This window comes from Marivirga arenosa (genome assembly GCF_030503875.2).
Lineage (GTDB): Bacteria > Bacteroidota > Bacteroidia > Cytophagales > Cyclobacteriaceae > Marivirga > Marivirga arenosa.
Genome location: NZ_CP129968.2, coordinates 3,004,801 through 3,062,471 on the forward strand (window position 1 = coordinate 3,004,801; position 57,671 = coordinate 3,062,471).

49 protein-coding genes and 1 other RNA gene (2 of these 50 only partly in view) are annotated in these 57,671 nt (G+C 31.9%); 24 read left to right on the forward strand and 26 right to left on the reverse strand.

From position 1 onward, the window contains the following. Positions 1-979: the final stretch of a cadherin domain-containing protein gene (locus QYS47_RS12935; RefSeq protein WP_322346616.1), read on the forward strand. The gene continues 1,355 nt to the left of window position 1, outside the view; the window shows 979 of its 2,334 coding nt (coding positions 1,356-2,334); its start codon lies off the left edge, out of view; its stop codon occupies positions 977-979. Between the two features lie 163 nt (positions 980-1,142). Here the strand turns inward: QYS47_RS12935 and QYS47_RS12940 are convergent, their stop codons facing one another. Next, a complete protein-coding gene (locus QYS47_RS12940; RefSeq protein WP_322346617.1) occupies positions 1,143-1,943 on the reverse strand; it encodes a helix-turn-helix domain-containing protein in 801 nt (266 codons plus the stop codon). A gap of 113 nt (positions 1,944-2,056) precedes the next feature. On the opposite strand from QYS47_RS12940, the gene metG reads away from it, so the two are divergent. From metG to QYS47_RS12955, 3 genes are all read left to right on the forward strand, one after another. Continuing rightward, positions 2,057-4,129 carry a methionine--tRNA ligase gene (metG, locus tag QYS47_RS12945; RefSeq protein WP_322346618.1) on the forward strand — a complete coding sequence of 691 codons (2,073 nt, stop codon included), beginning with the start codon at positions 2,057-2,059 and terminating at the stop codon, positions 4,127-4,129. Between the two features lie 80 nt (positions 4,130-4,209). Beyond that, on the forward strand, positions 4,210-4,866 hold the full coding sequence (locus QYS47_RS12950) for a phosphoadenylyl-sulfate reductase (RefSeq protein WP_322346619.1): 657 nt from the start codon (positions 4,210-4,212) through the stop codon (positions 4,864-4,866). A 425-nt stretch (positions 4,867-5,291) separates the two neighbouring features. Beyond that, positions 5,292-7,283, forward strand: coding sequence for a sensor histidine kinase (locus QYS47_RS12955; protein WP_322346620.1), 1,992 nt, complete (start codon positions 5,292-5,294; stop codon positions 7,281-7,283). A 112-nt stretch (positions 7,284-7,395) separates the two neighbouring features. On the opposite strand, the gene QYS47_RS12960 is transcribed toward QYS47_RS12955, so the two are convergent. From QYS47_RS12960 to QYS47_RS12975, 4 genes are all read right to left on the reverse strand, one after another. Continuing rightward, positions 7,396-10,041, reverse strand: coding sequence for a hypothetical protein (locus tag QYS47_RS12960; protein WP_322346621.1), 2,646 nt, complete (start codon positions 10,039-10,041; stop codon positions 7,396-7,398). A 6-nt stretch (positions 10,042-10,047) separates the two neighbouring features. Next, positions 10,048-10,830 (reverse strand): GLPGLI family protein, encoded by a 783-nt coding sequence (locus QYS47_RS12965; RefSeq protein WP_322346622.1) that lies wholly within the window; start codon positions 10,828-10,830, stop codon positions 10,048-10,050. Positions 10,831-10,912: 82 nt separating this feature from the next. Then, positions 10,913-11,134 (reverse strand): hypothetical protein, encoded by a 222-nt coding sequence (locus tag QYS47_RS12970; protein WP_302101345.1) that lies wholly within the window; start codon positions 11,132-11,134, stop codon positions 10,913-10,915. 95 nt (positions 11,135-11,229) lie between these two features. Next, positions 11,230-11,499, reverse strand: coding sequence for a helix-turn-helix transcriptional regulator (locus QYS47_RS12975; RefSeq protein WP_322346625.1), 270 nt, complete (start codon positions 11,497-11,499; stop codon positions 11,230-11,232). A 216-nt stretch (positions 11,500-11,715) separates the two neighbouring features. On the opposite strand from QYS47_RS12975, the gene QYS47_RS12980 reads away from it, so the two are divergent. After that, the gene (locus tag QYS47_RS12980) at positions 11,716-12,642 is read left to right on the forward strand and encodes an NAD-dependent epimerase/dehydratase family protein (RefSeq protein ID WP_322346627.1); all 927 of its coding nucleotides are present in this window, start codon (positions 11,716-11,718) and stop codon (positions 12,640-12,642) included. A 33-nt stretch (positions 12,643-12,675) separates the two neighbouring features. On the opposite strand, the gene mtaB is transcribed toward QYS47_RS12980, so the two are convergent. Further along, positions 12,676-13,998 (reverse strand): tRNA (N(6)-L-threonylcarbamoyladenosine(37)-C(2))-methylthiotransferase MtaB, encoded by a 1,323-nt coding sequence (gene mtaB / locus QYS47_RS12985; protein ID WP_308356263.1) that lies wholly within the window; start codon positions 13,996-13,998, stop codon positions 12,676-12,678. Positions 13,999-14,335: 337 nt separating this feature from the next. Here mtaB and QYS47_RS12990 point away from each other — a divergent pair, with 337 nt between their 5' ends. Further along, positions 14,336-16,498 carry a glutamine synthetase III family protein gene (locus QYS47_RS12990; protein ID WP_322346628.1) on the forward strand — a complete coding sequence of 721 codons (2,163 nt, stop codon included), beginning with the start codon at positions 14,336-14,338 and terminating at the stop codon, positions 16,496-16,498. Positions 16,499-16,555: 57 nt separating this feature from the next. Here the strand turns inward: QYS47_RS12990 and QYS47_RS12995 are convergent, their stop codons facing one another. Genes QYS47_RS12995 through tsaD form a run of 5 tightly spaced genes read right to left on the reverse strand, consistent with a single transcriptional unit; the run spans position 16,556 to position 19,819 of the window. Beyond that, positions 16,556-17,077 carry an HNH endonuclease gene (locus tag QYS47_RS12995; RefSeq protein ID WP_322346629.1) on the reverse strand — a complete coding sequence of 174 codons (522 nt, stop codon included), beginning with the start codon at positions 17,075-17,077 and terminating at the stop codon, positions 16,556-16,558. Positions 17,078-17,120: 43 nt separating this feature from the next. Further along, complete coding sequence (locus QYS47_RS13000; RefSeq protein ID WP_322346631.1) at positions 17,121-17,912, reverse strand: C40 family peptidase; 792 nt, start codon at positions 17,910-17,912, stop codon at positions 17,121-17,123. 1 nt (position 17,913) lies between these two features. Further along, positions 17,914-18,378: an SsrA-binding protein SmpB gene (gene smpB / locus QYS47_RS13005; protein WP_308356259.1), complete on the reverse strand. Its 465-nt coding sequence runs from the start codon at positions 18,376-18,378 to the stop codon at positions 17,914-17,916. 29 nt (positions 18,379-18,407) lie between these two features. Continuing rightward, on the reverse strand, positions 18,408-18,803 hold the full coding sequence (locus QYS47_RS13010; RefSeq protein ID WP_322346632.1) for a thioesterase family protein: 396 nt from the start codon (positions 18,801-18,803) through the stop codon (positions 18,408-18,410). Further along, a complete protein-coding gene (gene tsaD / locus QYS47_RS13015) occupies positions 18,800-19,819 on the reverse strand; it encodes a tRNA (adenosine(37)-N6)-threonylcarbamoyltransferase complex transferase subunit TsaD (RefSeq protein ID WP_322346633.1) in 1,020 nt (339 codons plus the stop codon). Before tsaD ends, QYS47_RS13010 begins: the two co-directional genes overlap by 4 nt. Positions 19,820-19,825: 6 nt before the next feature. On the opposite strand from tsaD, the gene QYS47_RS13020 reads away from it, so the two are divergent. The 7 genes from QYS47_RS13020 to QYS47_RS13050 all read left to right on the forward strand — a co-directional run bounded on the left by QYS47_RS13020 (position 19,826) and on the right by QYS47_RS13050 (position 29,885). Next, the gene (locus tag QYS47_RS13020) at positions 19,826-24,433 is read left to right on the forward strand and encodes a translocation/assembly module TamB domain-containing protein (RefSeq protein WP_322346635.1); all 4,608 of its coding nucleotides are present in this window, start codon (positions 19,826-19,828) and stop codon (positions 24,431-24,433) included. A gap of 57 nt (positions 24,434-24,490) precedes the next feature. Beyond that, positions 24,491-25,792: a cryptochrome/photolyase family protein gene (locus QYS47_RS13025; RefSeq protein ID WP_322346636.1), complete on the forward strand. Its 1,302-nt coding sequence runs from the start codon at positions 24,491-24,493 to the stop codon at positions 25,790-25,792. Between the two features lie 26 nt (positions 25,793-25,818). Beyond that, positions 25,819-26,697, forward strand: coding sequence for a DUF2279 domain-containing protein (locus QYS47_RS13030; RefSeq protein ID WP_322346638.1), 879 nt, complete (start codon positions 25,819-25,821; stop codon positions 26,695-26,697). A 15-nt stretch (positions 26,698-26,712) separates the two neighbouring features. Next, positions 26,713-27,699 carry a Smr/MutS family protein gene (locus QYS47_RS13035; RefSeq protein ID WP_322346639.1) on the forward strand — a complete coding sequence of 329 codons (987 nt, stop codon included), beginning with the start codon at positions 26,713-26,715 and terminating at the stop codon, positions 27,697-27,699. Positions 27,700-27,800: 101 nt separating this feature from the next. Next, on the forward strand, positions 27,801-28,199 hold the full coding sequence (locus tag QYS47_RS13040) for a hypothetical protein (protein ID WP_308356252.1): 399 nt from the start codon (positions 27,801-27,803) through the stop codon (positions 28,197-28,199). 88 nt (positions 28,200-28,287) lie between these two features. Beyond that, an RNA gene (gene rnpB / locus QYS47_RS13045) (RNase P RNA component class A) lies at positions 28,288-28,675 on the forward strand. A 55-nt stretch (positions 28,676-28,730) separates the two neighbouring features. Beyond that, positions 28,731-29,885 carry a sigma-54-dependent transcriptional regulator gene (locus QYS47_RS13050; protein WP_308356251.1) on the forward strand — a complete coding sequence of 385 codons (1,155 nt, stop codon included), beginning with the start codon at positions 28,731-28,733 and terminating at the stop codon, positions 29,883-29,885. Positions 29,886-29,892: 7 nt separating this feature from the next. Here QYS47_RS13050 and QYS47_RS13055 read toward each other — a convergent pair whose 3' ends face one another. Then, positions 29,893-30,024: a putative periplasmic lipoprotein gene (locus tag QYS47_RS13055; protein WP_302101366.1), complete on the reverse strand. Its 132-nt coding sequence runs from the start codon at positions 30,022-30,024 to the stop codon at positions 29,893-29,895. Between the two features lie 317 nt (positions 30,025-30,341). Between QYS47_RS13055 and QYS47_RS13060 the strand changes: the two genes are divergently transcribed. Beyond that, positions 30,342-32,279 carry an ATP-binding protein gene (locus QYS47_RS13060; protein ID WP_322346640.1) on the forward strand — a complete coding sequence of 646 codons (1,938 nt, stop codon included), beginning with the start codon at positions 30,342-30,344 and terminating at the stop codon, positions 32,277-32,279. Here QYS47_RS13060 and QYS47_RS13065 read toward each other — a convergent pair whose 3' ends face one another. Continuing rightward, complete coding sequence (locus QYS47_RS13065) at positions 32,280-34,301, reverse strand: transporter substrate-binding domain-containing protein (protein ID WP_322346641.1); 2,022 nt, start codon at positions 34,299-34,301, stop codon at positions 32,280-32,282. 129 nt (positions 34,302-34,430) lie between these two features. Here QYS47_RS13065 and QYS47_RS13070 point away from each other — a divergent pair, with 129 nt between their 5' ends. The 4 genes from QYS47_RS13070 to cysM are packed head-to-tail and all read left to right on the forward strand — an operon-like array spanning position 34,431 to position 38,026. Continuing rightward, entirely contained in the window at positions 34,431-35,258 is an 828-nt protein-coding gene (locus QYS47_RS13070) for an ion transporter (protein WP_322346642.1), read from the forward strand. 53 nt (positions 35,259-35,311) lie between these two features. Beyond that, a complete protein-coding gene (locus QYS47_RS13075; RefSeq protein WP_322346643.1) occupies positions 35,312-36,331 on the forward strand; it encodes a pirin family protein in 1,020 nt (339 codons plus the stop codon). Further along, positions 36,331-37,143 carry a serine O-acetyltransferase EpsC gene (epsC, locus tag QYS47_RS13080; protein WP_308356246.1) on the forward strand — a complete coding sequence of 271 codons (813 nt, stop codon included), beginning with the start codon at positions 36,331-36,333 and terminating at the stop codon, positions 37,141-37,143. Before QYS47_RS13075 ends, epsC begins: the two co-directional genes overlap by 1 nt. Position 37,144: 1 nt before the next feature. After that, positions 37,145-38,026, forward strand: coding sequence for a cysteine synthase CysM (gene cysM / locus QYS47_RS13085; protein WP_322346644.1), 882 nt, complete (start codon positions 37,145-37,147; stop codon positions 38,024-38,026). On the opposite strand, the gene truA is transcribed toward cysM, so the two are convergent. From truA to QYS47_RS13105, 4 genes are read right to left on the reverse strand one after another with little or no spacing between them, the layout of a single operon-like run. Beyond that, positions 38,027-38,809 (reverse strand): tRNA pseudouridine(38-40) synthase TruA, encoded by a 783-nt coding sequence (gene truA, locus QYS47_RS13090; protein ID WP_322346647.1) that lies wholly within the window; start codon positions 38,807-38,809, stop codon positions 38,027-38,029. Between the two features lie 6 nt (positions 38,810-38,815). Further along, positions 38,816-39,289, reverse strand: coding sequence for a hypothetical protein (locus tag QYS47_RS13095; RefSeq protein ID WP_302101376.1), 474 nt, complete (start codon positions 39,287-39,289; stop codon positions 38,816-38,818). Positions 39,290-39,293: 4 nt separating this feature from the next. Next, positions 39,294-39,722 carry a DUF2141 domain-containing protein gene (locus tag QYS47_RS13100; RefSeq protein ID WP_322346649.1) on the reverse strand — a complete coding sequence of 143 codons (429 nt, stop codon included), beginning with the start codon at positions 39,720-39,722 and terminating at the stop codon, positions 39,294-39,296. Next, complete coding sequence (locus tag QYS47_RS13105) at positions 39,719-40,582, reverse strand: hypothetical protein (RefSeq protein ID WP_322346650.1); 864 nt, start codon at positions 40,580-40,582, stop codon at positions 39,719-39,721. Before QYS47_RS13105 ends, QYS47_RS13100 begins: the two co-directional genes overlap by 4 nt. A 237-nt stretch (positions 40,583-40,819) precedes the next feature. Between QYS47_RS13105 and QYS47_RS13110 the strand changes: the two genes are divergently transcribed. After that, the gene (locus QYS47_RS13110; RefSeq protein ID WP_308356242.1) at positions 40,820-42,544 is read left to right on the forward strand and encodes an alanine/glycine:cation symporter family protein; all 1,725 of its coding nucleotides are present in this window, start codon (positions 40,820-40,822) and stop codon (positions 42,542-42,544) included. 101 nt (positions 42,545-42,645) lie between these two features. On the opposite strand, the gene QYS47_RS13115 is transcribed toward QYS47_RS13110, so the two are convergent. Beyond that, the gene (locus tag QYS47_RS13115) at positions 42,646-43,011 is read right to left on the reverse strand and encodes a hypothetical protein (protein WP_308356241.1); all 366 of its coding nucleotides are present in this window, start codon (positions 43,009-43,011) and stop codon (positions 42,646-42,648) included. A 173-nt stretch (positions 43,012-43,184) separates the two neighbouring features. Continuing rightward, positions 43,185-44,042, reverse strand: a complete 858-nt coding sequence (locus QYS47_RS13120) for a fructosamine kinase family protein (RefSeq protein ID WP_322346651.1) — start codon at positions 44,040-44,042, stop codon at positions 43,185-43,187. 179 nt (positions 44,043-44,221) lie between these two features. Here QYS47_RS13120 and QYS47_RS13125 point away from each other — a divergent pair, with 179 nt between their 5' ends. From QYS47_RS13125 to QYS47_RS13135, 3 genes are all read left to right on the forward strand, one after another. Further along, a complete protein-coding gene (locus QYS47_RS13125) occupies positions 44,222-44,725 on the forward strand; it encodes a dihydrofolate reductase (protein ID WP_322346652.1) in 504 nt (167 codons plus the stop codon). A gap of 116 nt (positions 44,726-44,841) precedes the next feature. After that, positions 44,842-47,418: a PAS domain-containing sensor histidine kinase gene (locus QYS47_RS13130; protein ID WP_322346653.1), complete on the forward strand. Its 2,577-nt coding sequence runs from the start codon at positions 44,842-44,844 to the stop codon at positions 47,416-47,418. 67 nt (positions 47,419-47,485) lie between these two features. Continuing rightward, positions 47,486-49,768 carry a DUF5916 domain-containing protein gene (locus QYS47_RS13135; protein WP_322346655.1) on the forward strand — a complete coding sequence of 761 codons (2,283 nt, stop codon included), beginning with the start codon at positions 47,486-47,488 and terminating at the stop codon, positions 49,766-49,768. Here the strand turns inward: QYS47_RS13135 and QYS47_RS13140 are convergent, their stop codons facing one another. Next, positions 49,769-50,311, reverse strand: a complete 543-nt coding sequence (locus QYS47_RS13140) for a DsrE family protein (protein ID WP_322346656.1) — start codon at positions 50,309-50,311, stop codon at positions 49,769-49,771. Positions 50,312-50,469: 158 nt separating this feature from the next. On the opposite strand from QYS47_RS13140, the gene QYS47_RS13145 reads away from it, so the two are divergent. Continuing rightward, positions 50,470-51,222, forward strand: coding sequence for a methyltransferase family protein (locus QYS47_RS13145; protein ID WP_322346657.1), 753 nt, complete (start codon positions 50,470-50,472; stop codon positions 51,220-51,222). 32 nt (positions 51,223-51,254) lie between these two features. Here QYS47_RS13145 and QYS47_RS13150 read toward each other — a convergent pair whose 3' ends face one another. Beyond that, a complete protein-coding gene (locus tag QYS47_RS13150; RefSeq protein ID WP_322346659.1) occupies positions 51,255-51,917 on the reverse strand; it encodes a hypothetical protein in 663 nt (220 codons plus the stop codon). Further along, positions 51,917-52,603, reverse strand: coding sequence for an SGNH/GDSL hydrolase family protein (locus tag QYS47_RS13155; RefSeq protein WP_302124131.1), 687 nt, complete (start codon positions 52,601-52,603; stop codon positions 51,917-51,919). The genes QYS47_RS13150 and QYS47_RS13155 overlap by 1 nt, the downstream gene beginning before the upstream one ends. 298 nt (positions 52,604-52,901) lie before the next feature. On the opposite strand from QYS47_RS13155, the gene QYS47_RS13160 reads away from it, so the two are divergent. After that, positions 52,902-54,476 carry an OmpA family protein gene (locus QYS47_RS13160; protein ID WP_322346660.1) on the forward strand — a complete coding sequence of 525 codons (1,575 nt, stop codon included), beginning with the start codon at positions 52,902-52,904 and terminating at the stop codon, positions 54,474-54,476. Here the strand turns inward: QYS47_RS13160 and QYS47_RS13165 are convergent. The 4 genes from QYS47_RS13165 to QYS47_RS13180 all read right to left on the reverse strand — a co-directional run. After that, positions 54,464-54,820, reverse strand: a complete 357-nt coding sequence (locus QYS47_RS13165; protein ID WP_322346661.1) for an MmcQ/YjbR family DNA-binding protein — start codon at positions 54,818-54,820, stop codon at positions 54,464-54,466. The genes QYS47_RS13160 and QYS47_RS13165 overlap by 13 nt on opposite strands. 39 nt (positions 54,821-54,859) lie before the next feature. Then, entirely contained in the window at positions 54,860-55,090 is a 231-nt protein-coding gene (locus QYS47_RS13170; RefSeq protein ID WP_302101396.1) for a DUF6728 family protein, read from the reverse strand. Positions 55,091-55,122: 32 nt separating this feature from the next. After that, positions 55,123-57,078, reverse strand: coding sequence for a (E)-4-hydroxy-3-methylbut-2-enyl-diphosphate synthase (ispG, locus tag QYS47_RS13175; protein WP_322346663.1), 1,956 nt, complete (start codon positions 57,076-57,078; stop codon positions 55,123-55,125). A 102-nt stretch (positions 57,079-57,180) separates the two neighbouring features. Further along, positions 57,181-57,671 carry the 3' portion of a 3'-5' exonuclease gene (locus QYS47_RS13180; RefSeq protein WP_308356229.1) on the reverse strand. Its footprint extends 94 nt past the window's final position, so the window shows 491 of its 585 coding nt (coding positions 95-585); the start codon falls outside the window, past its right edge; it ends in the stop codon at positions 57,181-57,183.

A 57,671-nucleotide genomic window follows, 5' to 3' on the forward strand; every position in this document is an offset into this window, starting at 1 on the left:
AAATTTAAAAAGTATAACTGAAACCAATTTAGGGAATTATAGATGCGAAATTAGTAATCCAAATATACCTGATCTTATTCTAAGTACAGGTTTGATAACCATTGAAATAGATAATTTTATACCAAGAAACTTATCGTTAACTAATAATCAAATTGCCGAAAATTCTACTATTGGTCAGCACATAGGCGATCTTATAGCAGAAGATATTGATATAGCTAATGGAGATAGTTTGATCTTTTCTTTGCCAATTGGTGAAGCTGACAATAGTTTATTTGAAATTACAGAAAGAGGACTAACTGCATTATTTAAACCGAATTTTGAAGAGAAATCAGTATTTGAAATTATGGTAAAAGTTAAGGATAGAATTGGAGCAGAAATTTCAGAAAACTTTGCAATTGAAGTAACCAATATTAATGAAACACCTTACATTTCTGACACCCTTTTCACTGTTTTAGAAAATACTTCCAATGGGACTTTTATTGGTCAGTTAATTGCTAATGATGAAGATGAAGACACCATAAATTTCAAAATTATTAGTGGAAATAGCTCAAACACCTTCTCGATTATAAATGGAGATTCATTGATAGTGAATGACGAGGAAAATCTAGATTTTGAATTGATAAAATCATTTTCATTAGAAATTGAATCAAATGATGGAGAATTATCAGATACTGCATTCATTACAATTGAACTGCTAGATATAACTGATGAAATCATTACAAAATCCAAGGATAGACTGAATAATAATCTATTTAATATTTATCCAAATCCTGCATCAAATCAGATTAATATTCTTATAGGCAACATGATTTCTGAAACTGGTAAGCTCTACATTTATGATAATTATGGAAAGCTTTTAATTGAAAGAGAAATAATAGAAAATACTATAATTGACATTAATAATTTAAAAAGCGGATTATATCATGCCACAATTGAAATCGATGGATTTTACAAACATAAAAACTTTGTAAAACTTTAATTAGGTGATTCATACTATAATTTTTTTAAATATATTTAATGGTTATAAAATTGAAATTTTTAAAATTTCACATAATAACGCATTTTAATTAGGGTAAACACTTAAGAATTAGTTTTTTAAAAAAAAGAATAAAACTGATAGTAACTACTTAAAATTTTTTGTATCAGTTGATTTTATGCCTTTTAAAAAAAGCTCCATTGAGATTAAAGAACTTTTTGGGTGACATTCCTGCCACCTTCTGAAAGTCTCTAACAAAATGAGCTTGGTCATAATATCCCACGTCATAGGCTAATTTCGTCATGGAAATCTTAGGATTGTGAAGTTGGATTTTTACTGCATTCATTACTCTAACCATTCCAATGAAATGCTTTATGGAGTATTGAACTTCTTCTTTAAATAATTTATTTAAATACTGTCTGCTTAGCTCAAATCTTTTTTCTAAATCATTTACTTTTAATTGCCCTGATTGCTGATAGATTAATTCAATAATTTGCTTTAATAATCTCTGTTTACCACTCAAATTAAAAGTCTTAATATAATCTTTTAGCTTCAGCTGCATTACTTCAAATGGATCGTCCATTTGAAAAAATTCACTAGCATCGTTTGTTTTAAAAATTGGCTTAAAGTGTTGAGAAACATCATTTATTCCTGGTTTCCATTTTCCACCAAAAAACAAATTATTACACCATGGCTGGAATTTTACGGTAATAAAATTTAAAGATTTAGGAAACTCAATTGAAAAGGGAGGAGAAATATTAGAAATGCTAAATATGTGATGATTGATTTCTATACCTTCTGTAAATTCAGCACAATACAAACGGGCGTCAGCTTCTCTAAAAATCACCAAATCGTGACAACAATCATCCAAAACAGGTATTCTATCTTCATTTGTGAAGGAAGCATGATAAATCTCCTTTATGTAAAGCGATAGTGGTTCTTCTGGATAAATTCTGCCTATTCCCAATTTTGACTTTTGATTTAGATATGGTAAATATAGTAGGTAAAAATAAACCAAATTAATAAGTTGAAATATAGTTCTCCTTATATTCTTCCTATATTTGCAGCAAAATTATAGTAATGCAAAAACTAAATAATAGATATACTGTAACTGCAGCCCTACCCTATGCAAATGGCCCATTACATATTGGCCATATAGCGGGTGCATATTTACCTTCAGACATTTTTGTACGGTATTTAAAATTGAGAAATAAGGATGTTGTTTACATATGTGGTAGCGATGAACATGGTGCAGCCATAACAATAAGAGCAAAGAAAGAGGGGATTACGCCTAATGAAATCATAGATAAATATCATGAGCTCAATAAAAATACCTTTAAAAAATTAGGTATTAACTTTGATATGTATCACCGTACCTCAGCGGAAAATCATCACAAGCTTTCTCAAGAATTTTTCCTTAAACTTTATGAGAATGGTGAGTTTGTTGAGAAAGAAAGTGAGCAATATTATGATGAAGATTTCAAACAGTTTTTAGCAGACCGGTATATAACTGGAAAATGCCCAAAATGTGGTAATGATGGAGCATACGGTGATCAATGTGAAAAATGCGGAAGCTCTTTAAATCCAACTGACCTAATAAATCCCATATCTACCTTAAGTGGTAAGACTCCAGAATTAAAAACTACTAAACATTGGTTTTTACCACTTGACAAATACCAGGAATGGATGGAAAAATGGTTAATTGAGGGTAAAAAAGGAAAATGGAAACCTAATGTTTATGGTCAATGCAGTTCATGGTTGAAAGAAGGTTTGAGGCCAAGAGCCATGACCAGAGATTTAGATTGGGGTGTTGATGTTCCCTTAAAAGGTGCTGAAGGTAAAAAGCTATATGTATGGTTAGATGCTCCAATTGGATATATTTCTTCAACACAACAGTGGGCAGAAGAAAATGGAACTGATTGGGAGAAATACTGGAAAAAACAGGAAAACCCAGAAGACAATTCTACTTTAATCCATTTCATAGGAAAAGATAATATTGTATTCCATTGTATAATATTTCCAGTCATTCTACATGCGCACGGAGACTATATTCTGCCTGAAAACGTGCCAGCAAATGAATTTCTAAATCTAGAAGGAGACAAACTCTCAACCAGTAGAAACTGGGCCGTTTGGTTACACGAATATGTCGAGGAATTCCCTGGTAAGGAGGATGTTTTAAGATATGCCTTAGCTGCTACTTTGCCTGAAACTAAGGACAATGAATTTACATGGAAGGACTTCCAAACTCGAAACAATAGCGAGCTTGTAGGGATTTTTGGAAACTTCATCAACCGTGCAGTAGTCCTTACTCACAAATACTACGATGGTAAAGTACCTGCAAGAAATGAACTTTTCGATTACGATCAAGAGGTAATAGATGAATTGAAAAGTTTCCCTGATGTTATTGAAGAAAAGATAACAAACTATAAATTCAGAGAAGCTTTAAGTGCAATGATGGAATTTGCTCGACTAGGAAATAAATATTTAGCCGAAACTGAACCTTGGAAGCTACAAAAGGAAAATCATGAGCGTGTCAAAACCATCATGAATATTGCATTGCAGATTGCAGCTAATCTAAGTATAGTATGTGAACCATTTTTACCCTTCACTGCTGAAAAATTGAGGAAAATGCTTAATATCGAAGCTTTTGCCTGGGATTTAGCAGGTAGTATTGATTTATTGGAAGCAAATCATACGATCAAAAAAGCAGAATTACTTTTTGAAAAAATAGAAGATGAGGTAGTTGAAAAGCAAGTTCAAAAACTTGAAAACACCAAAAAAGAAAATAAAATGACTGATAAGGATATAGAAGTAGCTCCAATAAAAGATGAAATCAAATTTGATGATTTCATGAAGATGGATATGCGTGTTGGCACTGTAGTAAAAGCAGAAAAGATTAAAAAATCTAATAAGCTTTTAAAACTAACTATTGACACTGGCTTGGATACAAGAACCATTTTAAGCGGTATTGCAAAACATTTTACTCCTGAAGAAGTAGAAGGAAAGCAAGTAACTGTATTGGTAAACTTAGCACCACGTCCGATGATGGGAGAAGTTTCTGAAGGTATGGTGTTAATGGCAGAAGATGCAGAGGGTAATCTTCAATTTGTTCAACCTGGAAATAATGTAAATCCGGGTAGTACAATTTCTTAAAATAACAATAGAACCAATTAATTAGTCGTAGTTTATAGGCTCCAAACTAAATACTACGACTAATTTTAAATAGTTTTTATATGACTTTTAAAGAACTGGATAAAAAACTCAACCAATTTCAGAAAGATGGGAAGAAATATTTCACAACATCTTCTTTTCAATCACATAGCTTAGTATTGTTACATATGCTAAGTGAAATTGATGCTGATATTCCAGTTTACTTTATCAATACCGGCTATCACTTTCCTGAAACAGTGGCTTTTCGTGATAAAATCATGAATGATTTTGGGCTTACTAATCTAGTCGATTTGAAACCACTTACTCCTAAGAATATGCAAAGGGATGCTGATGGAAAAATGTTTTTTACTTCTGATCCGGATTATTGCTGCTATTTAAACAAAACACAACCAATGGATGCCATTTTAATGAAGCATGACATTTGGATTAATGGAGTAAGAGCTGATCAAAGTAAAACACGTTCCTCCATGAAAGTTGAACAAGCTGCCCCACACGGAAGTACTCGTTTACATCCAATGTTAGATTGGAATTCTAAAATGATCCATGATTATCGTAAAGCACATCATTTACCTGATCACCCTTTAGAAGCAAAAGGATATTTCAGCATTGGTTGTGAGCCTTGCACTAGAAAGTTTGATCTTGATATGCAGGAAAGAGAAAGCAGATGGTATGGCATGAATAAAACTGAATGTGGTTTACACACTGACCTGATTAAATAATATTTAAACTGGCTAAAATTACAATAATCCTAAACTCAAATTATAACTTATCTAAGTTTAAAAATTTAGTTTGAAGTGATTTTTATTATGTATGCATAATATTTCAAAGGCTTTTGGGTGATTTTTACCAATTTTTTTATTCAATTCACTAATATCATTCTAAATTAAAACATCTCCCCTATTATGATATAATAAAAGCTCATCTAATAAATCAGTGGGTTTAAATAAAATTATATTGTATTAATCTATAATATATGCATGCTTGATTTATTTATACTTATAATAATTTAAGCTATTCACAATTATATCAGCAATATTGTACTATTTCTTTATGTTGTACTGTTTGTACTAAAATATGATCTTGATTCTCTATTTCAATAAGTAATTTTGCATCTAAGTAAATTTACTTAGTAATAAGATTTAGTATGGCCTACAGGATTTTTTCCATTTTTATTCTAACATTCATTCTATCTTTTTCATCGATAGCACAGAATGCTGTTTTTGATTTAAGAGATTCCAAATTGAATGAAAATGTTATTTCATTAGCTGGAAATTGGCAGATTGAATTTGGAAAATTATTGTCGGCCAAACAAATGGCTAATATCGATTCAGCAATATATGTTGGTGTCCCTCATAGCTGGTCAAATATTGATCAAAAAGGAATAGATTTTCCTTCCACTGGTTTTGCTACTTACTACACTAAAGTAATTCCTGATCAAAATGTAAATCAATTAGCCATAAATGGTAATGTAATCAGTACTAACTATAAAATTATAGTTAATGATATTGTATTAGGTGGAGTTGGTAAGGTAGGTAAATCAAAAGAAGAGGCAGAACCTAATTATCAAACCAAAATTTATCCACTTCCTAAAGCAGATACATTGGAAATTATCATTCAAGTATCTAATTACCATTACAGAAAAGGCGGTATGACCATGGCTCCAAAAATTAGCAGCTATATTAACTTAATTGAGGAGAAAGGTCAAAATATTGTATTAGCATTTTTCCTTATTGGATCTATATTCTTTATGGGACTATATCATTTAGGAGCCAATCTTTTTAGAACACGCAGCAAAATGAATACATACTTCATATTAGTATGTTTATTTACAATTCTGAGAACCTTAAGCGTAAATGAATATATTTTAATAGAGTATTTGCATTTCCCATGGTGGTTGAGCACTCGTGTAGAACTTATTAGTTTCTATTTATTATTGGCATTTACAGTTCGCTTTATTTACTATTTATTCCCTGAATATATCCCTAATAAATTATCAAGCATTACATATGTGGTAGGTATTGTTGCTTCAGTTATTACGGTTTTTTCTCCGATTTACTATTCCTCTTACTTAGTACCGATTATGCAGACAATAACCGTAATAGTTTCATTTGGGATATTATACTTTCTGCTAAAAGCTTGTTGTGGAAAGAATAAAGAAATCCTAATCGCATTAATTGGGTTCTTAATTCTTTTTGCAGCTACAATGGTAGAAATCTTAATTCATCACTCTCAACTAGTGGGTGAAACTGTTTTTGCATTGGGTGTTTTCTTTTATCTCTTTAGTCATGTTATAATTTTAGCAAATCGTCAAAACGATACCTATGTGAAAAACTTAGAGCTCAGTGAAGAATTAAAATCCTACAATTCCCTTTTAGAAAAAACGGTGAATGAAAGAACAGAAGAACTAAATACAAGAAATTTTGATTTGATTCAAAAAAATGAAGAATTGAAGCGAATAAATGATGAAAAAAATGGTTTAACTCACGTTTTAGCTCATGACTTAAAGTCACCTTTAAATAATAATAATGGCTTGATCAACCTTATTAAAATGGATGATTCATTAAATCCTCAAGTAGAAAATTATATCAGCAAACTTCAAAAATCTAACCAACAAGGTCTTAAGTTAATTGAAGACTTACTGCAATTATATAAAATTGAAAGTCAACCTGATTTAGAAATTGAAGAGATCAATATTGATTATTTTTTTGAGGAAGTAATTCATTTACATGAGGATAATGCACGTCTAAAAAAAGTGAATCTAATATGTGATATATCAACTGAGGCAAAAAAGTTTAAGACAGATGTGAAAAAACTTCATCGCATCATGAATAATCTGGTTTCTAATGCCATAAAATTTACCCACCATAATAAATCAATTTTCATTAAAGTTTCTAATAAAAATAGTGATGTTAAAATCGAGATTGAGGATCAAGGAATTGGAATTAGAGAGGAAGAAAAGGACAAATTATTCCAGAAATTTCAAAAAATGAGTAATAAGCCAACTGCCGGAGAAAGTAGTACTGGCTTAGGCTTATCAATAGTGAAAACTTTAGTAGAGCAATTAAGTGGAACCATAACTTTCAAAAGTACCTACGGAAAAGGTACAACCTTTATTTTATCTCTACCTAACCTATAATAAGCTAGCAAGGATTATAGCCTTCATAATATAAATTAACTAAGTTGATGCTAGCACATACAAATGATCGAAATGGATTCAATTAAACCCATTTTTTGGATCATAGATTATATCAAAATCTATATTTAATTGAAAAAAGATAAAAATTATTCATCAAAGGAAAGATATTAGCTGAAAAACTAGTCAACTCGATATTGTTGACAGCAACATTGTTATTATTAAGAATGTTATTTGCTCTCAGCTCAAACGTGAATTTACCATTTTCTGATTCAGATCTAACTAAACTATTCAATATTGGATTAAACCCATCTTGAAGATTTTGAAAATGTAAAGACATAAATTCAAAAGAAAATAAGGCTCTAGGCAAAAATTTAAAATTTAATTTCGAATTATAATTATTGTAAGCCATTCGTACATCACGCTCTCCCCAAATATTCAGAATTGAATTGTGTTTAACACCTAAGCTTAAATTAATGGAAGAGGTTAGTGATGATCCAGAGGTAAAGCTTAACGCTTTTTGAGAGAGAATACTAGAGGCTTCAATATCTTCGATTACCAATGGAGTACTACTCGTTTTATATTCATAAATGAATTTAAATGTACTTTTAATTGATGGCCAATATTTATCTAAAGAGGAAGAAAAAAAGGATTGCTCAACATTATCTGCCTGAGAATATTCGATTGAAACAATTTCATCTTCAAATGATACTCTACTAAATAATTCATTTTCTGCTCTGACTAATCCAGCCTCAAGACTTCCGCTGATGAAAGTATTATTCATATCACTTAAAGCAATATTAGCAGCGATTACATCCCTTTTGACTAACTCTTCGACCTCAGTTTGATAAGTTGCTGTAGTTCTATTATCGATTAATAAACTCGTGGAAAGTAATTGAGTAGGCTCTAGTAAATTGAATTCTCTATGACCAAAAACTTTCATTTCAGCATTTAAATTTTGAAAAAACTTATCCTTGAAAACTGCCCCGATTTGAGGTTCTACCAAAAAATTAGAAGAATTTGATCCATCTTTTGTATAATATAAGTTTTTGAATTTTGGTCTAAAAAAAACTTTATGATTTTTAAACCACTTAACGATTTCAGTTTCAACACTAAAATTATTTACTGTTAGCTCTGATCTTGGATAGAAAAAATCTTGACCATCACCAATATCCATTTGAGATGATGAGTGAATAAAGGAAATAGACAAATTTGTTTGCCAGTTATTTTTTAGTAGTCCAATAAAAGATGAGGTTGCCCCTACATTATATAATGCCTGACTTGATTTTTGTTGTAGTGAAGAATCTAGGTTGTCAAGTTGATCATTTTGTATCGATATTTCCTCAGTCAGATTATCAAAATTCCCTTCAAATTCAGTTGTAAAAACCCATTTAGAATTTAGTTGACGTTGATAACTCACATTAGAATATAATAAATCTTTTTGAACCAACATCTGATCTTCAATTGTATTGAAGCTATTAAGATTTAAGGAAGAAATATCTTCAATACTTTTTCGAAATTGAATTTTTGCTTTTAGGTCTTCTTTTTTGGATAATTGAGAAGTATATTCTATACCCTGAAAAAATTCTAATGGTTTTTTATTTTGAAACCTTTCCTGCTCAAAAATGAATAAATTTTCCTCATCAATCAGATAGTTAATTGAATCTCTAAAATTAAAATTTATATCATTATTATAGAAGGTTGAAGTTGATTTAAGATTCGAATGCTCGGATAGATTTACCAACATAGTATTAGATAAAAATTGACCTTGATGGAATGTAAATTTATCCTCTGGAAAAAATGGCGGAGCCTCCAAACGTCCTTCTAAAATTTCACTAGACCCAAAGAAACCTTTATATTCCGCCATATTGATATCCATATAAGTTTCTAAGTCATAGCTCTCTAAATCATATCCAGTATTATTTGCTGAAGCAATAAAGTATAGCTTCATGGCTTTATTATAGGATAATATATCAGCATCTCCCGAGTAGCGACTATTTGTACCTCCTCCAAGTTTTGCATTCCCGAAAAAAGGTGATTTTAGTTCATCTTTTATTTTTAGATTTATTGCTACATCTTCTGACTTTTTAATACCCTTAAGTAATCTAAGATCAGAAAAATTTTTAAGCACTTCTATTTCTTCAATTAAATCAGCAGACAGGTTTTTACTTATAACTTTATAATTTGTGCCCGTTAAATCATCTCCATCAAGGAGAATCTTTTTTATAGTTTTACCCTGATATTTAATTTCTCCTGTTTCATTATTTATCGAAAATCCAGGCATTTTCTCTAACAAATCTTCAACATTAGTTTCAGTACCATCGATGAAGGAATTAGCAAAATAAGAAATCGTATCGCTATCCTCAGATGAGGTTATTACATCCGGTATAACTTTGACCTCGTTCAAGAAATTTGATGAATCCATCGAAAGAACAACAAATAATGAGTCGCTATAACTATTTACCGTAAGCTCCTTTTTAACATACCCTAATCTGGAAAAGATCAATACTACGCTATCATCTTTTGAGACCAAATCCAGAGAAAAATATCCTTTATCAGAACTAAAGGTATAATTTAATACTTTTCCACTCACAACTTCCTGCGCTATCACGTAAGCAAAATCAACTGCGCTAGAGTCTTCAGAAAGGACTCGCCCTTTTAGAGTAATAGTATTTTCAGGATCAGATATTGGCTCTTGAGAAAAGACTGAAAGGACGAAGATCAAATTCATGACCATTTGAATAATCAGGAACTTCCTCATAGTCCGCTAATTGAGTTCTGTACTCTTTCTTTCTTTGCTTAATCCACCATCTGAAATCTCTATATCATCTCCGTCAGCCTGAGCTTGGGCCTGCAACTGCGCTATTATCGCCTGATTTCTTCGGTAATATTTTTCATATTCAGAATCTAAGCATTCTATAAATTTCTCTCTAGTGATAGTGGTGTTTTGAAACGGATTAGATAGATCAGGTATAGAAGCGGATAAATTCAAATCAACTAATCTAATATGCACTTCATTTTTATTGTCTGTTACACTTACAATCAGGCCAGGTAATCCATTAAATTTCCAAGGACCAACACTTATGGGTATAGAGGTCGTATACCAAACTGTATATTCTCTGCCACGAAAAGAGGTTGTCGCTTTTTGACAGGATAGACCAGCAACCTCTTTCTCTTCGTTAACCAAGGTCCAATCAAATTTTATTGGATCCAAATAGACCTCTGGTCTTTCGGAGCCGCAAAATTCTCTTACATACATATTAGGATCCAAAATCGATCTCCATACTATATATCCTTGATCATCAGTGTGGACTACTTGAATAGGACCCATAGGATCATCGGAGTCAACAACCCATTTCTTTTTGTCATTTTCTTTATAAATAAATTTGGAAAATTTCTCATTAAAGAAAAGTGAAGCATCGAAGTCGAACTTATCTTCGGCTAATCTTACTTTATATTTTGCAAGTCCGTTAAATTCCTGAGCTATCAGCAAATAATTGAACGGAAAATAAAGTAAAATAAAAAGGAGGGTCATTTTTATGCTTTTCATATCAAATATTTAGAGGTCATACGATAGTTGAGTAATTTAATAAGAAAACCCAGGCTCTTTGAAGCCTGGATTTTAATTTAATTTATTGCATTGATTTCCATTGCTGGTAATGTTTCATTACAGCTCGGCAATTTCCAGTTGCATAAAAACCACCAGGATCTTTTACTGTACATTTAGCAATTTCATAATTTTCTACAGAATCAACAGTTGATACTTCTGTTGCTTCAGCATTTACGCTTACTACAAACAACATAGCAGCTGCTGCTACTGAAGCCAAGACTGAATTTTTGAATTTCTGAATCATAATTTTTGAATTTTAGTTTAGAAAATTTATTTATTGTGATCACAGTTTAAATATGGAAACCAAAAATTTAAAATGAATCACCCTTTGGGGTGATTTTAGGGTGATATTGAAAATTCCCTTATTAAATCTTCTTTTAGTGATTCGATGATAAATTGTCTAAACTCTTGCTTTCCTCTTAAACCAAGCTTTTTAATAATCCTTTTTCTATGAGTTTTGACGGTTTCTAAGCTAATGAAAAGAAGGTCACTGATTTCCTGACAGCTTAAACCTTTTTTGCAAAGAGATAAAACTTCTAATTCTTTAAAAGTCAATTTAGCATGTGAAATACGAGAATGTAAAACATATGAATTCTTATTCAATAACATAATTTTAGGTTTTGGTTTGTTAATTTTTCAACTAAAATATTTTATAAGATTCTAAAAACAAAGTAAAAAATGTAAAATTATCACAATAACATATTCATTTATTCATATTTAAACCACGATAGTTTATAAAATTTAAAAGAGTATTTTTAGTATTCTAATTTTTACAACTATCATTAATCACTTACTTTTGCAACTTGCAAAAGAAACATCAATCCTATGAACATATTAATTACGGGTGGAGCTGGCTATATAGGTTCAGCCTTAATTGAACAACTTCTTCCAGATGAGAAAATCAATAAAATTGTCATTTACGACAACCTCAGCAGGAACAATTACCATTTCTTTCTAGGTAGCAAATTACCGAATCACGAAAAAATAGAATTTATCCAAGGAGAATTATTGGATACTCGAAAGCTATCTAAAGCTTTAAATGGTATAGATACTGTAATTCATTTAGCTGCAAAAGTAACAACTCCCTTTGCCGATGCTGATCCTCATTATTTTGAGCAAAGTAACCATTGGGGCACAGCCGAACTAGTTTATGCGGTAGAAGAATCAAATGTTCAACAATTTATTTTTGCGAGTAGTATTTCTGTATTCGGTTCATCAAACGATATGGTAAATGAAGATCATCAGGCCAACCCTAGAACCATATATGGAATATCAAAATTGAGAGGAGAGGAACACGTTGCCCGACTTTCCGATAAAATCAATACTCAAATATTAAGATTAGGTAATGTTTACGGTTATGCTAATGCAGTCCGTTTTGATGCGGTGATAAACCGTTTCATGTTTGACGCAAACTTTAATAAAAGAATTGCCATTAATGGAGATGGTAAACAACACAGACCTTTTATTTCTATTCAAAAGGTTACTGATATCATCAAGCAAGTAAGCATGAGTAAGGGGATCCCTTCGGGATTCTATAATGTGGTTGATCGCAATTTACAAGTGCTAGATATTGTAGATGCTTTGAAAGAAATTTATCCTGAAATGGAATTTACTTTTATAAATCAACATCTAAAGCTAAGAGAACTTCTAGTTAATCCGCAGACAAAGCTTAGTGAATACATCGAAATTCCAGAAAATACAAAAAGCTTAAAAGAAGAATTAATTGATTTTAAAAATTATTTAAGATTTTAAAGAAGGGATGCAGAAACTGCAACCCATTTATTTTCAATGAGTTAAAACCTCCGTTTCAACTTCATCAATTTCCATTAATCCTTGTTCATTAATTGAAGTCAGTTTTACTTTCTTCAATTCATTAATCAATATCGGATCATATTTGGCAACTACCCTAACATAATTATCAGTAAAGCCTTCCATTAAACCATCGTGAATATCTTTTTCAAATAAAACAACCTCTTCCCTACCCACATTTTCTTCATAAAAAGCTCTCTTTTTCTTTTCTGAAAGACTTCTAAGCATTTTAGAACGTTCATTTCTTATTTCCATCGGAACTACACCATCCATTTCAGGTGCATCTGTATTGGCTCTTTCCGAATAGGTAAATACATGCAAATAAGAAATAGGTAAATCTTTTAAGAAGTGATAAGTATCTAAGAAATCATCATCACTTTCACCAGGGAAGCCCACAATTACATCTACTCCTATGCAACAATTTGGCATTAATTGCTTAATTTTAGCTACCCTATCTTCGTATAACTCACGAAGATACCTTCTTCTCATTTTTCTTAATATTTTATTGCTACCACTTTGCAACGGAACATGAAAATGAGGAACAAATCTTTTTGATTGGCTTACAAATTCAATGATCTCATTTGTAAGGAGATTGGGTTCAATACTCGAAATTCTAAATCTTTCAATCCCCTCCACCTCATCTAGCTCTTTTACTAAATCTACAAACCTTTCTTTTCGCTTTCCATCCTGAATACCAAAATCACCAGTATTCACACCTGTTAATACAATCTCCTTTACTTCTTCTTGAGCAATTTTCTTAGCACTTTCTATAATATTTTCAATACTATCGCTTCTACTTTTCCCTCTTGCCAATGGAATAGTACAGAAAGCACAGTGATAATTACATCCATCCTGAACTTTAAGAAAAGTTCTGGTTCTATCATTAATTGAGAAAGCATTATTAAAGCTTTTCGCTTCCTTTATATCAGAAGCTATTACTTGAGGTTTATCCTTTTTAGTAAAACCATCTAGTTTATCTATTAATTGAAATTTTTCTGCTGCACCTAAAACGGCATCAACACCTTTTATTTCAGATATTTCTTTTGGCTTAAGCTGAGCATAACAGCCAATTATGGTAATAAAAGCATCAGGATTTATCTTCTTTGCTTCCTTAACCACCTTTTTACATTTCTTGTCTGCGTTTTCTGTTACAGAACAAGTATTGATAATAAATATATCAGGATTGGCTTGAAACTCCACTTTTTCATAACCTCTGTCTTCAAACATTCTTGATATGGAAGAGGTCTCTGAGAAATTCAACTTACAGCCTAGCGTATAAAAAGCAACTTTTTTATTCATGCTCTTGATTTTGCAAAATGAGGTGCAAAGTTAAGCTTTATATCTGTGAATGTAAATCTTTTTTAACTATAGCCTTACTTAGTGAATTAATATTTAACAATTGTAAAATGTGAGGGTTAATTTTAACAGAAATAGCAGATTTTCAATTAAATATGTCAAATCGAGGATTAAAAGTTGAAGATTACTGAACAAACTACGTAATTACCTCTATTTTTTAACCTAAAAATATCTTTTTATCATATTTTTCAGAAAATCATAAATATTTTGCAACCTCAAATAATTAATTCTACATATTTTTAATTAAATTTGGATCGAATTTAAACCAAAAATCATAAAAATGGCTCATTTAAGATTTAATGCCCTTGATATCGTTTCCAGAAGAACAACAGAAAGAATCGAGGCTCCTTCCAACAAAATATCTGATTATTTTGCACAGGATGTATTCACTCTTGACGAAATGAAAGCAACATTAGCTCCTGACGTTTTCAAAAAAGCCAGTGAGGCTATAGACAAGGGTAAGAAAATTGATATGGATACTGCAGATCAAATTGCTTCTGCAGCAAAATCATGGGCAATTTCAAAAGGTGTGACTCACTATACACACTGGTTCCAGCCATTAACAGGTTCAACAGCTGAAAAACATGATTCATTTTTCAACGCACAAAAGAAAATTGAAGTTTTTGCAGGTTCTATGCTTGTACAACAAGAACCAGATGCATCATCATTTCCAAATGGTGGTTTAAGAACTACTTTCGAAGCTAGAGGATATACTGCATGGGATCCTTCATCTCCTATGTTTGTTTGGGGTAGAACATTATGTATTCCTACCATTTTTGTAGCCTATACCGGTGAAGCTTTAGACCATAAAGCTCCTCTTTTAAAAGCCGTTGAAGCTGTAGATAAAGCAGCTACTAAAGTGGTTCAATTATTCGATAGAAACGTAAACAAGGTAAATGCATCATTAGGATGTGAACAAGAGTACTTTGTTGTAGATAAGGCCTTATTCAATTCAAGACCAGACTTAGTAATGTCAGGAAGAACATTATTTGGTCATAACCCAGCTAGAGGGCAACAGTTAGATGATCACTATTTTGGTTCTATTCCAAGTAGAATATATAACTACATGAAAGACTTTGAAATTGAATGCTTAAAACTAGGAATTCCAATTTCAACTCGTCACAATGAAGTGGCCCCTAGCCAATTTGAAGCCGCTCCTCTTTTCGAAGATATAAACGTAGCAACAGATCATAATAGCTTGATGATGGATGTTATGAGACGTGTAGCTGAAAGACATAATTTAGAAATTCTATTCCATGAAAAGCCTTTCGCAGGGTTAAATGGTAGCGGTAAACACAACAACTGGTCACTAATCACAAATACAGGTGTTAATTTATTCCAGCCAAGCAATAGCGCCAGAGAAAACTTATTATTCTTAGTTTTCTTAGTGAACACTATTAAAGCAGTTGCTGATCGTGGCGAGCTTTTAAGAGCATCTATTGCTTCAGCAAGTAATGACCACAGATTAGGTGCTAATGAGGCTCCGCCAGCAGTAATGTCTGTTTTCATTGGTTCTCAGTTAACTGCTGTATTAGATGAGTTAGAAGAAAAAGGTAATATCAAGATTGATAAAGGGGAAAATATGTACATGAAATTGGGCATTGATAAAATCCCTCAAATTATCCTTGATAATACAGATAGAAACAGAACTTCACCTTTTGCATTTACTGGTAATAAATTTGAGTTCAGAGCGGTGGGTTCTGATCAAAATGTTGCACAACCTATGTCTATCCTTAACTTAATTGTTGCTGAACAATTAAACGACTTCTATGCGGCTGTGAAAGCTGAAATGGATAAAGGAACTGATAAGAAAATTGCTATTGTGAATATCTTGAGAAATTACATTAAGGATTCTAAGAAAGTAAGATTCGAAGGTGATGGTTATTCTCAAGAATGGGAGAAAGAGGCAGAAAAAAGAGGATTGCCTAATATCAAAAATACTCCAAGAGCACTTCAATCATTTGTAAAAGAAGAAACTAAAAAGCTTTTTTCAAAGCATAATGTAATGACTCCTGAAGAGTTAGAGGCTAGAAACGAAATTTATTTGGAGAACTACATGATGAAAATCCAGATTGAATCTCGTTTAATGGGTGATATTGCTTTAAATCAAATTATCCCTACAGCAGTAAAATATCAAAACACATTAGCTCAAAATGCTAAAAACTTGAGTACACTTAAGTTAGACAATTCAGAAATATTGAAAAATATTGAATTGATTAGTGGATATACTAAAGACTTAAGAAGCTTAGTTCATGAAATGATCGAAAAAAGAAAAGAGCTTAATAAAATCGAAGATATCAACGAAAGAGCTATCAAATACTGTGATGAGGTAAAAGAAGCTTATTTTGATAAAATCAGATATGCTGCAGATAAATTAGAATTATATGTGGATGATGAGCTTTGGCCATTGGCTAAATACAGAGAATTATTATTTTTGAGATAATAACCTAAACCAACTATTCACTTTTTTAAAAACCGTTCTTTCTAAAGAGCGGTTTTTTTATGCACTTAGCTGTTTGGTTTTCAAAAAGGGCATCCACTTTTCATCAATATTTCCAGAAAAATCTCTAATAAACATCACATAATTAGGCTTAAAAGGCATTCTTTTCAATTTCATATCACTTTCTTCTGGCGTACTGTTACCCTTTCTGGTATTACATCTTTTACATGCTGTTACCAGATTAGTCCATTTAGATTTCCCTCCTTTCGATCTTGGAATTAAATGGTCGAGGGTTAAATCTTTAGAAGTGCCACAATATTGGCATTCATGACTATCTCTTTTGAACACGTTCTGACGAGTTAACATTACACCTTTATAAGGCATAGTTACATAATTGATAAGACGTATTACCGAAGGAAAAGGATAGGATTTATCTACTGATCGTAGTTTTAAATCATCAGTTTTTTCAATCAATTCAGCTTTTTGCAAATAAAGTAGCAGAAAGGCTTTTGGAATGCTACACACTGTAATCGGACTATAATCCTGATTCAAAACCAATGCTCTTCTTGTACTAATTTTCATGCTTTCAAAAATTTATATAGCATGAAAATTAATCTTTATCTTATCATGCTAATATTCTTTTAATATCGGTTAAATAATGTGTGTAACCTTTTTGTTCAGCATTGAAGATACCATTTTCATCAAGAAAATCAATTTTTACTCGCCCAGATGCATGAATAATCTCCTGATTCTCAAGCAAAATACCCACATGAGTTACTTTTTTATCTTCATTTCTAAAGAAAGCTAAGTCACCTGGCAGAGCGTTCACTAGGCCATCCACCAGCTTACCTTGTTGCACTTGTTGAGAGGCATCTCTTTTCAAATTATAACCACAAATTTTGAAAACCATTTGGGTAAAGCCAGAACAATCTATTCCAAATGGAGATTTACCTCCCCACAAATAGGGTGCATTTAAATATTTTTTAACTACCCCTTTCAGATATTCAAAATCTCTTTTAGCACTTAATGATTTAGCCTCTCCATTAAAGCCTAAGTGTTCCTCTATTGCAAAAATCTCATTAGTTGAAATAGGAATTACTGAGCCAAGTGTAACTGAAATTAAGTTTTTTTGATATAAAATGGATGCCGTTAAATCTGTGCAAATTTTATAATCTGAATTATTTATTTGATCGAAATACTCTTCAGAAATATAATGGAATTGTTTACTGTCAATCCAACCCTGATAATGGTCAAAGTAGATCTCTATCTTTACCCATTTTTGATCTTTTGATATGTCAATTACACTGTAATGGTCTCCAAATAACAATTGTGTTACCATTTCAGAAGCATCAGAAGGCTCCGCTCTTACAGGAATTATACTTAATCTAGAAATACCCTTTTGCCCGATTGATGTCATATTACAATTTCATTTTAGACAGTTCTCTTTTCACATCTTTCTCTTTGATACTGTCCCTTTTATCGTGCAGTTTTTTACCTTTTGCTAATGCGATCTCAATTTTCGCAAGACCTCTACTATTAATATATAATTTGGTTGGAATTAAGGTTAAACCCTTTTCTTCCATTCTCTTTTTCAACTTTTCTATTTCTTGCTTTTTAAGCAAAAGTTTTCTTTCCCGCTTTTCTTCATGATTATAGTGAGTTCCTAGTTCATAAAGACCTATGTGCATACCCTTCACAAAAACTTCTCCTCTATGGATATAGCAGTACGCCTCTTGCAAACTGACTTTATTCAATCTAATAGCCTTAATTTCAGTACCTTGCAAAACAAGCCCCGCTTGATAGGTATCAAGCCATTCATATTCAAACCTGGCTTTTTTGTTTTTAACAGTTACTGATTTACTAAAATCTTTTTTATCACTCATAATCTACTATTCAAGCAAAATTGAATACTTTATTTCGATAAGTTATTAAAAATATGATTTAATTTCTCTTTAGGTAATATCTTTTGCCCTGTAGTTCCCTTACTCACAATCCTATCTCCTACTTTTGCAGTATAGGAACAAATAATTTCCTTATCTACTATATCGTTAAACTCAGCTATAATGTTTACTTCCTCTCCTATTAAAGCTGGAGCTACATGTTGAATGTTAAGATGAGTACCAATCCCTTCCTCTCCTGCTTCAAGCATATCCAGTACAAATAAGCGAGTGGCCCATTCAATTTCTCTAGCTAAAGTAAAAGTAGCACATACATCATGAACAGCTTGCTTTTCAAAATGAGCAACATCTTTTTCAGTTACATTAAAACTGTGCCTTTTAATATCTCCCTTTCTAAAAACTGATTTCATTTCTTTTCAGCTGTAAATTTCATTCTAGGAATTGGTGCAGCATTCATGTCCAAAAATTCTTGGTTTTGATATTTGAAATGAGCTGTCATAGCAATCATTCCAGCATTATCAGTACAAAACTCAAATTTTGGGATATAAGTATTCCATTTTAATTCTTCACCAGTTTTTGCTAAAACTTCCCTCAAATATGAGTTTGCAGATACTCCACCAGCTATGGCAATCTCCTTAATTCCAGTATGTTTTGAGGCTTTTTTTAATTTTTGAAGCAAAGTGGTGATTAATCTATGCTGAACACTTGCACAAATATCATCAAGATTATTCTTCACAAAATCTTTATCTTTTTGACTGTTATTTTGTAGGAAGTAAAGCACTGCTGTTTTAATACCACTAAAAGAATAATTAAATCCAGGCATCTCTGTTTCTGGAAATTTAAACTTTTCAGGATCACCATTTTTTGCATGCTTATCAATCATAGGTCCTCCAGGATATGGTAAACCAATTATCTTGGCGATTTTATCAAAGGCCTCTCCTACTGCATCATCTTTTGTTTCACCTAAAATTTCCATATCTAAATAGTCATTTACCTTTACTATTTGAGTATGCCCTCCACTCACAGTTAAGCATAAAAATGGAAAGCTGGGTTTAGGATCTTCAATGAAATGAGCCAAAATGTGGGCTTGCATATGATTTACCCCGATTAATGGAATTTTTAAAGCGGAAGAAAGTGATTTTGCAAAACTACTCCCTACTAAAAGTGCACCTAATAATCCAGGGCCTTGCGTAAAAGCTACTGCATTTAAATCCTTCTTACTTATATTTGCAGCAGATAAGGCTTGCTCTACAACTGGCACGATATTTTGTTGATGAGCACGTGAGGCTAATTCCGGAACTACACCTCCGTATTTTTCGTGAACAGATTGTGTGGCAATAATATTGTTGATTACATTTCCGTTCTGAATTACTGAAGCTGAAGTTTCATCGCAGGAAGATTCGATCGCTAAAATATTGATATCCATAAAAATTTGAAAGAGGAGAATAATATAACGCAAGGTATTAAAAAAGGTATTGCAAAAGCAATATTATGGGCCTTCCTTATCATATTTTTTTCCATGAGTGTATTGGTCTTGGCTATGCAATCCTCACGAATACAAACTTCGGTAGCCAAATATGGAAGTGATTATTTAAGCAAAAAATTAGGCTTTGAAATTACTATTGAAAAAATCAATATTGAGTGGTTCGATCAAATTTCACTAAGTGGTTTAAACGTTAAAAATAAAGACAATAGTCCGTTTATAGATATTGAATCTATTTCTATTGATTATGATATTAAGCAACTGATAAATGATGAAAGCGTCCTTTTCGATCAATTAGATCTTAAAAATGGAAGAGTAATGCTGATTCGAGAAAAAGGGAGTATCTATTTTAATATAGATGAATTAGCGTATGCCATTCGGAATTTATCTTCCTCAGAAAATGACAGTAGCTCAAAACCAGCTAAAAAGCTTCTAATTAGAAATGCTAATCTTGATAATATTATTCTAGGTGTTGCTAATTTAAATGCAGATTCTATTAAAGAGGGATTTAATTATAATCAATTTGTACTTCATGATTTAAATGCAAGGCTGAAGAATTTCTCTAGTAAAGCAGACACAATCCAAATGCAGGTTCAAAGCTTAACCGCTCATGACTCAGTAACTGACATGGCAATTAATAAGCTCATGACTAACTTTGAAATATCTCAAAGCAGAATGGCTTTAACAAACCTAGATTTGAACCTCAACAATAGTACAGTTAAAGATTCTATTGTATTCAATTATAACAGCATTAGTGATTTATCTTACATTATTGATTCCGTTGATATTAAAGCTAATATCAAAAACTCAATTATTTACGCAAAGGATTTGGCTTATTTCGCTCCTTATGTCAATAGATATAATGATAAAATAAATCTAAGCGGGCAATTTAGCGGTAAGGTAAAACGATTTAATGCTAAAGATTTGAATCTAGAGTTTGGTGAATCAAGCTTTATTGAAGGAAATTTAAGAATAGACGGTTTACCATATTTTGAGGAGTCCTTTATCAATCTTGATTTAACTAATTCCTCGCTACTACCAGCAGATTTACAGCAATACATTAACGATAGTATTGTTTTTGAAAGAGTTCAAAATGTAGGTTTAACCAATTTTAGAGGAAATTTTATTGGATTTCCTACTGATTTCGTAGCCAACGGTGTATTTACATCACCATTAGGAAGAGTGGAATCCGACTTAAATTTAAAAATATCACCAGATTCAAAAACCTCTAGTTACAAAGGGGCTCTAGCCACCTATAATTTTGACCTTGGGAAATTTTTGGATGCAGATTCTATCTTCCAAAAGGTGCAAATGAATGGAAATATAGAAGGTACTGGATTTACTGTTGAAACCGCTAAGCTGAAACTGAATGCGAATATTAGTTTATTAGGAATTAATGGATATGAATATCAAAACATAAAAACTAATGCTGAGTTGGCATCAGAATTTTTTAATGGGACAATAACTGTCAATGATCCACTTTTGAAATTCAAAATGGATGGTTCTATTGATCTTCGAAATAAAGCAAACTTAATTAATGTTAATGCTGATTTAGATACTATAAACTTTAAAGAATTAAATATAACTCAAGATGATTTTATTCTTACTGCAAGAGGAAATTTGAATGGCAAAGGTATTGTACTTGATAGTATAGTAGGAAACACATCTCTACAAAAAATTTATGCAGCATATAAAGGTAACACCTTACAACTCGATTCCTTAGTCATTCAAACTTCAAAAAATGATGGGGTTCGAAAACTTAATATCAATTCCGATTTATTTAGAGCTAATATCAATGGCGCTTATCAGTTTAGTCAGTTAGAGACTGATTTAATTCGAACTGTTAAAGAATACCGATTAAATATCGAAAATGATCAAAATAATATTGAGGAATATTACAGTAAGCTAGACTCATCAACAATTCTCGAAGAGTATGATGTGACTTTTGATTTTATAATAAAGGAGATTGATCCGCTTATTAATTTATTTGTACCCGAATTGCATATTAAAGAAGGTGCCACAATAGCAGGTCAATTTCAAAATGGCAAAAACAGCACCCTATTTATTAAGTCACATTTTGATTCGGTACAATACGAAAACAATGTATTTCTTCAAAATGATATTGATTTGAACTTCAGTAAATACCACCTAAGTCAGGATGTACTAGGTATTGGTTTTGTTAATTCTCAAGCACAAAAATTTGATAAATTAAAGACTGAAAATTTATCAACTGAATTATTTTGGACTGGTCGTGAAATAAATTTTAGCACTTTCATTAAACAATTCGATAACGAAAACCATATCGATTTATCAGGAAAGTTAGAATTTTTAGAAGACACTTTAGATTTGAATATTGAGCAATCCAACATTAGGATATTAAGTAAAAACTGGAGCTTTATTGATAACAATAGTTTAAAAATAGCTGATAATAATTATCAATTTAAAGATTTTGGAATTCTTGCATCCAATGAGCACATCATAGCGAACGGTCAACTATCTACTGATTCAACAAAATCACTCTTAATTGATATTGATAGTTTTAGTGTTGCAAACATCAATGAACTAGTTGAGGAACATGATTTTAAGGGAACTGCAAATGGTTTTATTGAAATTCAAAATTTCGAGAATGAATTCCTTCTTAACACTGAATTGAGTCTAGTTGATTTCTATCTTGATGAATTCCTAATCGGTGATATAAACGGCTTTTCAAATTGGCAACCCAACCAGAAAAAACTTTTGATGGATTATCTGGTAACTCGTGAAGACAAAGACATTATAAAAGTTGAGGGTGCCTATCAACCCGCTGTATCTGAAAATTCACTAGATCTTTCTGCTACATTAAGAAAAACAAATCTTGTGATTGTTGAGCCTTTTATAAATGATATCTTTTCTGAGATGAGAGGATTTGTGGATGGAGAATTTAAGATTACTGGAAATTTAAGAAGACCTGTTATCAATGGAATTGGTAAAATTTCTAACGGAGGAATAAGGGTAAACTACTTAAACACCTACTATGATTATACAGGAAGTATCCGATTTGATCAGGAGAAAGTGACATTCGAAAATATGCAACTAACCGATGAAATGGGAAATAAAGGATTCCTCTCTGGTGATTTGCTTCATGATGGCTTTACTGACCTAAGACTAGACTTAAAAGGAGAAATGAATAGCCTTAAAGTTTTAAATACCTCGGCTAAAGATAATGAGCTTTATTACGGAACTGCCTATGCAAGTGGAACAGTAGCATTTCTAGGAAGTGTGGGGAATCTTACGATTGATGTTCAAGCTAAATCAGAAAAAGGCACGAGAATATTTATACCCGTAGAAAGCACTTCATCTGTAGAGCAGGAAGAATATATCCATTTTATAAATGTAAAAGATACTGCTAACAATACTACTCAAGAAATCAATACTGTAGATGAGGTTGATATTAAAGGAGTAACCATGAATTTCGATTTAGAAATCACTCCTGACGCATATGCAGAAATTATCTTTGATATTAAAGCAGGTGATATCATCAGAGGGAGAGGAAATGGAAAGCTCAGTATGAATATCGATACGAATGGTGCCTTCACAATGATTGGAGATTACACCTTAACAGAAGGTGGCTATAATTTCACTTTGTATAACATCATCAATAAAGAATTTAGCATCCAGCCTGGCAGTCAAATCACTTGGGATGGTGATCCGTATCGTGCTAATCTTGATATCCAAGCCGTTTACGAGCAAAATGTATCCTTACTTCCAATTATTGACATTGGCCAAGATTCGACCTTATCTAGTTCTCCTGAATTGAAAAGAAGGTATCCTGCAAAAGTGTTATTGGATTTGCAAGGGGATTTATTACAACCTGAAGTTGATTTTGATATAGAGTTTTCAAATTTCCCTGATTATGTGACCACTAATAATGGTCAGATTCCACTTAGAACTAGCATTATTGCATTTGAATCTGAATTAGAAGCTGATGAGCAAGAGCTTAAAAGACAGGTATTCAGTTTAATTATCTTAAGAAGATTATCACCAAGATCATCCTTCGCGGTGAGTGGCTCTGTAGGTAATTCTGTGAGTGAGTTTTTATCTAATCAGCTAAGCTACTGGGTAACACAGATAGATGAAAATCTGGAAATCGATGTGGACTTAGGGTCTTTTGATGAAGATCAATTTAACACTTTCCAACTTAGGCTTTCCTATAGCTTCTTAGGAGGACGCCTGAGAATAACTAGAGATGGTGGTTTTACACAAGGTGAAACAGATAACGTAAACCAAGAAATTCTGGGAATTCTGGGAGATTGGTCTGTTGAATATCTTTTAACACCTGATGGAAAGCTTAGAGCAAAAATTTATAATAGAACCAATTTCAATACTCTAGATCAGTTTACAAATACGGCTACTACAAGTACAGGAGTGAGTTTAGTTCACGTAACCAGTTTTAATCAGATCAAAGAAATCTTTGAAAGAAATAAAAAACAACAAAATCAAAGCTCTAATGACCAACCCGAAAAAGAAAACCCTTCAAATCAGGATGCTGCATTAAGAGAAGAAGACGAAAATTCTTAATAATATAAAACCAAAGCTAAATTCATTGGTTAAAAACTCAAATTAAACCAATTAAGCGTGAATAAAATATCAATTTTCTGGTTCAGAAGAGATTTAAGATTATATGACAACACAGGATTGTATTATGCACTCCAAGAAGATAATCCTGTTCTTCCCCTATTTATTTTTGATACTGAAATCTTAGATGATTTAAAAGATAAAAAAGATGCGAGAGTAACTTTTATCCATAATCAAATCACCAAAATAAATAATCAGCTAAAGGAAATTGATTCAGGTATTTTAGTCAAAAACGGTAAGCCTGAAGATATTTTTAAAGTCTTGATTGAGAAATACGATATTCAATCCGTTTTTACCAATAGGGATTACGAACCCTATGCTTTAGAAAGAGATGAAAAAATTGATAATATATTAAAACATCACGGAATCGGATTTTATGATTTCAAAGATCATGTGATTTTTGAAAAAGATGAAATTCTAACTGGATCAAATGAGCCCTATAAAGTTTTTACTCCATTCAAAAATAAATGGCTTGAGAAACTAGAAACAGGCCATTTGCATCCGTTTGAAATTAAATTAGTTAGAAATAAATTTCATTCCTTCCCCCCATCTGTACCAACACTAAATGATATAGGATTTGAAAGATCAAGTATTGAAATACCTGAAAAAAAATATGATCGAGATATTATAAATAATTACGATAAGGATAGAGACTTCCCGGCTAAAAATGGCACGAGTAGATTAGGTGTTCATTTGAGGTTTGGTACCATAAGCATTCGAGAGGCGGTAAGCATAGCGAAAGAAACCAATGACACTTGGCTAAATGAATTAATATGGAGAGATTTCTACAGCATGATATTGGCGAATTTCCCTCATGTTGTAAGTAAAGCTTTTAAAGAAAAGTATGATGCTGTCCCGTGGAGAAATAATAAGGAAGATTTCCAAAAGTGGTGTGAAGGAAAAACGGGTTATCCTATTGTAGATGCGGGCATGAGAGAATTGAATGAAACTGGCTATATGCACAATAGGGTGAGAATGATTACAGCCAGCTTTCTAACAAAGCATTTATTGATAGACTGGAGATGGGGAGAAGCTTACTTCGCAGAAAAATTATTAGATTATGAGTTAGCTTCGAATAATGGAGGATGGCAATGGGCCGCAGGAACTGGAACTGATGCTCAACCCTACTTTAGAATATTTAATCCCTACAGCCAAACTGATAAATTTGACAAGCAAAATAATTACATTAAAAAATGGATTCCTGAATTAAATACTGATCAGTATCCAAAACCAATGGTTGATCACAAAGAAGCAAGACAAAGAGCTCTTGACACCTATAAATCAGCTTTAGACAATGCTTAGAAGGATATAATCCCTAATTTTGATTTATGAAGTCAATTCTAATTTTATTAGGGGTTTATTTCGGCATTATAAATGCTTCCTTCAGCCAATCTCAATCAGATTCCATTAACAATAAATTTTTAAATAGAGTCATAATAGCTGAGGCATCTTTGTATTCCGTAAGTATGATTGGCCTTGGTGCAGTTTGGTATCAGGGGAATGAAAATCAAAAATTTCAATTCTTCAATGACAATCAACAGTGGCTACAAATGGATAAAGCAGGTCATATTTATTCAGCCTATCATATATCAAATCTTAACTTTAATTTACTACAGAAAGCAGGCTATACTCCGAAAAAAGCTATGCTCTTTAGTAGCATTAGTGCTAGCTTGATGATGCTTCCAATAGAAATCTTTGATGGCTTTTCAACAGCCTATGGTGCATCCGTGGGAGATGCTGTAGCCAATACCATTGGTGCATTTTTACCCTATCAGCAGCTACTTTTTAATCAAAATTATATTTATCCCAAATTTTCATTCTCTCGTACAAATTATGCTGATTTACGACCTAATACACTAGGTAATAATTACATAGAAAATATTTTAAAGGATTATAATGGTCAAACTTATTGGTTAAGTACTGATTTTAATCTATTTAGCAGCCAAAACCGATTCCCAAATTGGTTACAATTTTCAATAGGCTATAGCGGCAATAATATGTTGTATGGAAATCCTGATCAAAATCTAGAAAATGGCTATATGGCTAATAGACAGTGGTTTCTAAGTTTGGATCTTAATCTTGAAAAAATAGAATCAGATAAAAAGTGGGTAAAAACTGCTCTTGCAGTAATCAATATTATTAAAATACCGTTCCCAACAGTTGAATGGAATGGAAAAACTGTAATTTTGCATCCCATTTATTTTTAGTTAAAAAAAATAGTAATGAAAATAGGCGATAGAGTAAGGTTAATGAAAGGAACTGAAGAGGGTGTGGTAGTAAAGCTACTAGATAAATCTTTAGTAGAAGTTGAAATTGAGGACGGATTCGCAATTCCTGTTTTACAATCTGAATTGGTGGTGGTTTCGTCTGATGAAAGCTCAGCTTTTGACAGACCACAAACACAACCTAAAAAAACAACCCATAAAAAAGAAAGCACCAGTCCTAAACCCCAATTAAAAGGCTACCATTTAGCTATTATTCCTCTTAATGATCATCTGCATAGTCTATATTTCATTAATCCACTAAAAGAGGATATTCTTTTATTAGCAAATGAGGTGAATGGGAAAAATGAGGAAAAAACGATTCTGATTGATAAAGTTTTAAGTGAAAATTATTCCAAAATAACTGAAAGAGATTTAGACCATCTTAATACTTGGAGCCCATTTACTTTTACAATCTTGGTTGAAAATCCAAAGTGGTCGATTCCTATTAGACCAGAAAAAATCACTTTAAAAATCAGAGCAAAGGATTTTCAAAAAGAACTGATAGATATCCCATTTCTTAATAAAAAAGGATACTTGATCCCTCTATTTCAAAAAAGTTCTGAGTCCATACAACCTGACAAAATAGATCCTGAAAAGTTAAAGAATAGCTTTTTTGAAGGAAATGAGAAGCCGGAATTTCAATTCAAAAAAAATAATAATTCAAATATTCCAGAAATTGATCTACATATAGAATCAATTGATCCTAATTATGAAAAACTTCCAAAAGAGGATATTCTAAATATACAGCTTCAGAAATTTGAGCAAAAGTTAAATGAAGCTATCATGGCTGGATTAGATGATATAATTTTCATTCATGGAGTTGGAAATGGCGTTTTAAGAAATAAAATACATAAACAACTATCTCAGCACGATAACATTCAATTCTTTAAAGATACCCACAAAGAAAAATTTGGATATGGCGCCACATTAGTAAAGATTAAATAAAATTATTTCTTAATTTTATACAATAATTTACTAAATTTGATACTATAATTATTTAATACGCTACAGAATTATAAAATCTTTTAACCTTAAAGAACAGCCGTATGAACTTTAACGAATTTATGGAGTCATATGCCAACGAAGTAGGCGGACAGTTTCAAGAATATGACACTAACAAATCTGTTGTTATTTATCCGTTGGGAGGAAACAGATATCAAGCGGTATTAGGTACTTTAAAAAAGAGTGACATAACGGGTAAACCCAGTATAGAATTTACTTCTAAGGTATGTGAATATGACTCTTCTATAAATTTAGAAAGTTTAATTAGAGCAAACGCTACTTTTTGTACCGCACGGTTTGTTTTAGTGGAAGATTTTATCAGAGTTGAGGCTGCTATTCTTGAAGAAAGTGCTACTGAAAATGTATTGAAAGACATTATCGAAGAGGTTGCCACTGTTGCTGATGCTTGGGAACATAAACTTACCGGTCAAGATGTTCATTAATTCTTTTCTCTAAATAATTAGAAGTTAATCCATAAACCCATTCTTCATTCCATTTTTTGGTCTTATTTTTGTTTGAAAGATTTTTGAAATTGCAAGCTGTCTTATCGCTCTTCGTATAATTGAAGGGAGGAAAGTCCGAGCAACATAGAGCACCGTACCTTGAGAAACCAAGGGTCTTGATGATATCAGGAACAGATAGTGCCACAGAAAACAGGTAGCCTTTAAGCTTGCTTATAGGTCATAGTGAAAAGGTGAGGTAAGAGCTCACCGTACTGAATAGTAATATTCGGGTGCACGGAAAACCTTTCGGGTTGTAAGGTCACATATATTTTTGCTTCCGATTTATCGGAATAAGGGCTGCTCGTCCGAGAATCCTTAAGGATGGTAAAAAGGGGTAGACTGCGTTAGATAAATGATAAGAGCATTTTCATTCATTTGGAAATGGACAGAACTCGGCTTATAGGCTTGCATTTTTATTTCTTTTATCTCAAAATTTAAATTGTGAGATATTTATTCACTAATTAAAAAGCTATGTCTAAAATTTTATTAATTGATGATGAAGCTAGTATCCGCCAGACCTTAAAGGAAATACTAGAATATGAAAAATATCAAGTTGAGGAAGTTGCAAATGGTGAGGAAGGATTAAAAAAAATAGAAAGCCAGCATTTTGATTTGGTTTTATGTGATATCAAAATGCCTAAAATGGATGGAATGGAATTGCTAAATGCCGTTTATGATAAAGGAATTGAAATTCCATTTATCATGATTTCTGCACATGGCACCATCGATAATGCTGTAGAGGCTACCAAAAAAGGAGCCTTTGACTTTATATCAAAACCACCTGATTTAAACAGATTATTGGTTTCTGTACGTAATGCATTAGATAAATCAAATCTAATTGCGGAAACTAAAACGCTTAGAAAGAAAGTATCTAAAAAATATGAAATGATCGGCTCTTCTAAGCAATTAGGAGAAGTTAAAGATACTATTTTAAAAGTAGCTCCTACTGATGCCAGAGTGCTTATAATAGGTGAAAATGGTACTGGAAAAGAACTAGTTGCTCGACAAATTCACGAACAAAGTGAAAGAGCTAAAGCACCAATGGTGGAAGTGAATTGTGCTGCTATTCCATCTGAACTAATTGAAAGTGAGCTTTTTGGACATGAAAAAGGAGCTTTTACTTCAGCAGTAAAACAACGAATTGGTAAGTTCGAACAAGCTAATGGTGGAACATTATTTTTAGATGAAATTGGCGATATGCCTTTAGCTGCTCAAGCAAAAGTATTAAGAGCTCTTCAAGAAAATAGAATTAATAGGGTCGGTGGAGATAAGGACATTAAAGTTGATGTTAGAATTATTGCCGCAACAAACAAGAACTTGAAGGAGGCAATAGAAAACAATGAATTCCGTGAAGATTTATTCCATAGATTAAGTGTAATAAGAATTAATGTACCTCCTCTTAAGGATCGAAAAGATGATATTCCTGAATTAGTTGAAAAATTTCTTAGTGATATTGCAGAAGAACATGGTTCTAAAAAGAAAAGCATGGACAAGGAAGCGCTTAATCAACTAAAGAATTATGATTGGAGCGGAAATATTCGTGAATTGAGAAATGTAGTGGAAAGGTTAATAATATTAGGAGCTGATAAAATCACAGCCACAGATGTAAAGAAATATGTAGATTGATCTGTTATTAAACAGATTGATCTTCTACTGTTACTTCATTTATAGTATCCAAATCATTATAAGAATACGTAGGGCAAGTTTTTTGTGCACAAGCACCAATAAATAGAGCGGATAAAATGATTAATAAAAATTTCTTCATATCAAAAATTGAAATACATTACATTCAAATATAAGTCCATTAATCTAAATTTTAAAATCTATTATAAATTTAATTACATTATTTATTAATTAATGCTCATATATTGGAAATATAGATTTTAAAAAATTACATATTAAATATATTCTCACATCAAATTTTATAGCTTCCTCCAAAAAGTTCAATGGGAAGCTTCAATAATAAAAAATTATAAACCATATTCGATTCTCTTTAAGATCAAATTTGCAATAAGTAACCTAATAATGTTAAAAAAGACAATTCAAATACTCTTTTTGATATTGATCTCACCATTAATACTAATGGCCCAGAATAGCCAAATTGCTACTGAGTGGGAATGGTTTACAAATTACATTGAAGAAATAGAAAATAATACTGCCGAAGATTTATTAATCAATAAGGAAGAAAAGCTCCAAGCTGCAAAAGATATTGAGAATAAAGAATTAGAGAGTAAGATTGCCAAAGAATTAGCCTTAATCCATATTTATAAAACCAACAATTTAGAAGAAGCCATGCCTCTTTTAATAAGGGCTATGGAAATAGATGAAGCTTCTGAAGATGAAATTAGTTTGATTTTTACCTACTTAGGATTTTATAGTTTATTCGAAAAGGTTGAAGACTATTATTATGGTAAGGAATTTCTTAATAAAGCCTCTACCCTACTAAGAAATTATAATTTTCCTCCTGTTCGAATATTTATTAATCAAAAATTAGGTTATAGCTACTGGTCAACCGGTGAGACAGGCAAATCAATTGAGGAGCATCAAAATATTTTACAATACGCTCAAAAAGAACGAATTCCTAAAGTAGAAGCAAAAGCAAATACAGATTTAGCTAACATATATAAAGATATTAGCTCTCTTGATAAGGCCTTAGAACATTATAAAAATACTCTATCAATTTACCGCAGAATCAAATCTCCAGTTGAAGAAGCGAAATGTTTGAATGAAATTGGAGACCTTTATCTGATTCGAAATGACAGTAAAAGAGCATACGAGAACTACATTGTAGCATTAGATATTTTAAATGATCTATCAAATGTAGAAGCTAACAGAGCATCAGTTTATAATTCAGTTGCAAATTATTATCTAAAAGAAAACAATCCTGGAAAAGCTGTAGAAAATCTAGCTATTTCAAATCGATTAGCTCAAAAATCCCAAAATCAATTACTGATACAAGAAACCTATTCTATATTAAGTAAAGCTTACAAAAAATTAAATGACTATCAAAAAGCATTAGAATACAGTGAGCTTTACAAAGCTTTAGATGACTTTTTACAGAAAGAAAAGAATGATAGAAATATTTTAAAGATACAGAGTAGGTATACCATTACTCAAAAACAGAATCAAATTGATCAGTTAGAGTTAAATAAAATTCAAAAGGAGTTTGAATTAGAAGAAGAAAGAAAATTCAAAAACTTCCTGGCGATAATGGTGGTTTTAGCTGCTATCATAATGATTTTGATTTTCATTCTTTTTATATCTCAACGTAGAAGTAATGCAAAACTTAAGACTGCTAATGAAAAAGTAAAAACGCAAAATCAGGAATTAGAAGACTTAAACAATACAAAAGACAAATTCTTCTCTATCATAAGTCATGACCTTAAAGGACCTTTAAACTCTCTAACTTCATTCTCTGGTTTACTTATGAATCATACCAGCAGTTTAAGCACTGAAGAAATTCAAATGCTGGCTAAGGATCTAGATAAATCCTTAAAAAACTTATTTGCCTTACTTGAGAACTTATTACAATGGTCAAGATCACAAACGGGTAATATTGAATTTAAAGCTGAGGAAATTGACTTGACTGAAATGTTAAATGAAAATAAGAAGTTACTTGAAAAGCAAGCTGACAATAAAAACATTCAAATAGAGGTAAAAAACACTAAATCAGTTAAAGCAAAAGCTCATCCAAATTCAATTACTACAGTAATCAGAAATTTGCTTTCTAATGCTATTAAATTTACAGAAGATGGCGGTCAGATTAAAATGGGAGTGGTTGAAGAGGGAAATCAATTTGTAGTTAAAATAGCAGATAATGGTGTAGGCATGCCAAAAGAGGTTGCGAGTAAGATATTTAGGCTAGATACAAAACACTCTACACAGGGAACTGCCAAAGAGAAGGGTACAGGCTTAGGCCTAATATTATGTAAGGAATTTGTAGAGAAAAACGGTGGTCAAATATGGGTAAAGAGTGAAGAAGGAAAAGGTACAATCTTCTCTTTCTCAATCCCTAAATAATTAATTTAGCGATACTGCATCACTGTAACTATTAACGGGTATAACCACTTCAATTAGTGTTCCTTTATCTTCCTTATTTAAAATATTTAGTTCTCCATTAAGACGAAAGACCACTTTTTTAGCCATGTAAAGCCCCATTCCGATATTAACATCACTTCTCTTCCCTTTAAAAAACACTTCAAATACTTTTTTCTGCATTTCTTCCGGAATTCCAACTCCATTATCATTGAAGCAAAATCTATATATACTTGAATTTTCCTTCTCAAAAGTGATACTTAGTTTTGTGTCATAATAATTATTATGCTCAAAAACGTTTTCAATCACCTGAAAGAATAAGCGTTTTATCAATGCTCTATCAGAACTTATAAAGTTAGAATCAGATAATATTTCTATCTCAATTTGAGCTCTTTTCAAATCCTTATTTCTTTTGAGAAATACAGATTCCATCACTTCATTAATTAATTCTTCAAAATCAAATGTGGTGATATTTACATCTCCATGAAGAATAAAGCTTACCTCCTTGAAATCATTAAATATTCGTTCTAATTTTTGAATACTCTTATTAATCAATTTGAAATAATTAACAACCTCTAAATTATCAGTAGTCATTTGACCAAGGCTAACTAATCCTAATACATTAGCAATGGGGCCTCTTACATCATGTGAAGTTTTATACATAAAGTTTGATAATTCTGCATTCATATCTTTCAAATTGAGATTTGCTTGCATCAAAGGCGTAATATCTTGCATAAACTGTTTGTAGCCTACTATTCTTTTATTTTTATCATACTGTAAGGAAGTGCTAGAAGCGAAAAAAGAGGTAGTACTGGTATTAGTTTTAAATTCATACTCAGCATCAAGAAAAACTACTTCCTTATTAAGAATTAAGTTTTTAATTTCTTTATCCTTCTTTGAAGATTCAATTGACATTAATTGGTGAATATTTACACCAAGAATTTCTTCTTCTTTAAAACCAATAATGGAATAAAATAAAGAGGATGCCCTTACAATATGATTTTCAAGATCCGTTTCAATCAGCATGACTGATGTAAAATCTTCAATTTTCTTCCTTAGATTTTCACTTTCTATTAATTCTAATTCCGCTTTATTTCGGATTTCAATTTCTTTTTCAATAAGAATTGACTTCTTCTGAATTAATTTTTGAAGTGAATAGATATAAAGCATGGCTAATAAAATTAAAACAAGAATGACCAAGGAAATTATGTTTACTAATTCTTTATTTTTTCCCCACCAACTAACATTAGGGCTAAGCCATTTTTGATAAATTCTGTCATATTCACCAGATGCTTTAATTAATCGTAACCCCCAATTAAGTGAGTCTAGCAATAGTGAATCTTTTTTATTTGCCACAAAACAATACTCGGTAATAAAAACAGGATCACTAGAAGATTGAACATTGGTAATATTTTCAGACTCCATTTTATAATTGGTTGTCATAAAAGAAGTGATTGCACAATCAGCTTCACCTTTTACTACTGCATCTATTGCGTCTGATTCAGAGGCATAAGTTTTTAATTCCTTTAAATCTAAAAAACCAATTTGGTCAAAATATTCTTCTATGATTGAAGCCTCTTGAATGGCAACTTTTTTACCTGATAAACTAAACAAATCCTCCACAGGATTTTTATCTGATCTAGTAAAAATTGAATAGTACACTAAGCTAAAAGGCTTTGAAAATAATATCTTCTTCTCACGATCAGAAGTCTTAAAATAGGCTGCAATATCCAATTCATTTTCAACTTCTAATCTATTTCTGATGATACTCCACCTATCCGCATATATCTTAACATTCCAATTTAACTCAGTCCCTATTGCCCTTATGACATCAATATTAAAACCTTGAAATTCACCCTTATTATTTAAGTATTCATAAGGCTCATAAGATTTATCTATTCCATAATTGATTGATTTTTCTGGCAAAGTATTGTTACTTTTAGCTTGACCATTAGAAAAAGAAGGTAATGTCAATAATATATATGTTATGATAATTGGTAGCTTCACTAAAGGTTGATTAGGTTTCTTAACTATCTAGTTTTAACAATTAATTTATAAACTATATAGTATAAATACAATATTAGAAACCCTTATTATATAATTTTGTTATAGTTTAATATATAGGTAATCTTCAAAATGGAAGAAACTGCAAATACAAATGCTAAATGGAAGGTTAAGGCCTTTGATATCGTATTTAAAGCGGATAGTTTTTATGGGAAATTATTCGATGCTGTATTACTTATTGTAATATTTTTAAGTGTTCTGGCTGTTGTATTAGAAAGCGTTGCAGAAATTAGATTTAAATATGGAATTTATTTTCTGTGGGCAGAATGGATATTTACTGGCTTCTTCCTAATTGAATATATTTTTAGAATTGTTATTGTAAAATATTCCTGGCATTATATTAAGAGCTTTTTTGGAATTGTTGATCTACTTTCAATTTTACCCTCAATTTTAGCATTTTTTTTTGTTGGAGCACAATCTTTAATGATTATAAGAAGCTTAAGGTTATTAAGGGTTTTCAGAGTATTTAAATTAACTCAGTATTTAGGGGAGGCTTCACAATTATCGGATGCTTTATTAGCAAGTCGAAAAAAAATAACTCTGTTTATTGGAACAGTGCTAATATTAGTCTCAATATTAGGGGCTGTTATGTATTTAATTGAACCACCAGAGAGCGGTTTCACGAATATCCCTAAAGGAATTTATTGGTCAATTGTTACCCTTACCACTGTTGGTTATGGAGATATTGCACCAATCACTCCTATTGGTCAAATGATTGCATCATTAGTTATGATTTTGGGCTATGGCATTATCGCAGTTCCTACAGGGATTGTTACTTCGGAACTTAACAAATCAAGATATGAAAGCATGAATATTTCATGTCCGCATTGCCAAGCTAAAAATCACAGTACAGATGCCCTATTTTGTTATAAATGTGGAAAAAAATTACAATCTGATTAAAAATGTAATGAAAATTCTGTCAACATAATTATAGGGTTATTCGTTGTACCTACATGGAAAATTCAGGAATAAATAAAATAGAAAAATTAAGCTTCCCTTGGCAAACTCAAGATCCGTTCTTGTTTTGTGTTCATCATGAAGATTTTTTTCCCAAGGGTAATAAGGATTTAGGGCCAGCTGCCTCTCTGGATGGGCGAATGATTGGCCAAGATTTTACAATAAAAGATGGATGGAGGATGTATCATGGAAGTAAAGTTCCAGGCTTTCCCGCACATCCTCATTGCGGATTTGAAACCGTAACTGCAGTAAGAAAAGGCTTAGTCGATCACTCAGATTCATTAGGTGCTGCAGGAAGATTTGGTAATGGAGATGTACAATGGATGACAGCTGGTAAAGGAGTGCAACATTCTGAAATGTTTCCATTATTAAAAGAAGAGGAAGAAAATCCATTGGAGCTATTTCAGATTTGGCTAAACCTTCCAAGAGACAGTAAAAAAGTTGAACCTCACTTCTCCATGTTATGGAAAGATACTATTCCAATTTACAAGCATGAAGATGCTAATGGAAAATTAACAGAGGTAGAAGTTATGGCTGGAAAGCTTGGAGATAAAACTGCACCAAATCCAGCTCCAAATTCTTGGGCAGCAAATCCTGAAAATGAAGTCGCAATTTGGCATATTAAAATGGAGCCTGGGGCTGAGTTTACTTTGCCAACATCCGAAAATAAGATCAAAAGAAACCTATACTTTTTTAAAGGTGAAAGTTTCAAATTAAATGATACTGACTTTCCTCATTATCATGGCGCTGATATTGATCCAAGAGCCGATATCACATTAAAGAATGGCAATGAAGAAGCACGTTTATTATTACTTCAAGGAAACCCTATTAATGAACCAGTCGTTCAGCATGGACCATTTGTTCTTAATTATCCAGCTGAAGTGAGAGAAACGATAATGGAATTTCAAAAGACTGAATTTGGAGGATGGCCATGGCCTTCATATGAACATACTCATGACCGATTAAGAGGAAGGTTTGCAATTCATGCAGACGGTAAAGAAGAAATCAAAGATTAATGCAACAGGAATTTTTAAACGCTTTACATCAAGAACATAGAAATGCTTTAGGCTGTCCTTCACCAGATAGCATCATTGCTTTTTATGAATCACTTTTAGGCTTTATTTTTCCTGATTATGGAAACGAGAAATTATTAGAGATATCTCAAATAGAAGAGAAATATAGTCATCTGAAAAATGAATGGCACTCTTTACTTGAAAAGCGATGTAAAAAATTAAAAGAAGAGTTTCCAGGTGAAGAAGCGCTTCTATTTGATGATTTATTGAATATCAAATATGCTCTTGAAAAAGATGTGACTGCAATATTTGAAGGTGATCCGGCGGCAAAAAACAGGTTAGAAGTCATTAAAACTTATCCTGGGTTTAAAGCTATTGCTGCCTATCGAATTGCGCACTGTATATACAATGCTGGCTTCGTATTAATTGCCAGAATAATTAGCGAGCATGCTCACAGTAAAACTGGTGTAGACATACATCCAGCTGCAAAAATTGGGGCAAATTTCTGTATTGACCATGCAACGGGAATTGTAATAGGTGAAACCACTGAAATTGGTGATAATGTAAAAATTTACCAAGGTGTTACCTTAGGAGCAACAAGCGTTAAAAAAGAAAACGCTAGCCAAAAAAGACATCCTACTATAGGCAATAATGTTGTGATTTATGCTAATGCCACCATTCTTGGTGGTAAAACAATAATAGGTGATAATTGTATTATCGGTGGTAACAGCTGGATTACCAAAAGCATAGAGCCTAATTCCAGATTATATTATGATTCTGAAAATAAACATTTACACAAAAAATCATTAGGATAATATGTTTGTAGAAGACTTAGTGGGAAATACTCCAATTGTAGAATTAAAGAATATTCCCACAAATAAAAACGTTAAAATTTATTGTAAACTTGAAGGGCAAAATCCAGGTGGTAGTGTAAAAGATAGAGCTGCTTTAGGGATGATTAGTGCTGCCTTAGAAAGAGGTGATATAAAAGCAGGAGATAAATTAGTAGAAGCAACTAGTGGAAATACGGGTATTGCGCTTGCCATGATTGCTAAGCTTAAGGGCTTACATATGACTCTAATAATGCCTGAGAACTCTACAGCAGAAAGAATTCAAACAATGGAAGCTTATGGTGCTGAGGTAATATTAACTAAAGCTGAAGGCACTATTGAATATTCCCGAACAGTTGCAGAAGAAATGGCTGCAAGCGGTAAGTATTATATGCTTAATCAATTTGGAAATGCTGATAACTATAAGCAGCATTATAAAACTACAGGACCTGAAATCTGGAATGATACTCAAGGCAAAATCACCCATTTTGTTTCTGCTATGGGTACTACAGGTACAATAATGGGAGTATCGAGATATTTGAAAGAGCAAAATCCTGATGTTCAAATTGTGGGAACACAGCCAACTGATGGTTCAAAAATCCCAGGAATTAGAAGATGGTCTCCTGAATTTTTACCGAAAATATTTGAAGCAGAAAGAGTGGATAGAACCATTGATGTTAGTGAAGAAAACGCAACTGACATGACCAGAAGAATGGCAAAAGAGGAAGGTATTTTAGCAGGTATGAGCAGTGGAGGAGCTCTTTATGCAGCGCTGGAAATTGCCAAAGAAATAGATTCAGGTGTGATTGTATGCATTACCTGTGACAGAGGAGATCGCTATTTAAGCTCAGGCTTATTTAAAGTATAATTATTTAAACTTTACATTTTTCACCATTAAACCTGAAGCTGCAGCATTGAATTTTTCAAAAGCAGCTTCTTTTCCTTTTAAGGTATTTTCTAAATCTTTTATAGAAATCTCCCCCATCCCAATTTTAATTAAGGCGCCCATCATATATCGAACTTGATAACGCATAAACCCTTTTCCGGTAACAGAAAAAACGAAACTGTCCTCTGGAAAAAAACTAGCAGTTAATTCTTGATTAGGCTCTATCTTACTATCCTCAATGTATCGCTCTGTATTTTTATTTTCAGCATCTCCTGTCATAAAAAATTTGAAATCATGTAAGCCTTTATATATGCTGGCTGCACTTATCATGGCCTCAATATCTAAAGGTGCTTGAATACAATTCATTAATGGCGAGGCAAACGGATATTTTTCTTGAACTGAAGCAAAATAATAATGATAGGTTTTGAGTTCAACATCTTGAATAACATTGAATTTAGCGTCAACAACTGATATATTTTTCACTTTAATATCAGGGGGTAAGTTATAATCAAGCTCTTGAATAAAACTATCGAGCTCAAGCTCATGATTTGTAAAAAGCTCAAAATAAGAACTTTCAGCAGATACCATAGCGTCAGTCCTACCAGATGCTAATATTTTAAATGTCTGCTGTTCGAAGAGAAATTTAAAAGTCCTTTCTAGCATTCCTTGAAGCGTTTTCACTTCCTTTTGAAATTGCCAGCCATGATATCTAAATCCTAAATATTGAATTTCAATTAAGTAAAAAAACTTATACCGTGAAGCCATTAATTTTTATTTACACAATACAGCGCTAACCTCAGAATGACCTCTATTAGTTCTGCAGCTCCAAGCATTCTTAATATCTACGACCTGCCAAATGCTTCCTCCTAATTTTAATTCAACCCTGTAATACTCATCTGCAATGGAATCATCTGGTATACTTTTCTTTTCAACCATCACTACCACATGAGTTATAAGTTCATTACCTGATAAACTTTTTGCTAAGATTTTCACATTTGGCCCTATCATTTGCTGTCCTGCTATTCTAATAGCAATCGTAATAGGGCTATATGCCCAACTAAGACGCATGCTACTTGCCTTTTCAATAGACTTATTGATTTCATCTATTTTAATGTTTTCACCTTTTTCAAATACTTGTTCTTCTAAATCCCATAAAGGATCTTGAGTTTCATTTTGATCAGATTTTTGTGAGCATGAGAAAATAAATAATACAAATGCTAATGCTAAATATTTAGTGTACATCATTGAACTAATAAAATATTTTCATTTTGATTTTAAGAGGTTCTGTCCCCAAAGTGAATTTTGCTTCTTCATATTTTGGTGCACTGAACATATTCACAGCATCATTACTAGCACCATATCCTTCTTCAGGAGCACCTACAAAATTAGTATCCATTTCTTCATTTCCATTTTCATCATGTAAAAAAACAATGGCATATTCACCTTCTGGAAGATCATTAATGGAGATCGTATGAAACTTTTGATTTACTTTTACTTTCTTATTGAGTACTGCATTTTTTGCGTTCCTTGGATAGTCCTCAGCATTATCAAAAACCGATAATAATATATGGCCTTTTTCATTTCTAAACTCACCTATTTCAATCTCTAATTGGGTTTGTGTATCTAAATTGAAGGATACTAATGCAAATAATAATGGGATAAATGAATTAATAATCATGGCTTAATGGTTAAAAGTTTATTTTCTAAATCAATATTTACTCTACCAAATCTTTCCAATACATCAAAACTGATTAGCATAGATCTTGTCAAGTCTTTTGAAACAACGGCTTCCAGGTCATTTAATTGTTGTTCTCCTAATCCTAACGAATTTAAATTAAAAACATGAGGGGGTTCAAATTCTTTCTTATCATCAATAAAGTGATAATAATTTCCTTGTTTCCATTCTTTATATCCCAATGTTTTCGTCTGAATTAAGGTCTTGGCAATATCTCGAGAAACAATTACCTCCTGTGAAGTTTTCTCTAAACCAATGTATATTTTTAATACATCATTAACCATCACAGGAATTTCAACTTCACCTGAATCACTCAATTGAATAGGAATTGAAATCTCATCCCTTTTAAAAGCCTCATCCATAAAAACCTTATCCATATTAGTTGGCTCTTCTGCTTTTTCAGGATATATCATTTTGAACTCATCAATTGACCAATCAGACCAGTACAAAATAAATTTTTTGTTCCCAAAAACGATTTTAATATCCTCCAGATTTGGCTTTGTTGGTTTACCAGCATTCCATCTTCCTTCGTACATCTCACCAGATTTAGCTATCATTCCTTTTAGGTCGCCATAAACCCAACTATCTAATCCACCTTGTAAATAAACTAATTTAAAAACATCGTCATCTTTAGCTAATGCGATCGAATAAGACCTGCTATTTCCAGATAAAGAGTAAACTCCTTCAATTGGTTCTCTGCCAACATTTATCCATTTCTGTTTTAAGCTGTCCAATTCAAACTGTGCTTGTATTGAAAAGATGGATATACAGCTGAATAGTAATGTGAGTAATATTTTACGCATGATAAATAGGTGAAATTTTAAGATCAAGTCAAAGATAAAGGCAAATCCCTAAATAGTAAAAAATAGTAGAGTTAAAATCCACTTTGGCTTGGTTCGTTTAAAACCATTTATGTCTTAGAAATTTATCATTTCTACAAACCAATCATAAAAACAGTAGGATCAAATCATTTATCTAATGTAATTTTTGTTAGTTTTGTCACCATTCTAAAAAAAGTACACTAACTGAACTATAGCTTTATGCAAGAAGTAAATAATTTTCTGATTTTAATTGATAGCTTTATTGGTAGTGCAACTTGGTTTCCATACGCGCTATTAGGAACGGGTTTATTTTTCACGTTTTATCTTAAATTTCCTCAAATACGATTTTTTAAGCACGCTGTAAAAATTGTATCTGGTAAATTTGACCGTAAAGATTTACCTGGAGATACCTCTCACTTTCAAGCTTTAGCTACAGCATTATCAGGTACAGTAGGAACTGGTAATATTGCCGGTGTTGCATTTGCAATTCACTTAGGTGGACCCGCTGCATTATTCTGGATGCTTGTAACCGCTGCAATCGGTATGTGTACAAAATTTGTTGAAGTTTCACTTTCTCATAAATATAGAACAAAACTAGATGATGGTACAATGGCAGGTGGTCCGATGTACTACATGAAGAATGCAAACTTCACATTCAATGGTAAAAAAGTAAACTTAAAATGGTTAGCTGCAATCTTTGCATTTGCAACTGTTTTATCTTCCTTTGGAACAGGTAGTTTACCTCAAATCAATAGTATTTCTAGCACATTATTGGCTACTTTCGGAATCGACCAAGTTTTAACAGGAGCCGTATTAGCAGTACTTTTAGGTTTGGTGATTATTGGAGGTATTAAAAGAATTGCAGCTGTAACTTCTAAGCTTGTACCAGGAATGGCAATTATCTATTTCATTGGTGCATTTGCAGTTATTCTATTTAATTATGAAAATATTATTCCTTCATTCATCGCTATTTTCGGAGATGTATTCACTGGGTCTGCAGCTACTGGCGGTTTTATTGGAGCTAATATAGCATACGCATTTAACAGAGGAGTAAACAGAGGATTATTCTCAAATGAGGCTGGACAAGGTTCTGCCCCAATTGCGCACGCATCTGCAAAAGCAAATGAACCTTTATCCGAAGGTATGGTGGCAATTTTAGAGCCTTTTATCGATACTATCATTATCTGTACAGTAACTGGATTAGTTTTATTATCATCTGGTGCGTGGAATGAAAAGCATGTGAATCAATTTGAATATGCTGAAATTGAAATTCTTGAAAAAGAATATGTTGAGTCAAATGAGGGGCATAAAAATAAAATCTACATGCACATTAATGATGTAGAGAAGCTTCCTACTTATACAGGTGAGTTAAAGGTAGTAGACGGAAAAATTCAAAATGATGACTTTACTTTCATTCATAGTAGAAGTTTTGCCGATAACATTACAGTTTATAAAGATGAAGATTTATTAACCGATGAAGTGTTTACAGGATCTGTAGCCGTTACAAACGGAAAGATTTCTGATGATCGACCAATTAAGTTTATTGGTGAATCTTTGGTACATAGTGCGCCATTAACAGCTTTGGCATTTAAAAGAGGATTTTTTGGTGACTTTGGTCAATATATAGTTTCAATTGGTTTGTTATTATTCGCATTTAGTACAGCGATTAGCTGGTCATATTATGGCGACAGAGCAATGACATATCTATTTGGGCCTAAATCGGTTATTTATTATAGAATTGTATATGTTGTTGCCTTTTTCTTTGCAGCATTTCAAGATACTACTATTATCTGGACATTATCTGCGATTACCATTGCTTTAATGACACTTCCTAACTTAGTTGGTATTTTATGGTTAAGGAAGGATATGAAGCGAACCATTTCTGAATATGGTGATTTCTTTGAAGAAAATTTCCCTGGTGAAGATCACCCTAAATTCAAATAGAAATAATTAAAAATACTATAAATAATAAAGGCTGTCCTCTTGAGGCAGCCTTTTTTATAGATATTCCATAAAATTTTATTTTCACATTTTAGAAATTCATTTTAAAATACTTTGTAAAAGTTTTTGTTTCCTGAAGACATTAAATAATCAGCTTTAGTTAACAATCTTGTTAAAAACGCATTATTTTCATCTTCTAATTGATGGGATCCTTGATAAACAATCTCATCATTCTCTCCTAATACTACAATAATCTCTGCATTAGCACATTCTAAAATCCCTTCTCTTCTTAAATCATTTTCAATATTAGAAAATTCATAATCTAACTCTAACATTTCAATCATTTCAGTATCTGAATAGGAAGGAGTTTCTGATTTTTCCTTCGGATCAGCAAAGGCAGTTACACTAAAGGCTAAGCTAAAAATTAAGCTTAAAGCAATCATTCTGGCGGTGGTTTTAACAGTTTTCATTTTCTTAGATTTTTTGTGAATTTATTATTTTGTTATTGTTTCTATATCTAAGACGCTGCCAAAATTACAATAGTTGCAGATGTGCATTTAAATGAATTAAACAGGCTTTTTGATTTTATGCAAATGTAAAATAGTTCGAAATCGAACACATTTTCATTCACTTTCGTACATTTTCATACATATTTTTTCAAACTACTTATCACGGAATGGTAATACCCAGTACCAAATAAATTCAAATGGACTAATAAGGGATATAAGTTATATAAATCTATTCTTTCATTAAAATTTGGCTCTAACCGATATTGATTTTGATAACTATCATAAAACGTGCTATCAAACCCCCCAAATAAATGAGTGAATGCCAAATCAATTTCTCGAAAACTGTAATGAACCGCAGGATCTATTAAATAAGGTCTATCATTTTCTCCTATTATGAAATTACCACTCCATAAATCGCCATGTACTAAGGAGGGTTTAGTATCTGGTAAAATTGAAGGTAAGTTTAAAAATAGTTTGTCAAACAATTTAAGTTCATTCCTACTCAGTAGATTCTTCTTTTTTGCTAACCCTAATTGTGGAGAAAGTCTTTGGTGTATAAAAAAATCACGAAAATTATCTTGCGGCTTATTTGATTGTTCTAAAGCTCCAATAAAGTTATTTTCTTCCCACCCATAAAATGGTGCTGGCTCCTTATGCATATTAGCTAATTGCCTTCCAAAATTTTCCCAAGACTGATGACTTTTTATTCCTGAATTGATGAACTCTAAAATTAATATTTCATAGCCATTCAGTTTTTTAAAACATATGATTTGAGGAGTTGCTATACAATTCAAATTATCTATAGCATTTAAAGCCTCTACTTCCTTTTCAATTATCCCCTCTATTTGATTATTAAACTTTAAGAAATAACTTGTATCATTTAATGAGTACTTATAAGCTTCATTGATACTCCCTCCTCCTACGGTAATAAAATTATTTACGCTTGCTTGATGAAAATCAGATATAAAAGCTCTTATAGAATTAGGAATCATAGCAATAAATTATTTGATGAACCCATTGAAGAAGATAAAATTTGATTAAAAATCAAAAAAGATAAAACCCTTAAAAATTAATATTTTAAAACCTGAGTAAATGAATAAATTGTGTTTAATTCATAAAAGAATTTTAAACCTTAATTTTGAATACAAATTAATACTATAAATTTGATTCTATGATAATATCAATGATAGTCGCAAGAGCCATTAATAATGCAATAGGAAAGGATAATGACATGATATGGCACCTTCCAGATGATCTCAAATACTTTAAAGATAAAACACGTAACCACCACATTTTGATGGGTCGGAAAAATTTCGATTCATTAGGCGAGAAGTTCCAGCCATTACCCAACAGAATAAATATAGTCATTACCAGAAATAAAGAATGGGAACGTGACGGCACCATTGTATTTCACAATATTGAAGAAGGAATACAATACGCAAAAGAAAATAAGGAAGAAGAATTATTCATAATCGGAGGTGGCCAAATTTACGAGCAAGGCTTACAATTTGCTGACAGGCTTTACATAACTGAAGTAAATGCAAAATTTCCTGATGCAGATGCTTTTTTTCCGGATTTTGACAAATCAAATTGGAAAGAAGTAAGTAGTGAGCATCACCCAACAGATGAGAAACATCAATTTGACTTTACATATAAAGTATATGAGAGAGCATAACTTATTCTATATGTTCGTGTACCTTTTCGCACCAATTAAAATTGCAAAAAAACTTGTAATCATGTAATTTTAGTAAGATAAAACTAAGTATTTTTTGCTGATTTAAATTTTTTAAAATGGTTGAAGAAAAGGCAATATCATTAAATAAAATTATGGCTTTAAGTCAAGATATTGCTTTTACACTTGACATATCAGGAAATTTCATATTCGTTTATGAGAATTGCGAAGAATTATTAGGCTATAAAGCTGATGAATTACTTCACCACAACATTTCCAAATTCACTGCTAATAATAAAAATGAAATTGTTGAATTACTAAAAGAAATTCAGAATTCTAAATCTGTAAAAAATTATTCATTTTTATTTATCCATAAAAATGAAAATAGGCTCCCATTAAAAACAAAGATTCAATTTGATAAAAATACTGAGATTATATACTGCCTAGCCAGAAAAGAGGAGTTTGAAGACCCTGACAATATCAATAAATCTCAAATTCTACAGTCCCCTATCTCCTTAATAAACAATACAAACAATCTGATATGGAGTATTGATAAGGATTATAAGCTATTAGCCTTTAATAAAAGCATGAAGGACAGATTTAAATCAAATTTGTATTATGATTTAAGTGTTGGAGTTAATATGCTTGAGATACCTCATCTAACTGAGGAATATGTAAAGATTTGGAAGGATCTTTATGATAGATGTTTCAAGGGTGAAGAAATTAATGTTGAGATTGCTCCTAACGGAAATCCTGAAATAGAGGAAGCTTGGATTCTTGCTAATCTTACCCCTATCTATGAAGACAAGAACATAATTGGATTAGTTTGTCATTCCACTGATATTACCCATAAAAAGCAAATAGAAAACGAACAATTTAAAAGGTATGAACTAATTCAAAATATAATTGACCATATTCCCTTGGGAGTTGCTGTGAACATAATAAGTACAGGACAGCAAGTTATGATGAATAAAAAGTTTAGTGAGACTTATGGCTGGGAAGAAAAAGATTTAAAGGATGTAAATGCTTTCTTTGAAAAAGTATATCCTGATCCAACTTATAGGCATGAAATGATTGCCAAAGTAATGGGTGATATTGCAACAGGAGATGTAAATAAAATGCAGTGGAATGAAATCAGGGTTACCACTAAAACTGGAGATACTAAATATATAGATGCAAAGAATATTCCGCTCTCAGAATTAGATTTAATGATTTCAACTGTACAAGACGTAACAGAAAAGGTTAAAACTAAATTTGAAATTCAAAAAGCACTAGCCGATAAGAAAAATATTCTAGAAAGTATTTCAGATGCCTTTTACGCATTAGATAAAGATTATAATTTCACTTACCTTAACAAGAGCGCTCAAAAATTACTTAATAGAAATGAGAACGAATTATTAGGTAAAAACTTATTCAAAGAATTTCCGGAATTAAGCGAAACCGTTTTTAAAGGTTATCTAGAAAAAGTAAAAAAATCATCAAAATTAGCACAGTTTGAGTTTTATTTCCCACCATTCAAAATTTGGTTTGATGAGTGTATTTATCCTAGTAAGGAAGGGTTTTCGATTTACTTCAAAGACATAACCGAAAGAAAAATAATACAAGAAGAGCTAGAAAATGCGTATGAGAAAGAAAACGAAATATTAGAAAGCATTTCGGATGCTTTTTTAGCAGTTGATAATGATTATAATTTTATATATCTCAATAAAAAAGCTGAAAAACTCCTAAATCTTCAGAAAACAAATGCCATTGGTAGAAATATGTGGGATATTTTTGACTATACTAAAGATAGTATTGCTGCAAAAGAATATAATCTAGCAATTAAAAACAATGAAACTCGCTCTTTTGACTTTTATAATGATGTATTAAAAGTGTGGTTTAACATCAGAGCTTATCCTTCCAAAAATGGATTATCTATTTATTTTACGGATATCACACATGAAAAGGAGCATCAAAAAAAATTAGAAGCTTTAAACCTTAAGCTTAAGAAATACACAAAAAAGCTTGAAGAAAGCAATCAAGAATTAGAGCAATTCGCCTACATAGCTTCACATGATTTACAGGAACCGCTAAGAATGGTTTCGAGTTTCATGGAACAATTGCAAAATAAATATGAAGATCAATTAGATGATAAAGCACAAACATATATAAACTTTGCAGTTGATGGTGCTAAAAGAATGCGGCAAATCATTATTGATTTATTGGAATACTCCAGAGCAGGTAATCAGGAAGAAAATTTAGAACAACTTGATTTTAATGAGGAGCTGTCCGAAGTTTTAAGCTTATTGCATACTAGTTTAACTGAGAAAAAAGTTGATTTAAATGTTGATGAACTACCTTCAGTTTTATTTAGCAAAACAGCGATAAGACAAGTTTTTCATAATTTAATAGGTAATGCCATTAAATACACCCTTAAAGATCAATCCATAAAAATTGACATCTCATGGAAAGAAGATAAAAGGTTTTTTATATTTAGAATTCAAGATAATGGCATTGGTATAGATGAAAAATATCATGATAAAATCTTTCAGATTTTCCAAAGACTACATTCAAAATCAAGCTATTCAGGCACAGGTTTAGGATTAGCCATATGTAAAAAAATTCTTAAGAAATATGGGGGTGATATATGGGTGGAATCAAAAGTTGGAGAAGGAAGCAGTTTCTTTTTTAGTATTCCTAAGAAAATAAAGTTGTAAAAAATTATAAGTCCGTCTATAAAATTGTTCAAACATGCGATCGCATTAATTTGTAGTATTGCCTCTTATGAATGTACGATCAATATATCTTACTATTGCATTTTTCTTTGCCTCAATAATTACTTCCTTTGCTCAAAATGTAGCTCAGGAAACAGTTTATAACCTTCAAAAAACAACTGAGAAGATTGTACTTGATGGAATTTTGAATGAATTAATCTGGCAAGAAACAGAAGTAGCTACTGATTTTTATATGGTAATTCCAGATGATAATAGATCTGCGGAATTGGAATCGGAAGTAAGAATGACCTACGATAATGAAAACTTCTATTTTGCCATTACTTGTTTTGATGGACAGGACGGCTATGTAGTACAATCCTTAAGAAGAGATTGGGACTGGCCCTTAAATGAAAATTTCAGCATATATATAGACCCTTATAATGATTTCACTAATGGCTTTTCATTTGGAATAACACCTTACGGTGTCCAAAGAGAGGGTACTATAGATGAAGGAACAAATGTTAATGAAGATTGGGATAACAAATGGAGTTCAAATGTAAAAAAATATGATGATAGATGGATAGCTGAAATCGCTATTCCATTTAAATCTATCAGATATGCAGAAGGTAATCGAAATTGGAATATCCAATTTTTTAGAAATCATTTAAAAAGAAATGAAAGAAGTAGCTGGATAGCAGTAGAACAACAATATACACCTTCCGCCCTTACATTTAGTGGTAAACTATTGTGGCCAGAGGATCCTCCAAAAACAGGTAGTAATATATCCTTCATTCCTTATGTATTGGGAGATTTATCAAGGAATTATGCAGCCAATGAAACCAATTATTCTAAAAAAGCGAATGCTGGTTTCGATGCTAAAATTGGAATTACTCCTGGCTTAAATCTTGATTTAACGGTTAATCCAGATTTCTCACAAGTTGAAGTTGATAGGCAAGTCATAAATTTAAGTCGATTTGAAGTGAGCTTTCCAGAGAGAAGACAATTCTTTCTGGAAAATGCAGACCTTTTTAGCAAATTTGGCTTCCCTCAAAGCAGAGCATTTTTCTCCAGAAGGATAGGAATAAGTACCGATACATTAGGAAGAACTAGACAGGTACCTATAGTAGGTGGAGCCAGATTAAGTGGGAAATTAAATGAGAAACTAAGACTAGGTTTATTAAACATGAGTACTGCTGAAAATAATGAATTAGGTATACCTTTTCAGAATTATAGTGTTTTGGCATTGCAACAAAATATATTTAGTAGATCAAATGTGGCATTCGTTTTTGCGAACAAGCAAAATATAAATATAAATAAAAGTAGAGAATTCAGTTCTTATAACCCGACAGTAGCCAGAAGGATAGTTCAAAATTCGGACACAACTTTAGAATTCAAGAGTTACAATAGAGTTGTAGGCTTAGAATATAATTTATTCTCTGAAGACACGCGCTGGGCAGGTGACTTTTATTATCAAAGATCATTCGATACCTGGAATGATGATAATACCTATAACCATGGAGCATTTTTAAGATACCAAGAAAGAAATTTTTCAATAAGATGGGTACACACAGCTATTGGAGATGGTTTTAATGCAGAAATGGGATTTGTACCAAGAGTGGGATATAATCAGGGATCTTTTAGTCCCAAATACATTCATTACCCCAAAAGTGATGCTATTATAAACCAAGAAATAAGCTTTGATATATCTTACACTTACAATAATGATTTTTCGAAAAATACTGATCGATCTTTCAGTGTAGATTATGGTGTATCCTTTACCAATACATCTTCCATTTCCGCACAATGGTCAAGAACATACCAATATATGTTCTTTGATTTTAACCCTATTGCTCCAATAGGAAATAGAATTTTACCGCAGGGAAGTGATTACAATTGGAATTCCATGAGATTAAATTATCAATCTGATAGAAGAAAACTTTTAAATATAGACGGATCTCTTACCTATGGTGGATTCTACACAGGAACTCGTTTTAATGCAGGAGGTCAGTTAGCATATAGATTCCAACCTTACGGTTCATTTGCTATTACTTATGATTACAATGCAATTCAACTCTCTGAAGGCTTTGAAAATGCTAACTTTTATCTCCTAGGTCCAAGGCTTGACTTTACTATGACGGACAAAGTATTTTTCACAGGATTTGCTCAATACAATAACCGATTCGATAATGTAAACTATAATTTAAGATTCCAGTGGAGATTTGCACCGGTTTCAGATGTCTTCCTAGTTTATACAGAAAACTTTGCCCCTGGTGGCCCAATAGATTTTGTACCTGGTGAGGACACAAAAAGCAGAGCCATCGTTTTAAAACTTAATTATTGGTTTAACCTTTAGTTAAAACTTAAAGAGTACATAGCCCTCTGAAACATTTTTAGAAATTGTAGTGAGTGCGGATGTAGCCACTTTAGTTTTAGACCATATTTCATCTCTTGCTAATTCCCGAGCCAATAAAGATTGACCGCACACAATCACTTCAGCACCGGCCTCATCCAGAGCTTCCAAAACTGGAATATTAGGATTTTTTGCAATTCTAAATTTTTCGAAATAATTACCGTTTGATAAAATATCTAATACTGCAGGTCCATGAACTACTACCTTTACTTTCAAATTTTCTTTTGGCACTCCTTGAATTCCATGTAAATTCATTAAGCGAGCAACATTATTGATCCAAAAGGAATGTTCTTCAGGATTTTTATTTTCAGATACTAATTCAATAAGAATCTTATATTCTTTATCGGGCTGAACTAATTCAACAGGATCCTCAATTTCATAAATACCACCATATCCTTTCACAATAGGATGTTGTGCTTCTTGAGCTAATATACTGGAGTAACTTAAAGATATTAATAGGGAAAGTATTAGTAATTTATGTTTCATTTTAGTGCGATTTTATAAGTTAAAAATAAGATGAATTTACTTTAATTCTGTATACTTATTGAGAAAATTGAAAACAATTGTCTTTTTCTCTTAATTGGCTTAATTATTTCACGATTTAGTAGTTACTTTGCGACCATAAATTTAGATATAAACAATTAATGGCTTTACAAGAAGAATTTGAAAAACAAGGAGTTTGGTTATTCAAATACAGAGGAACTTTACCTGTATTAATATTATTGATTGGTTTAGGAGTATATCTTTATTCTGTTTTAAACCCTGAAACATTCATAATTCAAGATTCACAAATAAAATCTTATTATTTATTATTCTGTATCGCTGTTAGTTTATTTGGTCAATACATAAGAGCATACACGGTTGGTCATACTCCAAAAAACACTTCTGGAAGAAACACCGAAAAACAACTAGCAGATTCATTAAATACAACGGGGATTTATTCTACTGTTCGACATCCGTTATATGTTGGTAATTTTTTCATGTGGTTTGGACCTGCTCTTTTAACAGAAAATATATGGTTCAATATTGCCTTCATATTATTCTATTGGGTGTATTATGAAAGAATCATGTTCGCTGAAGAACAATTCTTAAGGAGAAAATTTGGAGAAACTTATTTAAAATGGGCAGAGAAAACACCTGCATTCATTCCTTCATTTAAGAACTTTGTAAAACCTAATTTACCATACAGTTGGAAAAAGGTTCTAAAAAAGGAAAAAAATGGGTTTGCAGCAATATTTATAATATTTGCAGCATTTGATATTGCTGGGGAGTTATTAAAAGGATCTAAAAATTTTAATAATTATTTATTGATTGCAGCAGGCATTTCAATCATTTTATATTTAGTGTTAAAGGCTTTGAAGAAATCTTCATTATTAAGAACTGAGCCTAATAGATAATAAAAAAAGCTGTTTCAATAATGAAACAGCTTTTAATTTTCTTCATTTTTCTGTTCAGATTGATTTTCTTTCTTATCCTTTTTATTGAACAGATTCCCGAATATTTTTTTCTTATCATTTGAGGTTGAATCACTTGCCTGTTGATTTCCCTTACCTCCTTCTAATCTCTTTTCTTGTTTGGCTTGAGCTGAGTCTCTTTCAGCAGATTGTTGAATTAGAATATCATTTCCTACTAATAACATATAATTCACAAAATCAACATTGTAATGAAAACGTTTTGTATTATCCCAGGGATCAGCACCTTGTGCCAACTGTGCAGAATCTAATTCAGGTGTAAAAGGCGTTTTTTCTGGAGCATCTCCCCCTTCAGCAATTTCAGGCAATCCATTTTCACTCACATTTAATAATGAATCAACCTCTTCGCTATATACATTCTTCTGATCGACTTGTAGCAATCCTTGTTCCTTCCAATAGCCGTATTTCTTTTCAGAAATACCATAGATATTGGTTTTATAGTGACCTGTAGATGTTGAAGCTGTTAAAACCAAAGAATCCCCTTGAAACAAGGAAAATCTCTTCCTTTGTTCTTCCTCATCTAGAATGTAGCTACTCTGAAATGCAGCACATACCATTTTATCTTTACAAGCCGTAAAGACAAAAACTAGGATAAAAAATATAGGGATATACTTCTTCATTATTTATTTAATAGCTGATACAAACCAGGTTCAATATAATCCGCCCATTCTTCATACATTTTGGCTGATGGATGTAAATCATCTTTAGCAACATAATCTGTATTCCAAATAGCCTTTAAAGATAAGGGAGTTATATCAAAAAACTCAACACCGTATTCTTCACATATGTTTCTTGCAACCTTATTATATTTCTTAAGTTCTTTAGCAATTATAGCTCCATTTTTATTATTATTTTTAACAAAAGGAGTAACTCCATAATCTGGAATACTTACAACGAATACATTTTTAGCTTTCTTGTCTGCTAAAGTGATCGCTTTCTTTAATAACTCTTCAAACTCTTCTTCATATTGAATTATCCCATAACCTCTATATTGATTATTAACACCAATAAGAAGACTAACAATATCATAAGTAGTGTTTTCTAATGATTTATCTTTATTGATCGCCTCTATTAATTCATCCGTTGTCCATCCAGTGGTCGCTATTATTTTTTCCACTTCTATTTCAATCCCACGATCATTTAGTTTTTTGGAAAGCACAACTGGCCATCTTTCTTCTTCTTCAACTAACTCACCAATAGTGTAGGAATCACCTAATGCTAAATAGGAATATTTATCTTGTGACATTGATTTCATGCTAATCGAAAATACTATAAATACGATAAGGGCTGATTTAATGATTTTCATTGTTATTAATATAAATAAAATGCAAATTAAAATATATTTATTAGAATGGAAACAATCTTGATATGAACTTACAGTATTAATTACTATTCAATTGTCGAAAATTATGTACTGTTCATGCATTAGAATTGTACAAAAGTTCATATTAATGAAAATTTGATGGTTTTAGTGGATGAAAAGCTAAATTCATGACCTATAAGTATAGGTTTATCGAAAAAACTTATTTCATTCCATAAATTTTCCTTTTTTTTATAAATGTAATAAAATTCGAATAGTTGATTTGACTTTAACACGATAATTATTGAGACTCTTTTTAATCGCTACATATATATTACTTCCTTTTTTCGCTTTTACTCAAGATAAAATCACGACTGAAGGCCTGCCAGGTTCGGTAAATAGTAGTACCCAAGATGTACGGCCAGTAATTTCTGATGATGGAAAAAAAATATACCTAACCCGAAGATTTCATCCTGAAAACATCAGAGGAGATAAAGACTTTCAAGATGTATGGGTTAGTCAATTGGATTCTCGTGGCATATGGACCAAACCCAAAAACATGGGAGAGAAATATAATGATAAACGCCCAAATGATTTAGTGAGAGCTAGCAAAAATGATGATTCTTTGATTTTTGTTAATTCTAGATACAAAGGAATTAACTCAGAATTAGCATTATTTAAAAAAGGAAAATCAGACCCTATTGAACTGCCAATAGATGGCTTTTACAATAAAAGTAATTATGTAGACTACGACTACAATTTTAAAAACAACATTATCATAATGGCGGTTGAAAGAAGCGATACTGAAGGAGATCAGGATTTATATTTCAGCATTTATGATGAAACAACAGGTAGATTTACCACACCTAAATCCATGGGGAAAGCATTGAATAGTGAAAAAGCTGACTTTGCTCCTTTCCTAACGAATGACGGATACACTATCTTTTTTGCTAGTTACGGCCATGGTGGACAAGGATCTGCAGACTTATTCATGTCACATAGAACAGGAGGCTGGGACGATTGGTCTGAACCTGAAAACTTAGGAAATGTAATTAATACTAAATTTGAAGAAACATATGTTTCTATTGATCCAAGCTTTAACTATTTATATTATGATTCTTACCCTCCAGGAGCATCTAATAGAAATATATGGAGAGCGACACTTTCAGATGAAATAAAAAATAAAATAACCGCAGCAAAAGAAAGAAAACAAAATAAGCCAGCCCCTCCTCCTGTTACACAACAGGAAAAACCAATCCAAGAGCCAGAAGCAGAAACTAGTTTAACTGAAAATAACCTTGATGAAACTTCCAATGATACTCAGGAAGAAATTACCGAAGCTGATAAAGTGCAACAACCGCCTGTGGAAACAGAAGAGGTAATTGCTGAAAATCCAGTTCCTATTTCCGTTAAAATTGACAGAGAGATGGATTATGTAAAAGAACAAGAGAGAAATAATAAAGGGTTTCTATCGACTTTAGGTAATAAATTAGGTTTTGGTGAGGATGAAGAGATTAATTTGATTGACGCTGGTGCAAAAGGTCAAAAAATCAATAGAAATATTTATTTCAAATTTGACTCCGAAAAAGTTCTAAGTAAATTCGACATGTTATTAGATGAAATTACTGCTATTCTTGAGGAGAAACCTCAATTAAAAATCTTACTTGAAGGACATACTGATGCAATTGGAGGTGAGGATATTAATATAGACTTATCATGTAAAAGATCTAATAATGTGAAGGAAGCATTAATCGAACGTGGAATAAATCAATACAGAATTGAAATTAGTTGTGAAGGTAAAGAAAGGCCAATTGCAACTAATGATGATGAATTTGAAGGTAGAGAATTAAATAGAAGAGTAGAATTTTATCTATTTTGATTTACTTCATCTCTTAGTTTTTTGGGAAGTTTTGATACAACCAAATCGTAGCTGTGATTTATCCAGTGATATATTTCATTATCAGTTAAACTCCCATCAAACTCAATTGTATTCCAATGCTTTTTATTCATGTGATAACCGGGTTTAACCGCTTCGTATTTTTCCCTCAACTTTATTGCTTCAATAGGATCACATTTTAGGTTTACACTTTGAAAAAGCTCAACATCAATCAGGGCAAATATTTTCCCTATTACTTTAAAAACCAATGTATCTTCATCAAAAGGGAAACTTTCAGTTACCCCATATTTTTGAAGGCAGAAGTTTCTAAAGTCTTCAATATTCATCTCAAATTATTAAAACTTCAATTTTAAATAATGATAAAATTATCTAATGATCGCTCTAGTAACCATAATGATTAATGCAATTAGGAACATGACAATGGATATTTTATTAATGCCATGCATCATTTTAAGGTTAAAGTTATTGGGTGCATCTGGATCTTTTTTACCAAAAAGCCTGGCAAAATAAGTAGTAACTTCTCCTAATTGAAAATATCTTTTCCAATCTTGATTTGTCTCTTTATTTAAATCTTCTAAATCTTTCTGCTCTTTCATAAATATTTATTGAATTCGGTATTGTAACCAAACTAAACAGTTTCAGGTTCAATCCAATTACCATCTTCTCTAATAATATCAATTAATTCATCAACCGCTTTTTCAAAAGGAACCCCTCTTTTCATTACTTCTTGTCCTTTATATAAAGTTATCTTTCCTTTTCCGGAACCTACATATCCATAATCTGCATCCGCCATTTCCCCTGGCCCATTTACGATACATCCCATAATCCCAATCTTTACTCCTTTCAAATGATTAGTTCTAGATCTAATCATTGCAGTTGTTTCTTGTAAATCAAACAAGGTTCTTCCGCAGGAAGGACACGAAATATATTCTGTTTTAGAAATCCTAGTTCTACTTGCTTGCAATATATTGAAAGCTGTTTCATTTATAGCTTTGTCTCCTCCACAGTTTTCTGCTGCAATAAAGATTCCATCACCAAAACCATCAATAAGCAAACCTCCCATGTCAGTAGCTGAATATAGTTGAAGCGACTCAATCGGTAAATCTTTGTATGCTCTTCCAATTACGACTGGAATATCACAATTGCTTTCAGACAGCTCTAAGAATAGTCTTCTTTGCTCTGCCATACCATGTTTATTGTAGGTATCAATTAGCAGCACCGCTGTTTTATCACTTTTTAATCTTTGGATGAATTCTTGATTCAAATCACTTAAACAAGCGTAAATGAAGTTCAAAGAAGGATGCGTTTCTACTCCACCTAAATATTGGTCTGGTTTTATAAATGGAAATCTTCTGTCTTTATTTTTTTCTTTTAACCAAGTTTCATGAGAATGGATTATCCCCAAAGTACCAGGGATTTCAAAATCTACCTTCTTATGATTTGTAAAAATATAATCACATGCAAAGTCTGAGATTGACCATTTATCTAAAGGAACTGAGTAATTATAACCAACACCAAAGAAAGATGCAGGTGTAATTTTTTCTTTAGTTGAAAAATCAGCTATTACAACAGGAACCTCTTTACCTCCTATGTTTTCTGTTTGCCTTGTTTGTCTTTTCTCATATTCATAAGGGTTGAAATGGCAATTTTCAATGCTTGGGATTTCCTCATGGCCTTCCCTGTTTGAATATCGATCAGCTAATATTTTAGCAACTGGTATCTCTTCCTCTGGTTCCTCTGTTAATGAAACTCTTATGGTATCACCTAAACCATCTTCCAATAAAGTACCTATACCAACTGAACTTTTAATTCTACCATCCTCTGCTTCCCCAGCTTCTGTTACTCCCAAATGCAAAGGATAGGGTTTTAAACCTTCCTCATCCAATTTCTGAACTAATAAACGATAGGCTTGAACCATTACCTGTGGGTTACTGGATTTCATAGAAACTACTATATCATGAAAATCCATCTCTTCACAAATTCTTATAAATTCTAGTGCGGATTCAACCATACCAAATGGTGTATCACCATACCGACTCATAATTCTATCTGATAGGGAACCATGATTGGTACCAATTCTTATTGCAGTACCATGCTCTTTACAAATCTGAACAAGAGGTTTAAATCGTTTCTTAATCCTGTCTAATTCAGCCTTATAGCTATCATCTGTATATTCTATATTTTCGAATTTCTTTTTATCGGCATAATTGCCAGGATTTACTCTAACTTTTTCAACTATTTTTGCGGCTAATTCAGCTGCGTTGGGTGTGAAATGGATATCCGCAACTAAAGGTGTATTGTAACCTCTTTTTCTTAATCCCTCTTTAATATTTCTTAGATTCTCAGCTTCTTTTATGGAAGGTGCTGTAATTCTTACTAATTGACATCCCGCATCAATCATTCTGATGGATTGCTCAATTGAGCCTTCTGTATCCATTGTATCAACCGTAGTCATGGATTGTAGAACTATGGGATTATCACCTCCTATAATGATGTCTCCTATTTTTACGGGAATAGTTTTTCTTCTCTTATAAGAAACTAAGCTATTACAATACTTCTGAAATTTATTAGTTGAGATTTCCATATATGTTTACTTCCATCATTTAAACTTCAAAGTAAACAAATTGTTAGTATAACAACTATATTTAATTGTTAATTTTAATGCTTTAAGCTGAGGTTAAGGAGATTATACCCAGCCAATCTCCTCAAATACTTCATATACTTTCAGGCCTAAATATGCATCAGTAGCAGCATAATCCATTTGGGCCTCAGTTAATTCAGCTTTTTCCCAATTTGAAGTTTGTTGAGCCTTTGAAATTCTTTTCTTTAAAAAGATTGCAGTGAGATTTTTAGCTCCACTTTGTAGCATACCATTTTCTCTTGCAATAACGCCTATATCTTCAAAACCAGCAGGTTTGAATTTCCTTAATTTCTGTAAATCTTTTAAATCATCATGTATGGCAGCTCCTACTTTTATAATCGCAGGATCTTCAAAAATTCGAATTAGATCTCCAGGAAATCCACAAAGTAAATTTCTAATCAAAAATACTTCATCATCAGTTGCTAGTTGAATTAAAGAAACTGGATTGTATTGACCTTTTCTAAAAACAGGTTTTGCTTCGGTATCAAAACCTAAAATTTCAGCTCTCCACAATTTGGGAATAACTTCATCCCAAT

Excerpts from the sequence above, each read along its gene's own strand:
- metG (WP_322346618.1), top strand. The coding sequence starts at position 2,057 with ATGCAAAAACTAAATAATAGATATACTGTAACTGCAGCCCTACCCTAT.
- QYS47_RS12950 (WP_322346619.1), top strand. The coding sequence starts at position 4,210 with ATGACTTTTAAAGAACTGGATAAAAAACTCAACCAATTTCAGAAAGAT.
- QYS47_RS12955 (WP_322346620.1), top strand. The coding sequence starts at position 5,292 with ATGGCCTACAGGATTTTTTCCATTTTTATTCTAACATTCATTCTATCT.
- QYS47_RS12960 (WP_322346621.1), bottom strand. The coding sequence starts at position 10,041 with ATGAGGAAGTTCCTGATTATTCAAATGGTCATGAATTTGATCTTCGTC.
- QYS47_RS12965 (WP_322346622.1), bottom strand. The coding sequence starts at position 10,830 with ATGAAAAGCATAAAAATGACCCTCCTTTTTATTTTACTTTATTTTCCG.
- QYS47_RS12970 (WP_302101345.1), bottom strand. The coding sequence starts at position 11,134 with ATGATTCAGAAATTCAAAAATTCAGTCTTGGCTTCAGTAGCAGCAGCT.
- QYS47_RS12975 (WP_322346625.1), bottom strand. The coding sequence starts at position 11,499 with ATGTTATTGAATAAGAATTCATATGTTTTACATTCTCGTATTTCACAT.
- QYS47_RS12980 (WP_322346627.1), top strand. The coding sequence starts at position 11,716 with ATGAACATATTAATTACGGGTGGAGCTGGCTATATAGGTTCAGCCTTA.
- mtaB (WP_308356263.1), bottom strand. The coding sequence starts at position 13,998 with ATGAATAAAAAAGTTGCTTTTTATACGCTAGGCTGTAAGTTGAATTTC.
- QYS47_RS12990 (WP_322346628.1), top strand. The coding sequence starts at position 14,336 with ATGGCTCATTTAAGATTTAATGCCCTTGATATCGTTTCCAGAAGAACA.
- QYS47_RS12995 (WP_322346629.1), bottom strand. The coding sequence starts at position 17,077 with ATGAAAATTAGTACAAGAAGAGCATTGGTTTTGAATCAGGATTATAGT.
- QYS47_RS13000 (WP_322346631.1), bottom strand. The coding sequence starts at position 17,912 with ATGACATCAATCGGGCAAAAGGGTATTTCTAGATTAAGTATAATTCCT.
- smpB (WP_308356259.1), bottom strand. The coding sequence starts at position 18,378 with ATGAGTGATAAAAAAGATTTTAGTAAATCAGTAACTGTTAAAAACAAA.
- QYS47_RS13010 (WP_322346632.1), bottom strand. The coding sequence starts at position 18,803 with ATGAAATCAGTTTTTAGAAAGGGAGATATTAAAAGGCACAGTTTTAAT.
- tsaD (WP_322346633.1), bottom strand. The coding sequence starts at position 19,819 with ATGGATATCAATATTTTAGCGATCGAATCTTCCTGCGATGAAACTTCA.
- QYS47_RS13030 (WP_322346638.1), top strand. The coding sequence starts at position 25,819 with ATGAAGTCAATTCTAATTTTATTAGGGGTTTATTTCGGCATTATAAAT.
- QYS47_RS13035 (WP_322346639.1), top strand. The coding sequence starts at position 26,713 with ATGAAAATAGGCGATAGAGTAAGGTTAATGAAAGGAACTGAAGAGGGT.
- QYS47_RS13040 (WP_308356252.1), top strand. The coding sequence starts at position 27,801 with ATGAACTTTAACGAATTTATGGAGTCATATGCCAACGAAGTAGGCGGA.
- QYS47_RS13050 (WP_308356251.1), top strand. The coding sequence starts at position 28,731 with ATGTCTAAAATTTTATTAATTGATGATGAAGCTAGTATCCGCCAGACC.
- QYS47_RS13055 (WP_302101366.1), bottom strand. The coding sequence starts at position 30,024 with ATGAAGAAATTTTTATTAATCATTTTATCCGCTCTATTTATTGGTGCT.
- QYS47_RS13060 (WP_322346640.1), top strand. The coding sequence starts at position 30,342 with ATGGCCCAGAATAGCCAAATTGCTACTGAGTGGGAATGGTTTACAAAT.
- QYS47_RS13070 (WP_322346642.1), top strand. The coding sequence starts at position 34,431 with ATGGAAGAAACTGCAAATACAAATGCTAAATGGAAGGTTAAGGCCTTT.
- QYS47_RS13075 (WP_322346643.1), top strand. The coding sequence starts at position 35,312 with ATGGAAAATTCAGGAATAAATAAAATAGAAAAATTAAGCTTCCCTTGG.
- epsC (WP_308356246.1), top strand. The coding sequence starts at position 36,331 with ATGCAACAGGAATTTTTAAACGCTTTACATCAAGAACATAGAAATGCT.
- cysM (WP_322346644.1), top strand. The coding sequence starts at position 37,145 with ATGTTTGTAGAAGACTTAGTGGGAAATACTCCAATTGTAGAATTAAAG.
- truA (WP_322346647.1), bottom strand. The coding sequence starts at position 38,809 with ATGGCTTCACGGTATAAGTTTTTTTACTTAATTGAAATTCAATATTTA.
- QYS47_RS13095 (WP_302101376.1), bottom strand. The coding sequence starts at position 39,289 with ATGATGTACACTAAATATTTAGCATTAGCATTTGTATTATTTATTTTC.
- QYS47_RS13100 (WP_322346649.1), bottom strand. The coding sequence starts at position 39,722 with ATGATTATTAATTCATTTATCCCATTATTATTTGCATTAGTATCCTTC.
- QYS47_RS13105 (WP_322346650.1), bottom strand. The coding sequence starts at position 40,582 with ATGCGTAAAATATTACTCACATTACTATTCAGCTGTATATCCATCTTT.
- QYS47_RS13110 (WP_308356242.1), top strand. The coding sequence starts at position 40,820 with ATGCAAGAAGTAAATAATTTTCTGATTTTAATTGATAGCTTTATTGGT.
- QYS47_RS13115 (WP_308356241.1), bottom strand. The coding sequence starts at position 43,011 with ATGAAAACTGTTAAAACCACCGCCAGAATGATTGCTTTAAGCTTAATT.
- QYS47_RS13120 (WP_322346651.1), bottom strand. The coding sequence starts at position 44,042 with ATGATTCCTAATTCTATAAGAGCTTTTATATCTGATTTTCATCAAGCA.
- QYS47_RS13125 (WP_322346652.1), top strand. The coding sequence starts at position 44,222 with ATGATAATATCAATGATAGTCGCAAGAGCCATTAATAATGCAATAGGA.
- QYS47_RS13130 (WP_322346653.1), top strand. The coding sequence starts at position 44,842 with ATGGTTGAAGAAAAGGCAATATCATTAAATAAAATTATGGCTTTAAGT.
- QYS47_RS13135 (WP_322346655.1), top strand. The coding sequence starts at position 47,486 with ATGAATGTACGATCAATATATCTTACTATTGCATTTTTCTTTGCCTCA.
- QYS47_RS13140 (WP_322346656.1), bottom strand. The coding sequence starts at position 50,311 with ATGAAACATAAATTACTAATACTTTCCCTATTAATATCTTTAAGTTAC.
- QYS47_RS13145 (WP_322346657.1), top strand. The coding sequence starts at position 50,470 with ATGGCTTTACAAGAAGAATTTGAAAAACAAGGAGTTTGGTTATTCAAA.
- QYS47_RS13150 (WP_322346659.1), bottom strand. The coding sequence starts at position 51,917 with ATGAAGAAGTATATCCCTATATTTTTTATCCTAGTTTTTGTCTTTACG.
- QYS47_RS13155 (WP_302124131.1), bottom strand. The coding sequence starts at position 52,603 with ATGAAAATCATTAAATCAGCCCTTATCGTATTTATAGTATTTTCGATT.
- QYS47_RS13165 (WP_322346661.1), bottom strand. The coding sequence starts at position 54,820 with ATGAATATTGAAGACTTTAGAAACTTCTGCCTTCAAAAATATGGGGTA.
- QYS47_RS13170 (WP_302101396.1), bottom strand. The coding sequence starts at position 55,090 with ATGAAAGAGCAGAAAGATTTAGAAGATTTAAATAAAGAGACAAATCAA.
- ispG (WP_322346663.1), bottom strand. The coding sequence starts at position 57,078 with ATGGAAATCTCAACTAATAAATTTCAGAAGTATTGTAATAGCTTAGTT.